The organism is Pseudomonas sp. Marseille-Q1929 (assembly GCF_017316265.1).
Classification (GTDB): Bacteria; Pseudomonadota; Gammaproteobacteria; order Pseudomonadales; family Pseudomonadaceae; genus Aquipseudomonas.
The window spans coordinates 57,386-115,056 of the sequence record NZ_JAFLWU010000017.1; the positions used below are offsets into that span (position 1 = coordinate 57,386).

At 61.5% G+C, this 57,671-nt stretch carries 44 protein-coding genes (2 of these 44 running past the window's edge); 21 read left to right on the top strand and 23 right to left on the bottom strand.

Annotated elements, in window-relative coordinates:
• Positions 1-858, bottom strand: partial view of an NAD(P)/FAD-dependent oxidoreductase gene (locus tag J1G37_RS18465; RefSeq protein ID WP_207044203.1) — the 5' portion only. 678 nt of this gene lie to the left of the window's left edge; only the first 858 of its 1,536 coding nucleotides appear in the window; it begins with the start codon at positions 856-858; the stop codon falls past the left edge of the window.
• 275 nt (positions 859-1,133) lie between these two features.
• On the opposite strand from J1G37_RS18465, the gene J1G37_RS18470 reads away from it, so the two are divergent.
• From J1G37_RS18470 to J1G37_RS18520, 11 genes are all read left to right on the top strand, one after another.
• Entirely contained in the window at positions 1,134-2,132 is a 999-nt protein-coding gene (locus J1G37_RS18470) for an alpha/beta hydrolase (protein WP_242551643.1), read from the top strand.
• Between the two features lie 294 nt (positions 2,133-2,426).
• Entirely contained in the window at positions 2,427-3,707 is a 1,281-nt protein-coding gene (locus J1G37_RS18475; RefSeq protein ID WP_207044207.1) for an alkane 1-monooxygenase, read from the top strand.
• A 135-nt stretch (positions 3,708-3,842) separates the two neighbouring features.
• On the top strand, positions 3,843-4,337 hold the full coding sequence (gene praA / locus J1G37_RS18480; protein ID WP_124528507.1) for an alkane oxidation protein activator PraA: 495 nt from the start codon (positions 3,843-3,845) through the stop codon (positions 4,335-4,337).
• Positions 4,338-4,471: 134 nt separating this feature from the next.
• Positions 4,472-4,990, top strand: a complete 519-nt coding sequence (gene praB / locus J1G37_RS18485; protein ID WP_207044210.1) for an alkane oxidation protein activator PraB — start codon at positions 4,472-4,474, stop codon at positions 4,988-4,990.
• Positions 4,991-5,092: 102 nt separating this feature from the next.
• On the top strand, positions 5,093-5,614 hold the full coding sequence (gene praB, locus J1G37_RS18490) for an alkane oxidation protein activator PraB (protein ID WP_207044213.1): 522 nt from the start codon (positions 5,093-5,095) through the stop codon (positions 5,612-5,614).
• Between the two features lie 137 nt (positions 5,615-5,751).
• Positions 5,752-7,206, top strand: a complete 1,455-nt coding sequence (locus J1G37_RS18495) for an outer membrane protein transport protein (protein ID WP_207044216.1) — start codon at positions 5,752-5,754, stop codon at positions 7,204-7,206.
• A 257-nt stretch (positions 7,207-7,463) separates the two neighbouring features.
• Complete coding sequence (locus J1G37_RS18500) at positions 7,464-9,989, top strand: acyl-CoA dehydrogenase (RefSeq protein ID WP_207044218.1); 2,526 nt, start codon at positions 7,464-7,466, stop codon at positions 9,987-9,989.
• Positions 9,990-10,120: 131 nt separating this feature from the next.
• A complete protein-coding gene (locus J1G37_RS18505; RefSeq protein ID WP_207044220.1) occupies positions 10,121-11,464 on the top strand; it encodes a 3-oxoacyl-ACP reductase in 1,344 nt (447 codons plus the stop codon).
• 3 nt (positions 11,465-11,467) lie between these two features.
• The gene (locus tag J1G37_RS18510; RefSeq protein WP_207044222.1) at positions 11,468-12,358 is read left to right on the top strand and encodes a MaoC/PaaZ C-terminal domain-containing protein; all 891 of its coding nucleotides are present in this window, start codon (positions 11,468-11,470) and stop codon (positions 12,356-12,358) included.
• Entirely contained in the window at positions 12,355-13,653 is a 1,299-nt protein-coding gene (locus J1G37_RS18515; protein WP_207044224.1) for an acetyl-CoA C-acetyltransferase, read from the top strand. The genes J1G37_RS18510 and J1G37_RS18515 overlap by 4 nt, the downstream gene beginning before the upstream one ends.
• A gap of 31 nt (positions 13,654-13,684) precedes the next feature.
• Positions 13,685-15,388, top strand: coding sequence for an AMP-binding protein (locus tag J1G37_RS18520; protein ID WP_207044226.1), 1,704 nt, complete (start codon positions 13,685-13,687; stop codon positions 15,386-15,388).
• A 134-nt stretch (positions 15,389-15,522) separates the two neighbouring features.
• Here J1G37_RS18520 and J1G37_RS18525 read toward each other — a convergent pair whose 3' ends face one another.
• Positions 15,523-16,638, bottom strand: a complete 1,116-nt coding sequence (locus J1G37_RS18525) for a Gfo/Idh/MocA family oxidoreductase (RefSeq protein WP_207044228.1) — start codon at positions 16,636-16,638, stop codon at positions 15,523-15,525.
• Positions 16,639-16,947: 309 nt separating this feature from the next.
• On the opposite strand from J1G37_RS18525, the gene J1G37_RS18530 reads away from it, so the two are divergent.
• The 5 genes from J1G37_RS18530 to J1G37_RS18550 all read left to right on the top strand — a co-directional run bounded on the left by J1G37_RS18530 (position 16,948) and on the right by J1G37_RS18550 (position 22,248).
• Positions 16,948-17,985, top strand: a complete 1,038-nt coding sequence (locus J1G37_RS18530; protein ID WP_207044362.1) for a YCF48-related protein — start codon at positions 16,948-16,950, stop codon at positions 17,983-17,985.
• A gap of 18 nt (positions 17,986-18,003) precedes the next feature.
• On the top strand, positions 18,004-20,379 hold the full coding sequence (locus tag J1G37_RS18535; RefSeq protein ID WP_207044230.1) for an RND family transporter: 2,376 nt from the start codon (positions 18,004-18,006) through the stop codon (positions 20,377-20,379).
• Positions 20,380-20,457: 78 nt separating this feature from the next.
• Positions 20,458-20,751 carry a DUF5629 family protein gene (locus J1G37_RS18540; RefSeq protein ID WP_207044233.1) on the top strand — a complete coding sequence of 98 codons (294 nt, stop codon included), beginning with the start codon at positions 20,458-20,460 and terminating at the stop codon, positions 20,749-20,751.
• Positions 20,738-21,913, top strand: coding sequence for a lactonase family protein (locus J1G37_RS18545; RefSeq protein ID WP_207044236.1), 1,176 nt, complete (start codon positions 20,738-20,740; stop codon positions 21,911-21,913). The genes J1G37_RS18540 and J1G37_RS18545 overlap by 14 nt, the downstream gene beginning before the upstream one ends.
• A 155-nt stretch (positions 21,914-22,068) precedes the next feature.
• Complete coding sequence (locus tag J1G37_RS18550; protein ID WP_017739136.1) at positions 22,069-22,248, top strand: hypothetical protein; 180 nt, start codon at positions 22,069-22,071, stop codon at positions 22,246-22,248.
• A 144-nt stretch (positions 22,249-22,392) separates the two neighbouring features.
• On the opposite strand, the gene J1G37_RS18555 is transcribed toward J1G37_RS18550, so the two are convergent.
• From J1G37_RS18555 to J1G37_RS18605, 11 genes are all read right to left on the bottom strand, one after another.
• A complete protein-coding gene (locus J1G37_RS18555; protein WP_207044240.1) occupies positions 22,393-22,986 on the bottom strand; it encodes a glutathione S-transferase in 594 nt (197 codons plus the stop codon).
• Entirely contained in the window at positions 22,983-26,621 is a 3,639-nt protein-coding gene (locus J1G37_RS18560; RefSeq protein ID WP_207044243.1) for an SbcC/MukB-like Walker B domain-containing protein, read from the bottom strand. The genes J1G37_RS18555 and J1G37_RS18560 overlap by 4 nt, the downstream gene beginning before the upstream one ends.
• Positions 26,618-27,859 (bottom strand): exonuclease SbcCD subunit D C-terminal domain-containing protein, encoded by a 1,242-nt coding sequence (locus J1G37_RS18565; RefSeq protein WP_207044246.1) that lies wholly within the window; start codon positions 27,857-27,859, stop codon positions 26,618-26,620. The genes J1G37_RS18560 and J1G37_RS18565 overlap by 4 nt, the downstream gene beginning before the upstream one ends.
• A 197-nt stretch (positions 27,860-28,056) precedes the next feature.
• Entirely contained in the window at positions 28,057-29,697 is a 1,641-nt protein-coding gene (locus J1G37_RS18570) for a BatD family protein (RefSeq protein ID WP_207044249.1), read from the bottom strand.
• Positions 29,694-31,433, bottom strand: coding sequence for a tetratricopeptide repeat protein (locus J1G37_RS18575; protein ID WP_207044252.1), 1,740 nt, complete (start codon positions 31,431-31,433; stop codon positions 29,694-29,696). The genes J1G37_RS18570 and J1G37_RS18575 overlap by 4 nt, the downstream gene beginning before the upstream one ends.
• Positions 31,430-32,518 carry a VWA domain-containing protein gene (locus J1G37_RS18580; RefSeq protein WP_207044254.1) on the bottom strand — a complete coding sequence of 363 codons (1,089 nt, stop codon included), beginning with the start codon at positions 32,516-32,518 and terminating at the stop codon, positions 31,430-31,432. Before J1G37_RS18580 ends, J1G37_RS18575 begins: the two co-directional genes overlap by 4 nt.
• On the bottom strand, positions 32,511-33,005 hold the full coding sequence (locus J1G37_RS18585) for a DUF4381 domain-containing protein (RefSeq protein ID WP_124528467.1): 495 nt from the start codon (positions 33,003-33,005) through the stop codon (positions 32,511-32,513). Before J1G37_RS18585 ends, J1G37_RS18580 begins: the two co-directional genes overlap by 8 nt.
• Entirely contained in the window at positions 33,002-33,934 is a 933-nt protein-coding gene (locus tag J1G37_RS18590) for a DUF58 domain-containing protein (protein ID WP_017739128.1), read from the bottom strand. Before J1G37_RS18590 ends, J1G37_RS18585 begins: the two co-directional genes overlap by 4 nt.
• Before the next feature lie 5 nt (positions 33,935-33,939).
• The gene (locus J1G37_RS18595) at positions 33,940-34,899 is read right to left on the bottom strand and encodes a MoxR family ATPase (protein ID WP_017739127.1); all 960 of its coding nucleotides are present in this window, start codon (positions 34,897-34,899) and stop codon (positions 33,940-33,942) included.
• A 278-nt stretch (positions 34,900-35,177) separates the two neighbouring features.
• A complete protein-coding gene (locus J1G37_RS18600; protein ID WP_207044257.1) occupies positions 35,178-35,528 on the bottom strand; it encodes a hypothetical protein in 351 nt (116 codons plus the stop codon).
• 104 nt (positions 35,529-35,632) lie between these two features.
• Complete coding sequence (locus tag J1G37_RS18605; RefSeq protein ID WP_207044260.1) at positions 35,633-37,336, bottom strand: DUF6543 domain-containing protein; 1,704 nt, start codon at positions 37,334-37,336, stop codon at positions 35,633-35,635.
• Between the two features lie 467 nt (positions 37,337-37,803).
• Between J1G37_RS18605 and J1G37_RS18610 the strand changes: the two genes are divergently transcribed.
• Positions 37,804-42,672, top strand: coding sequence for an NAD-glutamate dehydrogenase (locus J1G37_RS18610; protein ID WP_207044263.1), 4,869 nt, complete (start codon positions 37,804-37,806; stop codon positions 42,670-42,672).
• Positions 42,673-42,857: 185 nt separating this feature from the next.
• On the opposite strand, the gene J1G37_RS18615 is transcribed toward J1G37_RS18610, so the two are convergent.
• From J1G37_RS18615 to J1G37_RS18625, 3 genes are all read right to left on the bottom strand, one after another.
• Positions 42,858-43,544, bottom strand: coding sequence for a GntR family transcriptional regulator (locus J1G37_RS18615; RefSeq protein ID WP_192300524.1), 687 nt, complete (start codon positions 43,542-43,544; stop codon positions 42,858-42,860).
• Between the two features lie 17 nt (positions 43,545-43,561).
• Positions 43,562-44,263 carry an FCD domain-containing protein gene (locus tag J1G37_RS18620; protein WP_105521795.1) on the bottom strand — a complete coding sequence of 234 codons (702 nt, stop codon included), beginning with the start codon at positions 44,261-44,263 and terminating at the stop codon, positions 43,562-43,564.
• A 108-nt stretch (positions 44,264-44,371) separates the two neighbouring features.
• The gene (locus tag J1G37_RS18625) at positions 44,372-45,697 is read right to left on the bottom strand and encodes a C4-dicarboxylate transporter DctA (RefSeq protein ID WP_207044364.1); all 1,326 of its coding nucleotides are present in this window, start codon (positions 45,695-45,697) and stop codon (positions 44,372-44,374) included.
• A gap of 217 nt (positions 45,698-45,914) precedes the next feature.
• On the opposite strand from J1G37_RS18625, the gene J1G37_RS18630 reads away from it, so the two are divergent.
• The gene (locus J1G37_RS18630; RefSeq protein ID WP_207044265.1) at positions 45,915-46,544 is read left to right on the top strand and encodes a DNA-3-methyladenine glycosylase I; all 630 of its coding nucleotides are present in this window, start codon (positions 45,915-45,917) and stop codon (positions 46,542-46,544) included.
• Between the two features lie 135 nt (positions 46,545-46,679).
• Here the strand turns inward: J1G37_RS18630 and J1G37_RS18635 are convergent, their stop codons facing one another.
• Positions 46,680-47,081 (bottom strand): cupin domain-containing protein, encoded by a 402-nt coding sequence (locus J1G37_RS18635; protein ID WP_207044268.1) that lies wholly within the window; start codon positions 47,079-47,081, stop codon positions 46,680-46,682.
• A gap of 84 nt (positions 47,082-47,165) precedes the next feature.
• Entirely contained in the window at positions 47,166-48,599 is a 1,434-nt protein-coding gene (locus J1G37_RS18640; protein ID WP_207044271.1) for a PLP-dependent aminotransferase family protein, read from the bottom strand.
• Positions 48,600-48,743: 144 nt separating this feature from the next.
• Between J1G37_RS18640 and J1G37_RS18645 the strand changes: the two genes are divergently transcribed.
• Positions 48,744-49,187, top strand: a complete 444-nt coding sequence (locus J1G37_RS18645; protein ID WP_207044273.1) for a carboxymuconolactone decarboxylase family protein — start codon at positions 48,744-48,746, stop codon at positions 49,185-49,187.
• On the opposite strand, the gene J1G37_RS18650 is transcribed toward J1G37_RS18645, so the two are convergent.
• The 3 genes from J1G37_RS18650 to J1G37_RS18660 form a co-directional block, all read right to left on the bottom strand.
• Positions 49,188-49,955 carry an SDR family oxidoreductase gene (locus tag J1G37_RS18650; protein WP_207044276.1) on the bottom strand — a complete coding sequence of 256 codons (768 nt, stop codon included), beginning with the start codon at positions 49,953-49,955 and terminating at the stop codon, positions 49,188-49,190. It abuts the gene before it with no gap.
• Between the two features lie 9 nt (positions 49,956-49,964).
• On the bottom strand, positions 49,965-51,032 hold the full coding sequence (locus J1G37_RS18655; RefSeq protein WP_207044278.1) for a phosphotransferase family protein: 1,068 nt from the start codon (positions 51,030-51,032) through the stop codon (positions 49,965-49,967).
• Between the two features lie 129 nt (positions 51,033-51,161).
• The gene (locus tag J1G37_RS18660; protein WP_207044281.1) at positions 51,162-52,115 is read right to left on the bottom strand and encodes a 2-hydroxyacid dehydrogenase; all 954 of its coding nucleotides are present in this window, start codon (positions 52,113-52,115) and stop codon (positions 51,162-51,164) included.
• Between the two features lie 515 nt (positions 52,116-52,630).
• Here J1G37_RS18660 and J1G37_RS18665 point away from each other — a divergent pair.
• Positions 52,631-52,963 (top strand): hypothetical protein, encoded by a 333-nt coding sequence (locus J1G37_RS18665; RefSeq protein ID WP_207044284.1) that lies wholly within the window; start codon positions 52,631-52,633, stop codon positions 52,961-52,963.
• Positions 52,964-52,967: 4 nt separating this feature from the next.
• Here J1G37_RS18665 and J1G37_RS18670 read toward each other — a convergent pair whose 3' ends face one another.
• Entirely contained in the window at positions 52,968-53,492 is a 525-nt protein-coding gene (locus J1G37_RS18670; protein ID WP_207044285.1) for a cysteine hydrolase family protein, read from the bottom strand.
• 385 nt (positions 53,493-53,877) lie between these two features.
• Between J1G37_RS18670 and J1G37_RS18675 the strand changes: the two genes are divergently transcribed.
• A complete protein-coding gene (locus J1G37_RS18675; protein WP_207044288.1) occupies positions 53,878-55,155 on the top strand; it encodes a serine/threonine transporter in 1,278 nt (425 codons plus the stop codon).
• Between the two features lie 218 nt (positions 55,156-55,373).
• Here J1G37_RS18675 and acnB read toward each other — a convergent pair whose 3' ends face one another.
• On the bottom strand, positions 55,374-57,671 hold the 3' portion of the coding sequence (gene acnB / locus J1G37_RS18680) for a bifunctional aconitate hydratase 2/2-methylisocitrate dehydratase (protein ID WP_207044366.1). It continues 312 nt past the right edge of the window; 2,298 of the gene's 2,610 nt are visible here — the last part of the coding sequence; its start codon lies beyond the right edge, outside the window — the gene reads right to left on this strand; it ends in the stop codon at positions 55,374-55,376.

The following is a 57,671-nucleotide window of genomic DNA, read 5'->3' on the forward strand; positions in this document are numbered from 1 at the left end:
GGTGTAGTCCGGCGTCAGGGTTTTGCGCAGGGAAGGGCGCGCGACCTGTTTGTGCAGGTGACGCTGGGCGATCTTCTGCACCATTTTCATCAGCCGTGGGTGCAAGGCAAAGCCCACGACCCGGCCTTCCAGGGCCCAGTAGAACGCGCCACGCACCAGGCGTTGGGTGAACGGCAGGTGTTTGAACAGCCAGCGTTCAGCGGATGAAATCGCCCGGTCCGGCTTGGGCATGATCCACGGCGGCGTGCGCTGGAATAGGTCCAGGTGCGCCACCTGCGGCGCAATCTGCGGCACGAACTGAATGGCGCTGGCACCGGTGCCGATCACGGCCACGCGTTTGCCTTTTAATGAGTAGTTGTGGTCCCACTGCTGGGAGTGGAAGCGCTTGCCCTTGAAGCTGTCGAGCCCCGGAATCAGCGGCAACGCCGGGCGCGACAGGCCGCCCATGCCCGACACCAACACCCGCGCACTGACCTGGCGGCCACCGCTGAAGCGCAGTTGCCAGCGTTGTTGCTGCTCATCGAACACCGCACGCTCAAGGCCCATGCCAAAACGCAAATAGGGCGCCAGCTCAAACTGCCGTGCGCATTGTTCCAGGTAGGCGCGGATCTCCGCTTGCGGGGCGAACTGCCGTGTCCAGTCCGGGTTGGGCGCAAAGGAAAACGAATACACGTGGGATTGCACGTCGCAGGCGCAACCGGGGTAGTGGTTGTCGCGCCAGGTGCCGCCGAGGGTGTCGGCCTGTTCGGCAATGAAGAAGTCGGTGAGCCCGTCTTCCTTGAGCTTGATGGCCATGCACAGGCCGGCAAAGCCGGAACCGATGATGGCGATGTCGATGGCATCGTCGTGGGCATTCATAGGCTGTCCTTCATGGGCATCTCATGTGCTCCTGTTTTTGTTGTGTGTTTTAGATAGAACACCATTGCAAAGAAAAAATGAATTAATTATTTTAAAAAAGATTTTAAATAATCTACCTGAAAATATCGCCTACGCTAGTCACTGGCTCCTCATATGAGATGTGTCCGACGGACAGCACCTCTCACACGCAGTCAGGGAACAGAGCGTTAACGGTAGCTGAGGCCGGTACCAATACCGGTCAGGCCGTCAGCAGCAGGGAAGCAGAGGACCGAGCTATGGCTGTCGAATGGATTGCCGCTGGCGCTGTGTTTGTGGGCGCGAGTGCTTTGTTATGGGCTTTCAGTGCGCGGATGACCCGGCGCATCGAAGCGGCGGTACCGAGCAACGGGCGCTTCGTCGAGGTCGAGGGCGAGCGCTTTCATTATGTAGAAGAGGGCAAGGGCCCGCCGCTGGTGATGATTCACGGGCTGATGGGCAGCAGTCGCAACCTGACGTATGCCTTGTCCGGCCAGTTGGCCGAGCAGTTTCGGGTGGTTACCCTGGACCGCCCTGGGTCGGGTTACTCCACGCGCCACACGGGCACCGCGGCTGATCTGCCAAGCCAGGCCCGGCAAATTGCCGCCTTTATCAAGACCCTTGATCTGGATAAGCCGCTGTTGCTGGGGCATTCCCTCGGCGGGGCGATTTCCCTGGCGCTGGCACTCGATCATCCCGAGGCGGTAGGCGGGTTGGTCCTGGTGGCGCCGCTGACCCACCCGCAGCGCAGGTTGCCGTGGGTGTTCCTGTCGCTGGCGGTGCGTCCTGGGTGGTTGCGACGCTGGATGGCCCACACGTTGACCATGCCCATCGGGCTGCTGACCAAAGGTGCAGTGGTCAAGGGCGTGTTTGCCCCCGACCCCGCCCCGGCAGACTTCGCCACCCGTGGCGGCGGCTTGCTCGGCATGCGGCCAGGTAACTTCTATGCCGCTTCCACCGAGGTCAATACGCTCAATGATGACCTGCCGGGGATGGTCAAGCGCTACCCGCAACTGACCCTGCCCATCGGCCTGATCTATGGCTCGCGCGACCAGCTGCTGGACTTTCGCCAACACGGCCAGGCCTTGGCCGACAAGGTCCCGGGCGTGAAGCTGCAACTGGTGGAAGGGCGTGGTCATATGCTGCCGATCACTGCCACCGCGCGTGTGGTCGAGGTGGTGCAGCAGGTCGCCAAGCGAATGCGCACGCCACAAAACGCCACGGTTTTGCACCCGCCGTTTGCCCTGGCGAACAAATAAGCGTGGCCTCGGTTGCGGGTTGGACTGTCGCAAACGCCTGCTCTAGAGACCTGACCAAACGGCTGAAAAAGAGACTGCTCGGTCACGTAAAAAAGGCCTCGAAAAAGTAGTTGACGACCTACCGATTCCGCGTTATTTATTTAAAAAAATATTTCAATTTATATTTTGAAATGATTTTTGAAATGCCTAAGAGCGAATAAAAATGAAAAAAACGTCTTTTATCGCATGGTTGGTTTTCGGGAGCATCCAGCGCTCCACGAACCTGTTTTCTGCCCGCCTGCCAAGGAGCCTGTCATGAACCAGACCCTGGCAGCTCCAAGCGTATGGACCGACGGCAAGCGCCACCTGTGGTGGTTGGGCATCATGCCGCTGGCCACCCCTCTGTTGTCCGGCGCGCTGGCCATTACTACGGGTATCCAGCAACTGTGGTGGGTCGGGGTACTGGTGATTTTCGGCCTGATCCCGCTGATCGACGGCCTGCTTGGCGAAGACGTCAGCAACCCGCCTGAATCCGCCGTCAGCCACCTGGAAACGCAAAGCTACTACCGCTGGATCGTCTACACCGGCGTGTTGTTTGTGATCTCGTCAGTGGTGATCACCGGTTGGCTCGCCGCCGGCGGCATTGAATGGATCATCCAGGGCGGCCTGCTGCAAGCCGCTGCCGGACTTGATCCCTCCAGCTGGCTGTCCCACGCCGCCAGCTACATCACCGCGCGCACTCAACTGCATGGCGAACCGAGCTGGTTCACTTACCTGGGCATGGCCATGTCCACCGGTGCGGCAACGGGCATCGCGATCAACACCGCCCATGAACTGGGGCACAAGCCCAACGCGCTTGAAGTGTTCCTTGCCAAGGTTACCCTGGCGCCCACGTTCTACGGGCACTTCTACACCGAACACAACCGTGGCCATCACGTACGGGTTGCCACCCCGGAAGACCCGGCCAGCTCACGCCTGGGGGAGAGCTTCTGGGCCTTCCTGCCGCGCTCGGTGTGGTTCAGCGCCCGCTCGGCGTGGAACCTTGAGCGTGAACGCCTGCGCAAACTCGGCTTGCCCGCCTGGCACTGGCAGAACGGCGTGCTCAGCGCCTGGATGTACAGCGTGGTGTTGTGGGGCGCGATGATTGCCTGGCTGGGGGCGGCGGTAATTCCGTTCCTGATCATCCAGGGCATCTACGGCTTCTCATTGCTGGAAGTGGTGAACTACGTCGAGCACTACGGCCTGAAGCGCCAGAAGTTGCCCAATGGTCGTTATGAACGTTGCTCGCCTCGGCACTCCTGGAACAGCAATCGGATTGTCACCAATATCTTCCTGTTTCAACTGCAACGGCACTCCGATCACCATGCCAACCCAACGCGTAGTTATCAGTCGCTGCGTCACTTCGATGAGTCGCCGCAACTGCCGTATGGTTACGCGAGCATGATTGTCTGGGCCTATGTGCCTTACTTGTGGCGTCGACGCATGGACCATCGGGTGCTCAATCATTACGCCGGGGATATCACCCTGACCAATCTTCAACCGTCACAACGCTTGAAGTACCTAGAGAAGTACAGCGGCAGTGCCAAGCCGTTCTGATGTGAACTAACGCGTGAGTGGGCGTACTCGGGATCTGTGTATCGCGCAGGTTTTTATCGCCCACGGTTTCCCGGTTTAGTTGCAAGAAAGTTGTTTGACCCTAACAACAATAATTTCAAGGGAAGGACGTACACCATGCAAGCACCTGCCAAGTTCACCACCCACATCGTATTGGCCGCATTGGGGCTGATCGTCTATCACCAGGCCCAGGCCGCGCGCATCGAGCCAGCCGGCAGTGCCTTTACGGCCCAGGGCCCCATCAGCTTTTCCAAGGGCGCGCTGATCAGCGCCGACTGCACCATCAAGGTGGCCGGCAAGGTCGCGGCGGATGGTTCATCGGTGAATGTCGACAAAGTCGAATTCGACGGCGGCCTCAAGTGCAGCCGGGTCGAAGCCATCAACTTGCCGTGGGTATTGATCGCCAAAGACACCAAGAGCGGTTCCATGTCGAAGATCAGCGTGGACGTGCACGCCTTTGGCCTGGGCGGCAAGTGCGGGCCTTCCACCGCCGAGGGTACTTGGGATAACGCCACCGGCAAGTTGGAAGCCAGCAATGTACCGATTGGCGAAGACTGCAAGATCAAGACGGTGTCGATCAAGATGCCGCCGAACTTCAAAGTTGTGGAATAAGCGTCTGCTGTTAGTGCGGTAATCGAATTGAGATTTGGCTGGAAAGGGAAGTTCTGCTGTGTTTCACCGTGACCTCTCGTTCATGGCCATTACCCCTGGCGAAATGACTTCGCCTTAACATGTGAGGAACAATAATGAAAAGTTTGAAAACCCTCGTATCGTTGACTGCTTTGACTGTTTGCATGGGTGCGGCCTCAATGGCCAATGCGGCGTCGTTCAGCCCAGCGGGCAAAACGTTTACCACGGATGCCACTGGCACCATCGTGGTGAAGTCGCCGTCGTCATTTGGTGGTGCCGTGACCTGTAAAGCAGTGTTCCAAGGCACTGTTCGCGCCGATGGTAAAGCGGATATCACCAACGTAACGATTTCCCCTGGCTCCAGCACCCTGTGCAACCTGCCCAACATTACCGGCCTGCCTTGGCTGTTGACGCCTGTCACCACCACCACCGGCACTGCAACCAATGTCGGCTACACCATCACCGGTGCTCCACCGCTGATCCCGGCCACCAACTGCGGCCCATCGCAGATCGCCGTAACCCTGGCGTCTACGGCGTCGTCCATCAGCCTGGCGGCTGCCAACCAGCCACTGTCGGGCAGTTGCACCGTGCAGTCGCTGAATGTCACCGCTACCGGCGTGACCATCGTTCCTTGATAGCGGCACTCCGTAACGAGGGCTGATCACCCGCAACAACGCAGGTGCCTCTCGCGGGGCACCTGTTTATAGGTGATTGGGTTGACCGGACAGGTAGGGAAGATGATGAAAAGACTACATGCCTTTGCAGGAGCAGGATTGTTTGCGCTGTGGGTGAGTGTGCCTTTGGACGCCAGTGCCGCGACATTCAGCAGCCCTGGTATGCAGTTCACCACCAGTCCAACCGGCACGATTACGCTGAAGTCTCCGTCCTCCTTTGGTGCGGCGGTCAACTGCAATATCCAGTTGACCGGTGGTGTACGGGCCGACGCGTCGGCGATCGACATTCAACACATCAGAGTCTCCGGCACTGCGGCGCTGTGCCAAAGAATTCAGATGAACAATTTAGTCTGGAAGATTACGCCGACCTCTCTGACGGGGGGCACGGTGAGCAATGTCGGACTCTTCGTTGCAGGAATTCCTCCACTTATTCCCGTCTCTGACTGCGGCCCCGCAACGGTTTCGTTGGGGCTGGGCAATGGGCCTGGGGTTGTGAATGTATGGGCAATCAACATGTACCTGCCGGGTAATTGCAACGTGGCGTCATTGAATGTCGCCATTCCCAACACGTCCATCATTCCCTGATCAATGCACCGCGTTAACGAATAGACGCTGGCGGAGCCGGCTGAAACCTATCGAAGTACCGCCTTTGACCAGGCGAACCAAGCAGCATGACGAACCGGCTGGGGTCGGTTCAGTGAGATAACAATAAGGAGTGCCGCATGAATAATAAAAAACAACAGGTACAGGTATTGCTGGGGTTGGCGCTGATGGGAGGGGTGATGGTTGCCGCGCCGGTGCAAGCCGGCGGCTTCTCCACACCGACCTATGGTGCGCAGGGCTGGGGACGTGCGTTTGGTGGTGGTTCGCTGTTCAAGAACGACCCCAGTTCCGCCTACAACAACCCGGCCGCCATGGCATTTGTTGAGCACAATGTTGCGCAATTCACCGTCGATTACGCGCGAATCAAGATCAAGTACAAAGGGGAGGCCAACAATTATCTTGGCAACCCCGTGACCAACACGCCGGTCACTGACGAAGGGTTCCCGGGCTCAGAGGCCACGGTGAACAACAACGATGGCGGCGAAGGCGGGTTCACCGCGTGGTTGCCCACCGGTTTCATGGTGATGCCCCTGGGTGACCGCTTTGCGTTCGGCTTGAGCCAGGTGGTTCCGCAAGGCATGCGTTCAACGTGGGATTCGGACTCCAAACTGCGGGATTTTGCGGTAGACACCAAGATTGAAACCGTCGGCCTGACCGGTTCTCTTTCGTTCAAAGTGAACGACGAGTTCTCGATTGGTGGCGGTGTCATCGTCCAGCACAGCAAAGGCTTTGTCAGCCAGAATATCGACTTGCTGGCGGCGGCCTCCAACTCCCAGTCCGAGTTGTTGGGCGGCATTGATTTCCCGGCAGGGGTAGGTGGCGCGCTGATGCGGGTCAAGGTCGATAATATATCGGCGGGCTGGTTCACCGGCATCGTCTGGAAACCGACGCCGCAAGACACCCTGGGCCTGAACTATCACGCCAAGATCAAGAACAAAATGACCGGCAAATACAATATCTACGCCGATCAGTTTTCCTACAACCTGATGACCCAACCCAGCCCTTTTGGTGGCAGCGGCACGTTGGTCGAAGAGGCTTACCCTGGGCTGAAGCTGTTCCCGGATGGCGCGCATGCCAGCACCCAACTGGACATTCCAGCCACGGCGGCCTTTGACTGGGTCCACCAGTTCAATGACCGCTTCACGTTGGGCGCCAGTGTTGCCTGGACTCAATGGTCGTCGTTCAAGGACCTGACCCTCAAGTCCGGCGATATCACCATCGTCTCCATTCCCTACAACTACAAAGACACCTGGATGTACTCCGTCGGTGGCGACTTCCGCGCCACGGATGAGCTGACCCTGCGCGCGGGTGTGGCCCTTGACCAGACGCCAACGCGCAACTCGACCCGTGACCCACGGATTCCAGACGGCGACCGCACCTTCCTGTCATTGGGCGCGGGCTACGAGGTCAAAGCGATCAAGGGCTTGAGCCTTGACGTGGCGTACTCTCACCAGTTCGTCCAGGAGGTCAAGCTGAAGACCAAGAACGTCGATCGCCTGGGGGGCGCGAGCCTCGACGGTAAAGCCGAGTCGTCGGGCGATGTGGTCAGTGTGTCGGCCACCTACGCGTTCTGATGATTGATCGAGGATGATGGAGGAGGGCATCAAGCGCATCTTGCTGCCGTTATTCCGTGGTTCATCCTCATTCCTTTTTTTGCGTGTTGATTGATCCGGCTGACCCGTTCAGCCGCTGTTTTTTTCGGCAAAGCATTAAATAAAAATTTCAAAACAAAATTTGAAAAATGCTTTGCGAGTTTGTAGTGTGGCTTTACGCGCAGCTTTTCTGGGCTGTTGCGCCGAGGCCGTACCCTGAATCGAGTAGAGGTATCCCCATGGTTATCTGGTTATTGGCGGGTGTCGCAGCAGCGATTGCCCTGGCGTATCGACAAGCAGCGGCCACCTTGTGGCTGGGCGCTGGCCTGGTCTGGCTGGCGGTGGGTTACCTGTTCAATGTGGTCGAAGGTTTGGGGGCCACTGTTGCAGCCGTGTTGGTGCTGGCTCCGGCGTTGCTGATGGCGATCAAGCCCCTGCGTCGCACGCTCCTGTCCAGCAAGGCCCTGGCCCTGTTTCGCAACATCATGCCGGCCATGTCCGACACCGAGCGCGCCGCTATCGAGTCCGGCACCGTGTGGTGGGACGCCGAGCTCTTCAGCGGCAAACCCGACTGGCAGCGCCTGTTGCAAGCCGCTCCCGCCAGCCTCAGCGCTGAAGAACAAGCCTTCCTCGATAACGAAGTGGAAACCCTGTGCGACATCGCCAACGACTGGGAAACCACCCAGGTGTGGCAGGACATGTCCCCCGAAGGCTGGCAGTACACCAAGGACGCCGGTTTCCTCGGCATGATCATTCCCAAGCAGTACGGCGGCAAAGGCTTCTCCCATTACGCCCATTCGCAGGTGGTGATGAAGCTGTCGACGCGTTGCTCGGCGGCGGCGATTTCGGTGATGGTCCCCAACTCACTGGGCCCGGCCGAGTTGCTGTTGCATTACGGCACCGATGCCCAGCGCAACTACTACCTGCCACGCCTGGCGCGGGGTGAGGACATTCCGTGTTTTGCCCTGACCAGCCCTTATGCCGGCTCCGACGCCGGGGCGATCCCCGACCTGGGCATCGTCTGCAAAGGCACCCATGAAGGCGCGGAAGTGCTCGGTTTTCGCGTGACCTGGGACAAGCGCTACATCACCCTTGGCCCGATTGCTACCGTGCTCGGCCTGGCGTTCCGTGCCGAAGACCCCGACGGCTTGCTCGGCCCGGCCGGTTCGCTGGGGATCACCTGTGCGTTGATTCCCACGGCCCATCCCGGGGTGAACAGCGGGCGGCGGCACTGGCCGTTGAATGCGGTGTTCCAGAACGGGCCGACCACCGGCAAGGATGTGTTTATCCCCCTGGAGTGGGTGATCGGCGGCCGCGAACAAGTCGGCAATGGCTGGCGCATGCTGATGGAATGCCTGGCAGCAGGGCGGGCGATTTCCCTGCCGTCGGCCAACGTCGGCCTGGGCAAGGTCGCCGTGCGCGGCACCACCGCCTATGCGGCGATGCGCAAGCAGTTCGGCCTGCCCATCGGCAAGTTCGAAGGCGTGCAGGCGCCACTGGCGCGCATGGCCGGGCATTTGTACGCGTGCGATGCGGTGCGCAAAGTCTCGGTGGCGTCCCTGGATGCCGGTGAAAAACCTTCGGTGATCTCGGCCATCGCCAAGTACCACGTCACCGAACGCGCGCGGATCATCGTCAACGACGGCATGGACATCGTCGCCGGCAAGGGCATCTGCATGGGCCCGAACAACTTCCTGGCCCGTGCCTACCAGCAAAGCCCTATCGCGATCACGGTAGAGGGCGCCAACATCATGACCCGCTGCCTGATTATCTTCGGCCAGGGCCTGATCCGTTGCCATCCCTACGTGTTCCGCGAGATGGAAGCGGCGCGCAACCCGGACCGGCGCCAGTCGCTGGAAGACTTTGACAGCGCGATGTTCGGCCATGTGAGTTTTGTGCTGGCCAATACCGTACGCGCGGCGGTGCATGCGCTGACGGGTGGGCGGCTGATTGCCGTGCCGGCCAAGACCGATCCGGCGCTCGCGTCCTACTACCGCCAGGCCAATCGTCTGTCGGTGGTGCTGGCGTTGATCTCGGACGTGTCCATGGGCGTGCTGGGCGGTGCCCTCAAGCGCAAGGAAAGTATCACCGGGCGCCTGGGGGATATTCTGTCGCAACTGTACATCCTGTCCTGCGTGCTCAAGCGTTTTGAGGATGACGGCCGGCCCCAGGCGGACCTGCCGCTGGTGCATTGGGCGGCGCAGGATGCGTTGCTGCGCGCCCATGAAGCCCTCGCTGAAGTGCTGGAGAACTATCCGTCGAAAGCCGCTGCGGCGGTGGTGCGCGGCTTGAGTTTCCCGTTGGGCATTCCCCTGCGCAAACCGTCGGATCGCCTGTTGGCCCAGGTAGCGGACGTGGTGCAAACCCCCGGTGAAACCCGCGACCGTTTGCTGGCCAATTCCTACATCCCACGCCCGGAAATCGACAAGTTGGCCTACGGCGAACTGGGCTTCCGCTTGTTGCCACAGGTGGAATTGATCGACGCACGGCTCAAGCCGGCGATCAAGCAAGGCCTGCTCGAACCGCTGCCGATCTCGGCCACGGCCTTCACTGCGTGGCGGGTCAAGGCGCGGGCGCTGGACCTGATCAGCGACGACGAAGACGCCTTGCTGGCGCGTTATGTGGAATACGCCGATCACGCCATCCAGGTGGACGACTTCCCGCAGGATTTTGGTTTGCTGGAGGCGTTGCAGCAGCGCAAGCAAGTGTTGGAACCGGTGGCCAAGCGCCGTAGCAGCCAGGGCGAAAACGCCTCGGTCAACTAGCCGTAGCGCGGTCAATGTGGGAGCTGGCTTGCCTGCGATAGCGATGTGCCTGATGCACCGCTATCGCAGGCAAGCCAGCTCCCACAGGGGCCGGGTTTACAGGTCAAGACAGTGTGTGAGTGGATCTATCTATGAGTGACAGCTATTTATCGTTCGTCAATTCCCCCTGGGGTCGCCGCCTGGCCCAGACCCTCGGCTTGCCGCAACCCCTGCCATTGCAGCGCCATCGCAGCGGCCAGCAGGGCTTGGCCAACCCGGTGATCGTCGCCGGGGCAGGGCGCTTGGCTGCGCAGCTGCAACAACTGTTCAGCGCCACCGATACGGTCACCGCCGCTGCGGCCACGCCCAAGGCGCCGTCCACCGGCAAGGTGCAGGGCGCGGTGTTCGACGCCAGTGGCGTGAGCAGCCTGCAACAACTGGATGAGCTGTACGAATTCTTCCATGCCAACGGCAAACGTCTGGGCCAACACGGCCGTGTGGTGGTGCTCGGCACCGCGCCGGAACACTGCGCGGACTTGCCCCAAGCCATTGCCCAGCGGGCCCTCGAAGGCTTGGTGCGCTCCCTGGCCAAGGAGCTGCGCCGCGCGATCACCGTGCAATTGCTCTACGTTGCGCCGGGGGCCGAAGACGCTCTGGGCAGCAGCCTGCGCTTCTTTCTGTCGCGTCGTTCAGCCTACGTCTCGGGGCAAGTGGTGCGCGTGGAAAAACCCGTGGACGGCCAGGTGACCGTCAACTGGGACAAGCCTTTTGCCGGTCGCCGCGCGCTGGTCACGGGCGCCTCCCGTGGCATCGGCCTGGCGATTGCCCAGGTGTTGGCCCGTGACGGTGCCCATGTGGTGTGCGTGGATGTGCCCCAGGCCCAGGCGGCGCTGCAACAAGCGGCCGACAGCGTGGGCGGATCGGCGCTGCCGTTGGACATCACCGCTACCGATGCGGCCGCGCTGTTGCACGCCCATGTCAGTCAATACGGCGCATTCGACGTGGTGGTGCATAACGCCGGGATCACCCGCGACAAGACCATCGCCAAAATGACCGAAGCCGCGTGGCGCAGCGTGCTGGCGGTCAACCTGGAGGCGCCCCTGCGCCTGACTGAGGCGTTGCTGGACAGCCAGGGTCTCAACCCCGGTGGGCGCATTGTGGGCGTGTCGTCGATCTCCGGTATTGCCGGCAACCTCGGGCAAAGCAACTACGCCACTTCCAAGGCCGGGGTGATTGGCCTGGTGCAAGGCCTCGCGCCACGCGCGGCGACGCAGCAGGTCACGGTCAATGCCGTGGCGCCGGGGTTTATCGAAACCCAGATGACCGCGAAGATTCCGCTGATGATCCGCGAAGCGGGGCGGCGCATGAACTCGCTGCATCAGGGCGGGCAGCCGATTGACGTGGCCGAGACGATCGCCTGGCTGGCGCACCCGGCGTCCGGCGGGGTCAACGGACAAGTCGTACGGGTATGCGGGCAAAGCCTGCTGGGAGCTTGAGCCATGGACTACGTGACGCAGATTATCGATCCACCGCCGTCGCGCACCCAGCTGTTGCTCGACGGCGTGCGTGCCTTGCGCAAGCCCAAACTGGACGGTGCGCCGGTATTGCCGACTGAACGCCTGGTGCGTTCGGCCGTGGCGTTGCAGGCCGCCGATATTGCCGCCTATGGCCGTGCCTGCGGATTTCGCCCGGAGCAGGGCGTGCCACTGTCCTACCCCCATGTGCTGGCGTTCCCGCTGCACCTGATGTTGCTGACGCGGCCGAGCTTTCCGTACCCGGCCAGCGGCATGGTGCACCTGGCCAATCGCATTCGCCAGCATCAGCGCTTGCAGGAGGGCCAGGCGCTGCGCCTGGAGGTGTATTGCGAACGCTGGGTCGCCCACGCCAAGGGCCAGGCGCTGAGCATCGCCACCCGTGCCTACAGCGCCGGCACTCTGGTGTGGGAAAGCGACAGCCTGTACCTGCGCCGGGACGTCAAGGACCCCGTCGGCGAATCCTGGAAGGAGGCGTTGGCGTTGCAGGAAGAAGGCCTGCTGCGCACCCAGCGTTGGGTGTTGCCTGCCGACCTGGGTCGGCGCTTTGCCCGGGTATCGGGGGACTTCAACCCGATCCACACCTCGCTGATCGGCGCCAAGCTCTTTGGCTTTCGCCGCGCCATCGCCCACGGCATGTGGACCCTGGGCCGCGCGCTTGCCGCCCAGCAACCGCCCGGCGGACTGGAGCAGGCCGAGGCGCATTGCGACTTCAAACTGCCGATCTTCCTGCCCGGCCAGGTCGCGCTGTGGAACCATCCCGCCAGCGGCCCGCGCCGTGAATTTGAAGTGCGCAATTTCGCCGGTGATAAACCGCATATGCGCGGGCTATTTGTCTGGAATGAGAGCCATCGATGACTGACTACAGCTTCAACCCGGCCCCGACTCGCCGCGTGGCGATTATCGGTGGCAACCGCATCCCGTTTGCCCGCTCCAACACGGTGTATGCCCACGACAGCAACCAGGACTTGCTGGTGGCGGCGCTGCAAGGTCTGGTAGACCGCTACAACCTGCACGGCCAGCGTCTCGGGGAGTTTGCCGCGGGTGCGGTGATCAAGCACTCGCGGGATTTCAACCTGGCGCGTGAGTCGCTGCTGTCCACCACCTTGTCGCCGGACACGCCGGCCTATGACGTACAGCAAGCCTGCGGCACCGGCCTGGAGGCGGCATTGTTGGTCGCCAATAAAATCGCCCTCGGCCAGATCGAAGTGGGCATCGCTGGAGGGGCCGATACCACTTCCGACGCGCCCATTGGTATCAACGAATCCCTGCGTCACACCTTGCTCGCGGCCAACCGCGCCAAAGGCCTGGGCGGCAAGCTACAGACCTTGCTCAAGGTGCGTCCGTCGATGTTTTTCAAGCCGCTGCTGCCGCGCAATGGCGAGCCGCGCACCGGCTTGTCCATGGGCGAGCACTGCGAAGCCATGGCCCAGCGCTGGCAGATCAAGCGCCTGGCCCAGGATGAGCTGACGCTGACCAGTCACCAGCGCCTGGACGCGGCCTACAAGCGCGGCTTCTTCGACGACCTGATCAGCCCCCATCGCGGCCTGGCCCGGGACAATAACCTGCGCGCCGACACCAGCTTGGCCAAGCTCGCCAGCCTGGCGCCGGCTTATGACCATGACAATGGCAGCCTCACCGCTGGCAACTCGACACCGCTGGCCGACGGCGCCTCGGTGGTGTTGCTGGCCAGTGAAGAATGGGCCGCCGCCCATGGCTGGCCAGTACTGGCGTACCTGCGCACCGGCGAGACGGCGGCGGTGAACTTTGTCGATGGCAGCGAAGGCCTGCTGATGGCCCCGGCCTACGCGGTGCCGCGCATGCTCAAGCGCGAAGGCCTGAGCTTTGCCGACTTTGATTTCTTCGAGATCCACGAAGCGTTTGCCGCCCAGGTGCTGTGCACTCTCAAGGCCTGGGAAGACGCCGATTACTGCCGTGAACGCCTGGGCCTGGACGCGCCGCTGGGCGCCATCGACCGCGCCAAAATGAACGTGAATGGCGGCTCCCTGGGCTGCGGTCATCCCTTCGCCGCCACCGGTGGCCGGCAACTGGCGACGCTGGCCAAGACCATTCATGAAAACGGCGGTGGCCGTGGCCTGATTTCAATCTGTGCGGCGGGCGGGCTGGGCATTACCGCCATCGTCGAAAAGTAGCGCTATCCAAAACAACAATAAGGAAACTGCCATGAGCACTGTAAGCCTGGAACAAACCGAACGGATCTGGCTGGACGCTTACCTGCCCGGCGTGCCGGCGGATATCGACGCGGGCATCGAGGCTTACCCGTCGCTGCGGGAAGTGTTCCTGGAGCACCTGGAAAAATTCCGCGAGCGTGTGGCCTATGTCAGCATCGGCACGGAAATGACCTACGCCGACTGGGAAGTCCAGGGTTTCGCGTTTGCCGCGTGGCTACAGGGCCAGGGGGTGAAGAAGGGCGACCGCGTGGCGCTGATGATGCCCAACTGCTTGCAGTACCCGATCTGCCTGTTGGGCACGATCCTGGCCGGGGCGGTGGTGGTTAACGTCAACCCGCTGTACACCTCCCACGAACTCAAGCACTTGCTCAAGGACAGCGAAGCCGAAACCGTGGTGATCTTCGAGAACTTCGCCCACACCCTGGAAAAAGTCATTGCCGGCAGCAGCGTCAAGCGCGTGGTGATCGCGGCCATCGGCGATCTGCTCGGCACCTTCAAGGGCGCGGCGATGAACTTCATCCTGCGCAGCGTGCAAAAGCAGGTGCCTGCGTTCAAGTTGCCGGGGGCGCTGCGGTTCAACCAGGCGCTCAAGCAAGGGCGTGGCCTGAACCACTTTCCGGTTGCCATGCAGCTCGATGACCTGGCTTTCCTGCAATACACCGGCGGCACTACGGGGGACGCGAAGGGCGTGATGCTCAGCCACCGCAATATCATCGCCAACCTGCTGCAAGCCAAGGCCTGGGTCGGCGACCAACTGGACCAGGATAAGCAGGAAACCAACGTCACCTTGCTGCCGCTGTACCACATCTTTTCCCTGACGGTGAACTGCCTGATGTTCATGTGCCTGGGCGGGCGCAACATCCTGATCGCCAACCCTCGGGATGTGAAGCGGGTGCAGATGATCCTGCGCAAGGAGCGCTTCAACGGCATCGCCGGGGTCAACACCTTGTTTAATGGCTTGCTGGAAAACAAGGAGTTCTGTGCGCGGGACTTTTCCGACCTGCGCATGGTGATCGCCGGGGGCATGGCGACGCACACGGCGGTGGCGAAGCGCTGGCAGGAAGTCACCGGGCTGCCGATCATCGAGGGGTACGGCCTGACGGAGTGCTCGCCGGTGGTGAGCATCAGCCCGATCAATATTGCGCGCATGCGTGAGATGGAATTTACCGGCAGCATCGGTGTGCCATTGCCGTCCACTTGGGTGCGGTTTATTCGTGAAGACGGCGAGTTGGCCGAGATTGGCGAGCAGGGCGAACTGCAAGTGCGCGGCCCGCAGGTGATGCAGGGCTACTGGAAACGTCCGGACGCTACCGCCGAGGTGCTGGATGCCGAGGGGTGGTTGTCGACCGGTGATATCGGGGTGATGGACGCACGCGGGTATATCCGCCTGGTGGACCGCAAGAAGGACATGATCCTCGTCTCGGGTTTCAACGTGTACCCGAACGAGATCGAAGACGTGGTGGCGATGCACTCAGGGGTCGGGGAGGTGGCGGCCATTGGCGTGGAAGACCCGGTGACTGGCGAGAAGGTGAAGATCATCGTGGTGCGCAAGGACCCGAACCTGACCCAAGAGCAGATTCTTGCGCATTGCCGGGAATACCTGACGGGGTACAAGGTGCCCAAGTATGTGGAGTTCCGGACGACGGAATTGCCCAAGACTACCGTGGGCAAAGTGCTGCGTCGGGCGTTGCGCTGATCATTGAGGATGTTCACACATCCAAAGGTGGGAGCTGGCTTGCCTGCGATGGCGGTGTATCAGTTGAGGCATATGCTGACTGATACACCGCCATCGCGGGCAAGCCCGCTCCCACAGGGGAATAGCGTTGGGTTTTAGAGCGTGCTCACGTTGACCCAGCGTTCTTCCTTGGCCGCGACGCGAATCGCGGTCGCCAATTGCTCGACCGCCCACGCCGCCTCAAAGTCGGTGCCATCCGTACCCTGGCCGGCCACGGCCAAGATCAACTCCTGCACCTCCAGCGTCTTCAGTTCGTTGTAGCCCAATTGATGCCCCGCCGCCGGGCTGAACGCCGCATAGCCGGGCAGGGCTGGGCCCGCCAACAAACGCTGGAATCCGTCCTGGCCGGCCCGACACAGTTGCAGTTCATTCAACCGCTCCTGATCGAAGGCCAACGTGCCTTTAGTCCCGCTGATTTCAAAGCTCAGGTGGTTCTTGTAGCCATGCTTGAGCCAACTGCTGCTGACCGTGCCGCGCGCGCCGCTAGCGAAGCGCAGCAGGGCGTGGACCTGGTCATCCACGGCGATGGCTTTGTGTTCGCTGCTGCCTTTGACGGCCGGGCGCCGGGCGTGCACGGTTTGGGTGTCGGCGCATACGCTGACCACATCACCCACCAGAAAGCGCGCCATCGACAGCAAGTGGCTGCCCAGGTCCGCCAGGGCGCCACCGGCATGTTCCACTTCGCAGCGCCACGACCAGGGTGAGGTCGGATCGGCCATGAAGTCTTCGCTGAACTCGCCCTGGAAGCTGATGATCTCGCCCAGGTCGCCCCGGGCAATCATCTGCTTGGCCAGCGTGATCATCGGGTTGTGCTGGTAGTTGTAGCCCACGCGCGTCACCACACCGGCGGCGCTGGCCGCGCGGCGCATGGCGTCAGCCTGTTCGAGGCTGACCGCCAGGGGTTTCTCGCAGTACACCGCCTTGCCAGCCGCGATGGCGGCCATGGCCATGGGGTAGTGCAAGTGGTTGGGGGTGGTGATGGCCACGACATCGACGTTGGGGTCGTTGATCAGCGCTTGCCAGTCGCCATGGGCCTGGGCAAAGCCCCAATCCTTGGCGCAGCGTTGTGCGCGTTCGGTATCGGCGTCGGCCAGGGCGGCCAGCTTGAGGTGTACCGGCAGTTCGAATACCGCGCGGGCGTTATTGAACGCCAAGGCATGGGCGCGGCCCATGAAGCCTGTGCCGATCAAGCCGATTCCGAGTTCACGCATAGCCGTGGTCCTTTGCATTATTGTTGTCAGAGGCGCTATTAATGGAATAAATATTCTCTAATTTCAATAGATGGAATAAAAATTCATCTGTGCGCAGGCAATCACTCTGGCGAATGCAGCTATATTCAGCCCGTGGCCAAATGCCGCCAGTTAACAAAAGATAACGTAGCGCCGATTGTCAGACGATTCGAAAGCCCGATAGGATGGCCCCTGCTTCCTCCAGGCGCTCTAGATTGCAGGTTTCAGAGCCCGGGAAGGCGAGATGACCTAACAATAATAAATGGGAGAAGGTCTATGAGTGAGCCTGTCATGGGTTGGGTTGTTTGCCGCCCACGCGCCGCACGCAGGGTTGCGTTGCTGGCCACAGCGCTCTCGCTGTTTGGGGCCGTCGCGTTGCCGACCGTCGCCCAGGCCGCTGGCGATACCCCCGCCGCGGCGGTGTTTGCAATTGAATCGCCCAAGGCCGCCAAGGGCCTGATGATCGACGTGGTGCATGCCGGCAAACGCCTGGTGGCGGTCGGTGATCGCGGGCATATCCTCTATTCCGATGACCAGGGCGCGACCTGGACGCAAGCCAAAGTCCCCACCCGGCAGTTGCTCACGGCGGTGTTTTTCGTCGATGACAAGCAAGGCTGGGCCGTGGGGCACGATGCGCAAATCCTCGCCAGCACCGACGGTGGCGCCACCTGGACCCAGCAGTATCAAGACCTCAAGCGCGAATCGCCGCTGCTGGATATCTGGTTCAACAACGCCAACCACGGCCTGGCCGTGGGCGCGTACGGTGCGCTGATCGAAACCACCGACGGCGGCAAAACCTGGGCCGATGTCAGCGTCCGCCTCGACAACGAAGACCAGTTCCACCTCAATGCCATCGCCTTTATCAAGGACGCGGGCCTGTTTATTGTCGGCGAGCAGGGCAGCATGTTCCGCTCCAGCGATGACGGCCAGACCTGGGAAAAACTCGAAGGCCCCTACGAGGGCTCGCTGTTTGGTGTGATCAGTACTGCGCAGCCGCAAACCCTGTTGGCCTATGGCTTGCGCGGCAACTTGTACCGCTCCACGGATTTTGGTAGCACCTGGGAGCAGGTCGAGCTTAAGGCAGCGCGGGGTGCGCTGGAGTTCGGCTTGTCTGGCGCGACATTGCTGGATGACGGCTCCCTTGTGGTCGTCGGCAATGGCGGCAGTGTGGTGGTCAGCCATGACGACGGGGTGACCTTCAGCGTCTTCAACCGCCCGGACCGGATTTCACTCTCGGCGGTGACGGCGGCAGGCAATGGCAATTTGATCCTCGCGGGGCAGGGTGGTGTGCGTGTTGCCACTGTTGCCGGCGCAGAGCTCTCAAAATAATAAGAAGGCGGGGATTCAATGAGCAGTCATCACAACGATAAAGCGACCTTTCTTGAGCGCCTGATCTTCAACAATCGCCCGGCAGTCATCGTGATCTGCCTGTTGGTGAGTATTTTCCTGTTCTGGCAGGCGACGTTGATTCGCCCGTCCACCAGCTTTGAAAAAATGATCCCCCTCAAGCACCCCTTCATCGAGAAGATGATGGAGCACCGCAACGACCTGGCTAACCTGGGCAACACGGTGCGGATCTCGGTGGAAGCCAAGGACGGTGACATCTTCACGAAGGAGTACATGGAGACCCTGCGGCAGATCAACGACGAGGTGTTCTACATCTCCGGCGTCGATCGCTCGGGCCTCAAGTCGCTGTGGAGCCCCAGCGTACGCTGGACCGAAGTGACCGAAGAAGGTTTTGCCGGCGGAGAGGTGATCCCGCAGAGCTACAACGGCTCACCGGAAAGCCTCGATCAACTGCGCAATAACGTACTCAAGTCGGGCCAGGTCGGGCGCCTGGTGTCCAACGACTTCAAGTCGAGCATCGTTGATATCCCGTTGCTGGAGGCTTACCCGGACCCGCAGGACCAAGGCAAATTGCTGGCCCTGGACTATCGCAAGTTCTCCCATGAACTCGAAGACAAGATCCGCGACAAGTTCGAGGCGCAGAACCCCAACGTCAAGATCCACATCGTCGGCTTCGCCAAGAAGGTCGGTGACCTGATCGATGGCCTGGTGATGGTGGTGATGTTCTTCGGCATCGCGTTTGTCATTACCCTGATCCTGCTGCTGTGGTTCACCAACTGTCTGCGCAGCACCATCGCCGTATTGAGTACGACGCTGGTGGCGGTGATCTGGCAACTGGGCCTGATGCACTTTTTCGGCTTCGGCCTCGATCCGTATTCGATGCTGGTACCGTTCCTGATCTTTGCCATCGGTATTTCCCACGGTGTGCAGAAGATCAACGGTATCGCCCTGCAATCCAGCGAGGCCGACAACGCGCTGACGGCGGCGCGACGGACGTTCCGGCAACTGTTCCTGCCGGGGATGATCGCGATTCTGGCGGACGCGGTGGGTTTTATTACGCTGCTGATCATCGATATCGGCGTGATCCGCGAACTGGCCATCGGTGCGTCCATCGGTGTGGCCGTGATCGTGTTCACCAACCTGATCCTGCTGCCGGTGGCGATTTCCTACGTCGGCATCAGCAAGCGCGCCATCGCCAAGAGCAAGAAAGACGCGAATCGCGAACACGGGTTCTGGCGCCTGCTGTCGAGCTTTGCCAGCCCGAAAGTCGCGCCGATCTCCATCGCCCTGGCCCTGGTCGCGTTTGGCGGTGGCCTCTGGTACAGCCAGAATCTGAAGATCGGCGACCTCGATCAGGGCGCGCCGGAACTGCGCCCCGATTCGCGCTACAACAAAGACAACAACTTCATCATCAGCAACTACTCCACCAGCTCCGATGTATTGGTGGTGATGGTCAAGACCGCCGCCGAGGGCTGTTCGCGCTATGAGGCGATGGCGCCCATCGACCAGTTGATGTGGAAGATGCAGAACACCGAGGGCGTGCAGTCGGCGATCTCGTTGGTGACTGTGTCCAAGCAGATGATCAAGGGCATGAACGAGGGCAACCTGAAATGGGAAACCCTGTCGCGCAACCCTGATGTCTTGAACAGCTCGATCTCCCGTGCCGATGGCCTGTACAACAACAATTGCTCCCTGGCGCCGGTGCTGGTGTTCCTCAACGACCACAAGGCCGAAACCCTCGACCGTGCGGTGCATGCGGTGCAGGAATTTGCCAAGGAGAACAACAAGGACGGCCTGGAATTCATCCTCGCCGCCGGTAACGCCGGGATTGAAGCGGCGACCAACGAGGTGATCAAGGAGTCGGAACTGACCATCCTGATCCTGGTGTACCTGTGCGTGGCGACCATGTGCATGATCACCTTCCGTTCGTGGGCGGCGACCCTGTGCATCGTGCTGCCGCTGGTGCTGACGTCGGTGCTGGGCAACGCGTTGATGGCGTTCATGGGCATCGGCGTCAAGGTCGCGACCTTGCCGGTGGTGGCCCTGGGCGTGGGGATCGGCGTGGACTACGGCATCTATATCTACAGCCGCCTGGAAAGCTTCCTGCGTGCCGGCTTGCCCCTGCAAGAGGCGTATTACCAGACGCTCAAGTCCACCGGTAAAGCGGTGCTGTTCACCGGCTTGTGCCTGGCGATCGGCGTGTGTACCTGGATTTTCTCGGCGATCAAGTTCCAGGCCGACATGGGCCTGATGCTGACCTTCATGTTGCTGTGGAACATGTTCGGTGCGCTGTGGCTGTTGCCAGCCCTGGCGCGGTTCCTGATCAAACCCGAGAAGTTGGCGGGGCAGAAGGGCAACTCACTGTTCGCCCATTGATCGATTAGACCATTACCGCAAGGCACGGCGGGGGAATTGACCTATCATGTGTCTTTTCCCCCGCAGTGACTTCACATCATGACCGACGCAACACCAAACCTGAGCAGCGCCCTGAACGACAGCGACATGCTGATCATCAACGGGCTGCACGCCTTCGAGTTCATCTTTGACCAGCATTTGTTGATCGAAAGCATGGACGGTCGGGACCTCAAGCGTTGGAAGTTCAGTCCCGAACAACTGGCCGCCGCCACCTTCGATGAAAGCTTGCAAAGCTGGTTGCTGATCAATGAAGACGGCGAGCACCGCCTGGTTTGTTTGAGCGCGTTCACCGGCAACAATAACGACGAGGACGACGCCGATGCTGATGCGTAAATTCTGGCCCCTGCTGATGGCGGGCAGCGTTGGAGCAATGTCGGTGCAGGCCGCGCCGGCCGAGACCTATGAACTGTTGGTCGGCAGCTACACCGCCGGCACCAGCGAAGGCATCTACCGCCTGCAATTCGACAGCCGTACCGGCAAGTTCCAAGGCCAGCCGGTACTGGCGGCCAAGGCCGCGAATCCGTCCTGGCTGACCGTTTCCAAGGACCAGCAGCATTTGTTTGTGGTCAATGAGAATGGCCCTGGCCAGAAAGATCCGGTCGGTCGTGTGAGCAGTTACCGCATCGACCCGCAGAGTCATCAACTGACCCTGATCAACCAGGTGCAGAGCCTGGGTAACGAACCGACTCACTCCAGCGTGGCCACCGATGGCCGCTTTCTGTTTGTCGCCAACTATTCGGTCCTGGAAGATCCGGGCGGTAGCCTGGCGATCCTGCCGGTGGATGCCAGTGGCAAGCTGTCGCCTCCCGTGCAGTTGAGCGGGCACCCGGCCAGCCGCGTGAACCCGGAGCGCCAGGCGTCCAACCATGTGCATTCGGTGGTGTCGTCACCGGACGGCAAGTACGTGTTTGTGCAGGACCTGGGCGCCGACAAGGTGTTTGCCTACCGCTACGCCCCCGAGGCCAATCATGAGCTGCCGCTGACTCCGGCCAACCCGGCTGCAGTGCAATTGCCTCCGGGCAGCGGCCCGCGTCACCTGTTGTTCAGCGCGGATGGCAAGCATGCCTGGCTGACCACCGAGATGAGCGCCCAGGTCGCGGTGTATGACTACCACGATGGCACACTTACCCAGACCCAATTGGTGGACTTCGCGGCTGGCCAGCCGGTGTCCGACAAGGCCGGTGCTGCGCTGCACGCGTCCAGCGACGGCAAGTTCCTGTATGTGAGCAACCGTGGCACGGCCAATCAACTGCTGGTATTCAGCATCGATCCGGCCACCGCGCACCTCAAGGAACTGCAACGCCGCTCCGTAGAGGGCGACCATCCGCGCGAGTTCAGCCTGGATCCGAGCGGCAAGTTCTTGCTGATCGCCAACCAGAAAAGCAATGAAATCGTAGTGGTCGAGCGTGACCCCAAGACCGGCCTGCTGGGTAAAACCGTGCAGAAATTGCCGATCGATGCGCCTAGCGACCTCAAGTTTTTGCTGCGTCAATAAGCCACAGGCCCCGCACTGCGGGGCCTGCGCCTTTCTATTAATTCGAGTGATAACGGCTACTGTTTCAAAGCATTTCTAAGGCGTAACCCTCGGGCGTAAGTTTGGTTCCAAGGCCTTCCCGGCCACTCAATCAAACGAACACAAGGGTTACCGCCATGAACTTCAATCTCTTCTCGATCATCGCTGCTTCCGCCGTTTCCGCCACCGTGGCCCTGCCGGCAGCCGCCAGCGTGGAACTCACCGGCAAAAAATCCAGCACCAGCGCCTACACCCAGAAATACCTGCAACAGAGCGCCAATTTCTATGCCGCGCTGGATCACAAGGCCCAGCACTGATCCAGAAGCTGGTGAGGTCAAATGTGGGAGCGGGCTTGCTCGCGAATGCGGTGGATCAGTAACAAATTTGGTGACTGACACTCCGCTTTCGCGAGCAAGCCCGCTCCCACACAAGCCCGCTCCCACATTCGGATTGTGTTGCTTTCAAGCCTTCGCCATGACGGCAACAAAGAGCGGTGAATCCAGAAAACGCTGCAACCACACCTGCAACCGTTTATACGATGTACCGGCAAACCACACTCGATCCACATGGGCAAACTGGCGCACAAACGGCGCCAGTGCAGCATCCGCCAGGGTCAGGTGGTTGGCCAGCAGGTAATCCCGCCCGGCCAACAACCCCTCCAACTTCTGCAAGAACACCTCGCCCTCGGCCCGATAATGTTCCATCGGCTGTTCCGGGTAGCGCTCGGCGTACTTGTATCGATTCAAGTGATGCTTGAAGCCTTGATCGTTCTCTGCGATCAACCCCAGGACTGCCGGATCACCTTGCAGCAACCAGTCGTCAGGATCGTGCTGAGCCAGGGCCCATTGCATTATCTCCAGGCTCTCTTCAATCACCCGCCCATCAACGCTGAGCACCGGCACTGTGCCCTTGGGCGATAGCGCGAGCATTTCGGCCGGCTTGGCCTTGAGGCTGACCTCGACGATACGCACCGGTACGCCGGCGTAGCGCAATGCCAACCGCGCGCGCATCGCGTAGGGGCAGCGGCGGAACGAATACAGCAGCGCTTCGCTCATTTGACCTCCAGGGTGCTCAAGCCGTTGCCTTGGCGTTTGACCTGGATCTGCACCGGGATGCGTTCGTGCATTTCCTGGACGTGGGAGATCACCGCCACCTTGCGGCCCTGGGCCTGCAAGCCGTCCAGTGCGTCCATGGCCAGTTGCAGGGATTCGGGGTCGAGGCTGCCGAAACCTTCGTCGATAAACAGCGACTCGATCTTTAAGGTACTCGACGCCATGGACGCCAGGCCCAAGGCCAGCGCCAGCGACACCAGGAAGGTCTCGCCGCCAGACAGCGAATGCACCGAGCGCAGTTCGTCGCCCATCTCCGTGTCCTGCACCAGCAGGCCGAGCATGCTGCCGCCGCGCTTGAGGCGGTAGCGGCGCACCAGTTGGCGCAGTTGCACGTTGGCATGGTGCACCAGCAGGTCAAGGTTGTAGGCCTGGGCGATCTTGCGGAAGGTGTCGCCCGTGGCCGAGCCGATCAAAGCGTTCAGGCGTGCCCAGCGTTGCCATTCCTCATACGCCTTGGCGATCTGCGCGGCAAAGGCATGGTTGGCGTCCTGGCGACGCTGGTCTTCGGATTGGCGCGCGCGCAATTCGGCGAGGTGTTTTTCCGCATCGGCCACTTGCTGATTGAGGTCAGCGAGAGCGCTGTCCAGCTGTTCGGCGTCGAGGTTGCCGTTGTGCAGGGCCCGGTGGTCGGCGAGGCGTTGTTCGCGCTCTTGCAGCAGGACCTTGGCTTGCTCGACGGCTTTTTCGCTGTGTTGCAACTGCTGGCGCAGTGCGCTGACTTGCGCGTCATCGAAGGCCAGCAAGCGTGCAAGGCCGGCGTCATCCAGCTCTGGGTGCAGGGCGCGCCAATCGCTGATACGGCTGACGAGCGTGTGCTGCTCGGCTTGCAACGCCTGCTGGCGCGCCTGTTGCGCTTTGAGGTCGGCGGCCAGTTGGATCAGCGCGTTGTGCAGCTCATGCAGCTGCTTGTTGGCGTCGGCTTCGCTTTGGCGTGACTGCGTGACGGCCTGGTCCAGTTGCTGCTGCCAGTGTTCGGCGCTGGTGTGGTCGCCCAGCAGTGTGTTGAGTTTTTCCTGTGCGGCCTGTTGTTGGGCGGCCAGTTCGGCAACCTGTTGCAGCAAGGCATCGCGTTGTTGCTGGCGATGCTGTTGATGGGTGTGTTCTTTCTCGATCGCCAGGTGGCGCTCTTGCTGTTCGGCCAGCTCATCGCGCTGCAGGCCCAGTTGCTCAAGACGCTGGCTGACCTGCTGATCCAGTTGCATGAAGGTAGCCGCCGGTTCGTTGCGCAAGCCTTGCAGGGTGTCGGCGGGCAGCAGGCTGGAAAAGGCCTGGAGCTCTTCGTCCAGGCGTTCACGGTCGTTGGCCAGTTCGCGTTGCTGGTCCACCAGCAATTGCCGGGCCTGCTGGCTGGCGTCCTGGGCGGCTTGCAGTTGCTGCTGCAGGCGTCCGGCGTTTTGTTGCAGATTGAGCAGGGCACCCTGGCGTTGTTCGTCCTGGCTGATGCTTTGGGTCAACTGGCCGAGTTGCTGGGCCAGCCAGTCGCTGCGCTTGGCCTCATCCTGATTGAACAGCGAGGCCGCCAACGGATGCGCGTCCAGGCTTGGCGCCAGAGCTTGCTGCTGCGCTGCCAGTTGTTCCTGCTGTAGCAGGAACTCCTTCTGCTGGGCGATCAAACCACCGACTTCGCCACGCAGCTCGGTGAGTTTTTCCTTGAGGTTATCGACGGCTTGTTGCGCCGTGGCTTCTTCATTTTCGTCATGGCGGCCGAGGCTTTGCAGCAGCGCTTCGGGCTGGTGATACGGGTGTTCATGGCTGCCACACACCGGGCACGGCTGATCGTCCTGCAACTGCTCGCGCAATTCTTCGACGCTGGCACTGCGGGCCAGGCGCTGGCGTTCCAGCAGTTGCTTGGTCACCGTCAGGGTTTGTTCGGCGACGGTCAGTTCGGCTTTGGTTTGCAGGCCGGCCTGGTTCAGTCGTTCGCGCTGCTGCTGGGCCTCGGCGAGCTTGTGGGTCAATGCGTTGGCGTGCTGGTCGAGCTGCCGCTGGCTGTCCCACAGGCGTGTGAGGTCTTCGAAAGCGCGCTGTTGTTTGCGATTGTCTTGCAGCAGGCTGGCGAGCAGTTGGATTTGCTCCGCCACGGCGTGGGGCTCGGCGCCCGCTTCCTGATACAACACATCCAGGGCTTCGCGCTGCTGGGCGAACTGCTCGGTGGCGGCGGTGGCGCGCTGCTCCAACTGGGGCAGTTCGGCCTGACCCTTGTTGAGGCGATTGCCGATCAGCATCAACTGCTGCAAGCGCTCACGGTAGACGGTCCATGCGTCGCTCAGCGGCGCAAGGTCGGCGCTGTGCTCAAGCCCCGCGGCGAGGCGTTGCAGGCGTTCGGCGACCTCGGCCTGCTTGGCCTGCAAGCCATTGATGAGGGCCTGGCCCTCGGCGCAGGCGCCTTCCTGTTGCTGGGTGCTTTCGCTGTGCCGGGTCAGGTCCTTGGTCAAATGCGCGAGGGTGTTTTGCTCGGCAAAGGCCTGTTGCAGCAGCGGCGCTGCGTCGCCCTGGCTTTTTACCGCGCTGGCCAAGGCGCCCTGGGCGGCGGTTTGCTGCTGCTGTGCCTGGTCTTGACGCGTATGCAGCTCGGCCTGCTGTTCGATGTGCGCCTGGATCTGTACGGCCAATGGCGTCAGCAGGGTGTCGAGCTCAGCCTGGCGGCTGAACTGATGACGTTGCGGCGCCAGTTGGTCCAGGCGGCTCAAGTCTTGGCGCTGCTGGCCCTGGCTGTCCCACTCGGCCTGCGCGCGCTGAAGCTGTTCGGTCGCGCTGAGCTGGCGTTCCTGCCATTCGCGCAACTCCTTGAGCCAGGTGTGTTGCGACTCCAGCTGCTTGAGTTGGGCCTGCTGGGTCTTGAGTTGTTGTTGCGCGGCGTCGAATTGCTGATCCAATTCGGCGCGCACTTCGGCTGCCAGGGGCACGACGCCGGTGGCCTGGTCTTGCAGCTGTTTGTGGGCGTCCTTGGCGTCCTTGGCCTTGTCGAACGCACGGCGCCCGAGCTGGGAGTACAGCGCGGTGTCGGTGAGTTTTTCCAGCAGCTCGCTGCGTTCGTTGTCGTTGGCCTTGAGGAATGCACTGAATTCGCTCTGGGCCAGCAGTACGGCGCGGGTGAACTGTTCAAAGTTCAAGCCCAGGGCCAGTTCCAACTGGGTCTTGTATTCGGTTTTCTGGCTGGCCAGCAGTTGGTCGCTGTCCAGGTCGATCAGGCTTTGGCGACTGTTCTGCAACTTGCCGCTGGCCTTGTCGCGGGCACGGTTGGCTTCCCAGCGTGCGCGGTAGCGCCGGCCGTTGACGCCGACGAAATCCACTTCGGCATAACCGCCACCGGTGCCGCGCCGCAGCAGGGTGCGCGGGTCACCGATGGAAATATCGCTGTCGGCGTCGGGCATCTTCGCCTGGCCGGTGTCGCCCAGGCGCGGTACGGCGCCAAACAACGCCAGGCACAGCGCATCGAGCAGGGTGCTTTTGCCGGCGCCGGTCGGGCCGGTGATGGCGAACAGGCCGGCACTGGCCAGCGGTTCGGCGGTAAAGTCGATTTCAAACGGGCCGGCCAGGGAGGCCAGGTTTTTCAGGCGGATGGCGAGAATTTTCATGCGGGTTCATCCTCGTGTTGCACTTCGTGGAGCAGCACGGCGAAGTCCTTCAAGGTCTGTTCATCCACTTCACTGCCGTAACTGTCCTGCCAGGCGCGGCTGAACAGCTCCTGGGGGGTGAGTTGGTCGAGTTCGATCAGGCGCGCTTCGCCTTCTTCCTCACGCGCGCCGTTGCCAGCGTATTCGGCGGCGATGCGCACCAGGCGCACGGCCTTGCCTTGCAGGGCGGTTTCGATTTGCTGGCGCAGGTCCGGTTGGGGCTCGTCGAGGCGTACGCGCACTTCCAGCCAGGGGTGGCGCTGTGTTTCGGCGAGCAGGTCGATGTCCGGCAGTTCGGCCAGTGTCTTGAGGATATCGGCCAGGGGTGCGGCTTCCAGGCGTTGCAGGTCGACCGAGCGGGGGATCAGCAGCGGTTCGACGCTCACCAGGGCTTGGCCCTGGAAGGTCACGTCGAGGATCTGGTGCTTGTAGCCGATTTCGGAAAACGACAGCGGAATCGGCGAGCCGCTGTAGCGGATGCGTTCCTCACCATTGACCTTTTGCGGCTTGTGCAAATGGCCGAGGGCCACGTAGCCGACACTTCTATCGAACAGGTTGGCCGGCAGCGCCTCCGCATTGCCGATGATCAGGCTGCGCTCGGAGTCTTCCGACACCGAGCCACCGGCCATGTGCGCATGGCTGATGGCGATCAGTGCCTGGCCCTTCTTGCGCTTGGCGTTCGCAGCGGCGATCAGCCACTCATGCACCTGGCCGATACCGCGCAGGTAATCGTCACCCAAGTGTGCACCGGTGACTTCCGCCGGGCGCAGAAACGGCAGCGCCAGGCACCAGGCCGCGATCTTGCCCTTGGCATCGGGCAGCGGAATGAGCAGGCGCTCGGCATCCAATTGGCCGTCATCCAGCCACAACACACGACCGAGGGCGTGGGTGCGTAGCCGACGCATCAACGGCGCCGGCAGCTCGATACGCGAGCCCGAGTCGTGGTTGCCGGCGATCATCACGATGGTGAGGTTGGGGTTTTGTTCGTGGGCGCTGATGATGAAGTCATACAGGCGCTCCTGAGCCTTGAGCGGCGGATTGACGGTGTCGAAGATATCACCGGCGATCAGCAGCGCATCCGGGCGCTCGGCCTTCAGTTGGCCGAGCAGCCAGTCGAGGAAACAGGCGTGTTCGTAATCGCGTTCCTGGCCATGCAGGTTTTGCCCAAGGTGCCAGTCGGAGGTGTGGAACAGACGCAAGGCGAACTCCCTGGAGAAGATGAAAAGGAGGGGAGTTTACCCGGAATGTGAACTTGTCGCCCCTGTGGGAACTGGCTTGTGTGGGAGCTGGCTTGCCTGCGATGCAGGCGCCTCGGTTTGTCAGAGGTACCGAGGTGATGCTATCGCAGGCAAGCCAGCTCCCACAGGGGATTGTGGTGTTTTTGGGGGGGGCGTGATTACTTGGGGTAGAGCGGCGGCAGGCTGGTGGTGTCGGTGGTTGGGTCTGCTTCGCGTTCGGCCATTGGGATGGCTTTTACGGCGCGCCACAGTTCTTCGCCCAGCCAATACTGGCCGCTTTCGCTGTAGAGCGCACCGTTCAACCCATCCAACGCATCGGACAGCGGGATAAACCGCGCAGCCATTTCGGCCAGGGTTTCCGGTTGCTGCCGCGCCCAGGCGTCGAGGGCCTGGCGGGTGGCCTGGGGGTCGTTGGCCTGGGTGGCGCGCTTGAGGTCGTCGAGCAAGGTGCGCGGGCTTGGGCCGGTTTGTGCGGCGCGCAGTACGGCCGGTTGCCGGCGCGCACGCCACCACAGGCCGAAACCCAGGAGCGTGGTGCAGGCGAGGATCAGCGTACTGAGCTGCCACAACCACAGGCGGCCGTCGTCCGGCGCAGTAATGACGGTGGGCGTAGCCGGCGTATCCACCACCAGGCTTGGGTTATTGGCCACCTGCAAGGTGCGCGCCGGCAGGCTGGTGCGTTCCAGGTGATCTTCGTGGGTGTTCCACCACACCACTTCCACCGCCGGCAGTTCCAGAGGGCCGACGCGGTTGGGCACCAGGGCTTCGCGGTCTTCGCGGCTGCCGATCAGGCCACGGTCGTTGGTCTGGTTGGCGAGCACCGGTTGATCCGGGTAACGGCGCAGGCCGGTGATCTCGCTGCTGGGCAGGGCCGGCAGTTGCGCGCTCGACAGGCCTTCGGCCTTGATGGTGATGCTGCGGGTCAGCGAGTCGCCGATCTGCACATGTTCAGGTTCGGGGTTCCAGCTTTCGCTGAGGGTCAGGCTGCGTGCCGGCAGCCACGGTGTATCGGCGGGGTACAGCTCTGGCTTGGGCTTGACCGTCAGTGGCAGCGGCGCGGAGCTGACGTGGATCAACTTGCCGGGCTTGGTGCCTTGCAGGGTGTTTTCCTGGGGGGGGCGTGATTCCACCAATGTGGCGCTGAAGGTCTGCGCGGGAATATCCAGTACGCCGCTGTGTTGCGGGTAGATCGCGTAGCGGGTTTCGATCACGCCGTGGCGGATGCTGTTGATGACTTTCTCGTAAGTACGCGACTCGCCCAGTTGCTCGACGCGTGCGTCGGGAATCTGCAAGGGCGTGAGGCTGCTGTCGTCATACAGCGACACCGAGTGGTACACGCGCACCGTCAGCAGGGCCTGGGCCTGTACGTACACGCTGGTCTGGTCGAGGTTGGCCTCGACAAACACCGGCGCCAGTTCGGCGTTGGTGTTCTGGCTGGCGGTCTCGACCACTTGCAGGCTGATGGGTTGGGTCGAGTATTCACCCACTTGCAGCGGCGGGATCACCACGGTGCCGTTTTCCTTGGGCAGCAGGGTGATGATCCAGCGCGTGGTCGCGTGGTTGTCGCCGCCCAGGGTGGTGAGTTGGTTGAGCTGGCGGGTGCCGCTGACTTCGAACTGCGCCTCCAGGGGCGACAGGTCGGGTTTGCCGAACTGGGTGACGTCGCTGGATTCCACCGTCAGTTCCACCGTTTCCCCGGAGTTGAGGCGGCTGCGGTCAACGCTGGCGACCAGGTTCGCCGCCTGGGCGTGGCCTGCCGATAACGCGAGCAGAAGCAGTAGGGTGGGGCGGCGGCTCATTGAGTCTTGTCCTGATGTTGTTGCTGTTCGTACCAGAATTTGCGGCGCAGCAGTTCGCCGGGGTTGTCGGGGATCTCCCGCAACCATTGCTCCAGGGCCTGGCGGTGTTCACCGTCGAGGCTGGCGTCGCTGGGGCGTAGCGGCGGGGTGGTGGTTTGCTCGTCCCCCAGTTCGCTGCCGGGCACTTCGTTGCCACCGGGGTGGGGCGTGGCGCCGGTCTGGGTATCGCCGGTGCCGGCTTCGCCCTGGCCTTGGGACGACTGCTCGCCACCCGTAGCGTTTTGCCCGCTGGCGCCCGGTTGCGCAGTTTGGCCGGGTTGGGTGGTTTCGTCATCTTCGTTTTTTGCCGGCTTTTCGGGTTCCGGCTGCGCTTGCTCCTGCATCAGGATTTCGAGCAGTGCTTTGTTTTTCAGCGCTGGTTGCAGGTCGGGCTGGGCTTCCAGGGCCTGTTCGTAGGCGTCGATGGCGGCTTCCAGTTCACCGGATTTGGCCAGCGCATTGCCTCGATTGTAGTGGGAATAGGCGTCATTGCCTTCGGCAAAGCGTTTGATCGCTTCGGCGTAGTTGCCGGCTTCGTACAGTGCCACGCCTTGCCATTGCGGGTCTTGAAAGTGTTCGGCGGCTTCGGCGGGGCGTTTTTGCTTGAGCAGGTACTGGCCTTGCTGGTCAGGGCGCAGCCACAGGTCCTGCCACTCAAAGGCATAGCTGGGTTGTGGCGCGACCAGGAGCAACAGCGGCAGGCAGAACAACCAGCCGCGCCGCCCGGCACAGGCGGCCAGCAGCAGCAAGGGCAGCAGCAGCCAATAACCCTGGTCGGCCCAGGTGTCGAGGTGCAGGCGCTGGCCGTCGTCGCGCAGGGCTTGTGGCGGGTCGAGCACGCCGAGTTGACGCAGGTCTTTGTCATCCAGGCGCGCGGCACGGTAGCGGCCGCCCATTTCGTTGGCGAAGGCCTTGAGCGTCGGGCTGTCGAGGCGCGGCACGAGGATCGCGCCTTGTTCGTCCTTGAGGAACTCGCCGCTTTCCTGGGTCACGGGTGTGCCTTCGCGGCTGCCGATGCCGAGGATCGACAGGCTCGGCGCCTGCGCGCTTTGCAGCAGCAGGCGAATGCCCTGGCGCTCCTGTTTGGACAGCGACGAGCCGATCAGCAGCAAGCGTCCCTGGCCGAGACCGCCGCGCTTGAGCAGGTCCAGGGCTTTTTCCACCGCCAGGTCGGCACGATGGCCCGCCTCGGGCATGATCGACGGACGCAGGGCTTCCAGCAGGTTGCGGCTGGTGGCGAGGTCGTCGGACAGCGGCACCAGTGTGTGGGCACTGCCGGCATACACGACGATGGCGGTTTGCGCGTCACTGCGCGCCTGCAACAAGTCGTAGAGCTTGCGCCGCGCCTGTTCCAGGCGGTTGGGCGGGCTGTCGGTGGCGAGCATTTCCGGGGTCAGTTCCAGCAACACCACCAACGGGTCGGAGGGTTTCTGGCTGGACTGTTCAACCCGCTGCCAGCTCGGCCCCAGCAATGCCAATACGGCCAACAGCCAGGCGATGCCCAGCACCACCCACGGCGATTTGCTTTCGCGGCCGTTGCCACCACTGAGCAACACGGCATGGAAGGCCGGCGGCAGGATCATCTGCCAGCGCCCGGCGCGTTTCTGCCGGTGCCACAACTGCCACAGCAGCCAGCCGAGCAACGGCAGCAGCAACAGCCACCAGGGGCGGAACCAATGCGGCCACAGGTCGATCATCGCCGCCTCCGCAAACGCAGGCGTTGCAGGCGCTTGCGCCATTCGGGGTGTTGTTGCAGGAAAATCCCCTTGCTTGAGAGTTTGTTGAACAGCCGTTGCAGGGCGTTGTTCGGCCAGCGTTCCTGGATCACCAGCAACAGGCTCAGGATCAACGCCAGGGCGAGTGGGCCGCTATATAGCGCCTGCGCCGGGCGGGCCTGGGTCGGTTGTTGTTCGACTGGTTCGAGCTTGTCGAGGGTGGCCTTGATGGTTTGCAATTCTTCACCGTCGCGGGCACGGAAGTATTGCCCGCCGGTGGCCTGGGCGATGGCCTTGAGCGCCGGCTCGTCGAGGTCCAGGCTCGGGTTGACGCCAAGGATGCCCAGGGAACCGGTTTGCTCGGGGTCGGCGCCAATGCCGATGGGGTAGATCTTCACGCCTTCTTCGGCGGCCAGGCGCGCGGCGGTGAGCGGGTCGATCTGCCCGGCGTTGTTGGCGCCGTCCGTCACCAGGATCAGCACGCGGCTTTGTGCCGGGCGCTGGCGCAAGCGTTTGAGGGCCAGGCCGATGGCATCGCCGATGGCGGTGTTTTTGCCGGCGATGCCGATGCGCGCTTCATCCAGCCAGGTGCGCACGGTGCGGCGGTCGAAGGTCAGGGGCGCTTGCAGGTAGGCCTGGCTGCCGAACAGGATCAGGCCGACGCGGTCGCCTTCGCGCTCTTCAAGGAAGTCGCCGAGCAAGTGTTTGACCAGGCTTAAGCGGCTGATGTCATCGTCCTGCCAGTGCATGTCGGGGAAGTCCATGGAGCCGGACACGTCCACCGCCACCAGCAGGTCGCGGCCACTGGCGGCGATCGGCAGCGGTTCGCCGAGCCATTCCGGGCGCGCGGCGGCGGTCAGCAGCAACAGCCACAGGACCACGAACGGCGCTTGCTGGCGCCAGCCCGGCAGGTTTACGCGGGCGCGGCGACGGGCGAGGCTTTCGAGGTCGCCCAGGTAGCTGACTTTCAACGCGGGCTCGCCGCTGTCGGCCACCGGCAGCACCAGGCGCATCAGCCAGGGCAATGGCAGCAGGGCGAAGATCCACGGCCAGGCGAACTCAAACATGTTTGCGGATCCAGGTGTCGACGGCTTGGGTCAGGCCGGCGATGGCTTTGTCGTCGAGTTTGCATTCGGGTTTATAGGCGCCTTCCACCAGCACCATCCAACGGGTGAGGCCCGCAGCGGGGCAGCGGTTGTCGAGAAACGCCAGCCATTTGCGGCCGTTGAGGGTGTGGCTCTGGCTGTAGGGGTAGTCGTTGCGGCACAGGCGCTTGAGCAGCCCGTTGAGTTGTTGCAGCCAGGCGCCGGCCGGGGCGCCGTCGTAGGGCTTGGGCATCAGTGCCAGTTCCGCCAGGGCGGCGATGCGCAGCGGGTCCAGCGGTTGTTCGGCGCGGGCCACCGGGCGCCGCGCGGGCAGGAAACGACGCAGCGTCCACAGCCCCCAGCCAAGCAGCGGGATCAGCAGCAACAACAGCCACCAGCCCGGCGCAGGCGGCCAGAAACCGATGGCCGGCGGGGCGATCAGCGGTTGCAGTTGGTCCAGGCTGCTCATTGTTTTTTAACCGGGCGTTGCGGGTTGAGGTATTCGCGCAGTTGCTCGACCATTTCGCTTTGGGTGCTCAAGGGCATCAGCAGCACCCGCAGTTTCTGCGCGAGCAATTCCCAGCGGGCGATGCGTGCTTCGGCCTGGGCTTTGTAGGCCTGGCGCAGATCGTAGTTCAGCGTATCCAGCTCCAGCAGCGCACCGCGTTGCGCAAAACGCAGCAGCCCGGCGGCGGGCAGTGCGTGGTCCAGTGGGTCGGAGATCGGTAGCAGCAGCAGGTCGCAATGCCGTGACAACAGGCTCAACTGCTGCTCGGCGCCTTCGGTCAGGGCGCGCTCGTCGCAGATCACAATCACCAGGCTGCCGGGGCGCAAGACTTCACGGCCACGACGCAGGGCCATGCCCAAGGCGTCGGCTTCGGGATGGCTTTCGGTGTTCAGGCTCTGGTTGACGCGCACCAGGCGGTTGAGCAGTTGCAGCAGGCTTTGCTTGCTGCGCCGGGGTTTGATTTCGTAGTGCTCGTTGTCGCCGAATACCAGCCCGCCGACGCGGTCGTTGTGCCCCAGCGCCGCCCAGCCGATCAGGCTAGCCGCCTGGGCGGCCAGTACCGACTTGAACATCTGCCCGGAGCCGAAAAACAGCCGGCAGCTTTGCTCGACCATGATGAAGATCGGCCGCTCGCGCTCTTCATGGAACAGTTTGGTGTGTGGCTCCTGGGTGCGCGCCGTGACGCGCCAGTCGATGGTGCGCACATCGTCGCCCGCCTGGTACACGCGCACCTGGTCGAAGTCGACGCCGCGCCCGCGCAGTTTGGAGTGGTGCAGGCCGATCAGCGGGCTGCGCTGGCTGGGCGTGGAAAACAGCTGCACTTCGCGCACGCGATGGCGCATCTCGATCAATTCGCTGAGGGTGACGCGGATGCCATCGCTTGCGTTCATGGGGTTCAAGCGACGGCAACGACGTCAAGAATGCGTTGCACCACGCGGTCCTGGTCAATGCCCGCGGCTTCGGCTTCGAACGACAGGATGATGCGATGGCGCAGCACGTCGAACAGCACCGCCTGGATATCTTCCGGGCTCACGAAGTCACGCCCGGCCAGCCAGGCATGGGCGCGTGCGCAGCGGTCAAGGGCGATGGAACCGCGCGGGCTGGCGCCATAGGCGATCCATTCGGCCATCTCCGGGTCGAACTTGGCCGGGGTGCGCGTGGCCATGACCAGTTGCACCAGGTATTCCTCCACCGCGTCGGCCATGTACAGGCCGAGGATTTCCTTGCGGGCGGCGAAGATGGCTTGCTGGCTGACCCGGCGCTCGGGCTTGGTTTCGCCGTTGAGCGCTTCGCCGCGGGCCTGTTGCAGGATGCGCCGTTCGACGGCGGCGTCCGGGAAGCCGATTTTCACGTGCATCAGGAAGCGATCGAGCTGGGCTTCGGGCAGCGGGTAGGTGCCTTCCTGCTCGATCGGGTTTTGCGTGGCCATCACCAAAAACAGCGGCGACAGCTCGTAGGTGCTGCGCCCGACGCTGACCTGGCGCTCGGCCATGGCTTCGAGCAGGGCCGATTGCACCTTGGCCGGCGCGCGGTTGATTTCGTCCGCCAGCACCAGGTTGTGGAAGATCGGCCCTTGCTGGAACACGAAACTGCCGGTTTCCGGGCGATAGATCTCGGTGCCGGTGATGTCGGCCGGCAGCAGGTCGGGAGTGAACTGGATGCGATGGAACTGCGCCTCGATGCCTTCGGCCAACTCCTTGATGGCCTTGGTCTTGGCCAGGCCCGGTGCGCCTTCTACCAGCATATGGCCGTCGGCGAGCAGGGCGATCAGCAGGCGATCGATGAGTTTTTCCTGGCCGAGAATCTGCGTAGAAAGAAAGGTTCGCAGCGCGAGCAGCGCTTCACGATGTTCCATCGATGACGGTTCCTGGAGAGGTGCGCCCTGGGGTCGAGTCAAAACGCCGGGCTAGGGAGGCTTACTTTAATGCATCGCGGGGTGTGGCGACTAACGGCGCGCGGGGTATTTTTAGGAAAACTTGTAGGATTTTTGTGTGTGGAGCACAAATTCTACTGATGCGGCTCGGTCCCTGTGGGAGCTGGCTTGCCTGCGATAGCATCACCTCGGTATCGCTGACAAACCGAGGCGCCTGCATCGCAGGCAAGCCAGCTCCCACATTTGATCTCTTGTGCAGCTTAGATTCGGGTGAAGGTGCCGGTGCCGTTGAGGATGTTTTGCAGGGTTTCTTCCACTTCGGCCAGGTCTGCCGCAGCAGTGGCGTGGGTGACCTGCAATTGGTCCTTGCCGCCCAGCGCGTCGGCGTCGCCGGCAGCCAGTTCCACCAACAGGGTCGTGTCGCCCAGGGTGACCTTCAGCCCGTCCAGGGTCGAGGGTTCGTAGTCCCAGGTCAGTTCCACTTCGTCTTCATCCGGGTAACGGGTGAGCATGAACATCTCGCCGTTCTTGCCGTGGCAGCAGAGCATGGCCATGTTGTCTTCTTCGTCATCGCACGGGTTGACGATGAGATAGGCGGTAGTGATTTGCATGGGCAGTCCTGTTTACGGGCGGTAGGGGGCAATTCTGCCATTGCCCATGTTTTTGTGCCGCTTTAAGTGAGGTTCGCGTGAGTAGCCATCCCGGGCCTATGGCCTCAGCTCTTGAATACAGCCGTCTTGATGGCGCCCGAAACAGGTTTGAAGGCTATGCCGAAACCTTCACTCAGTATGGGCTTGCCGGTATTGATGGCACCGCTGAAAATGCGTTCGGTGCCGCCTGGCCGATTGTTGATCTTGTCATCGATGCCGATCCCAAGCTCCGCCGCGCCGAGACCAGTAGCCGCTACCGTAAGTGCTACACCGACGGGAGGGAAAGCCAATCCTAGGGGGGCGAGAACCAATAAACCGTAAGCGGCGATTTTCAACCAATCCACCACCTTGTTTTTTGTATGGTCGCTATTGAGTACGAATCGCTGATCGGTCGCGGCTTTGGCTGCCTTCTCTGTGCGGTGTTGAAGCTCTTCAAAGGGGTTATTCTCGATCACTTGCCCATCAAACAGGCGGCCCTCATTCCAATAGCCTTCTTCTTCCAGCTCATCTTCGTCTAAATATTCATTCAGGCGCCTGGTCGTAAGATCAATTCGCGCATCCACGCCCTGAGACACCCCCCCAAACGGCCCAGCAACGGGGCCGACAGAGGGACGATCCTCTGGCCGAAAGTGAATTTTAAATGCCTCGGCCTTTTGTGGGTCCTTCAACTGTTCCCCCAGCCATCGATTCATGGCGATAACCGAGTCAAAACCCTGCATGGGAGGCATTTGGCCAGGAATGTATAAAAGTGTTCGTTCGGTCGTTTTGTCGCGTGTGTAGAGTATTCTCGATTGGAAGCCGCTGAACGTCAGGAATTTGGTTTCCAGGTTCGGGTCGGCCTTATAAGGTTGTTTCAAATCGTCGGGCGTCGCGCTCAGGTATGTTTTGTCAGGAGGCAGGCCGGCTACGGCCATGGCAATTTTTCTGTCGTTTTCGGTCAATGATTTGTCGTGATGCTGAATATGCGCAGCTGTCAGGTAAGCGACGGTGGATGTGGAAGTAAACTCGGCACGTGTATTAGCGTTCCAGTGCCCCTTCAGGTAATCGTCGTAAGGTTTTTTATAGGCGTTGTCCCATACCATCTGTTTGAACTCTTTAGGGTCTATCGAGTAGATATGGTTCCTAGAGTCATAGGTGTCGGGTGACCCTGGATAAGGCTCTGTGTAAATACCATGGGTCCATTTGTCATACCTGAAGTTATCCGGCGTTGTGTAGCTACCGTCAGCGTTTGGCGGCCCGTTATGTCGAGACTTCGCGTCTATTGTAATCGGGGGTGCGGGATGAGGGTATTCACTGTGGGAGTCCGGGCCACTGAAGAAGGGCAGTTTGATGCCTTGTATATTGAGCCGGGCGGCGTCGGTTAACGATATCTTTTGAGTGATGACGCCTTTATTAGGTTCTCTATCACTTGTGTACTTGAACACCATGGTGACCAAAAAGGTCTTGTCGGGGTCAATGTCGCTGAGCCCGAATTTTTCTTCGATATGGGCTTTTACCTGTTCTGCGGTGATCTCGTTATCCGTTTTCATGGGCGTGTAGTTTCTGGCGAAATTATCCAGCGCTTCATTGCGTTTTACCGGCTCTTGAAAGTAGGCCTTTGAGGCACCTTCGGGTGTGAGGACTGCCTTTGTTTGTGCTTGTTTGTTCAGCTCGTTCAGCCAGGCGTAGAAGAGATTCGGTTGTTGTGTATTGTCGCCCTCGTGTATTTGGTCGGTGGTCGGCGGGGCAGGGTTTGGCGATGGGTTGGCAGTTGTCGATGTGATAGACATACAGACCTCTCAATAATGAATAGAGATCTTCCTTGAAGTCATTGACGCCCCCTCTGGGTGGCACCACCATGGCTGACAGTTCCACTGTGTCAGGGGATATGGGGTTTGGAGTGCATAGGGAACTGCGCATCGACTCAAGTCTCTTGAGCTTGGGTTGCTCCTGGTGCAACCAGCACCAGCGTGCGGGTGAACGAATATGTCGCAGTGCAGCAAGCATCAGGCTTCCTACACTCGTTAAGCTGCGCAACGGATGTGCCCTGTGCTGAGCGTCTGACCTGCCCGTCGTACCGTCACCCGGCAAGTGTGCATCCCGTGGTAGTTGCATGTGACCTGACGGTCTCTTGCAGCTTCACCCTCCTGTCACTCCGATTCGCTATGGTTAACCTGCGAACAGAGCTGACGGTCTCCCCGCAAGGGGATAACACGCGACGCTTTCATCAATAACAAGCCCAAGCGGAGTACCACAGATGGCGTTCTTCACCGCAGCCAGCAAGGCCGACTTCCAGCATCAACTGCAAGCGGCACTGGCGCAGCACATCAGTGAACAGGCACTGCCACAAGTGGCGCTGTTCGCTGAACAATTCTTCGGCATCATTTCTCTGGACGAACTGACCCAGCGTCGCCTTTCCGACCTGGCCGGTTGCACCCTCTCTGCGTGGCGCCTGCTTGAGCGCTTTGACCACACCCAACCGCAAGTGCGGGTGTACAACCCCGATTACGAACGTCATGGCTGGCAATCGACCCACACTGCGGTCGAAGTGCTGCACCATGACCTGCCATTCCTGGTGGACTCGGTCCGTACCGAGCTGAACCGCCGTGGCTACAGCATCCACACCCTGCAAACCACCGTGCTCAGCGTGCGTCGTGGCAGCAAGGGCGAGCTGCTGGAAATCCTGCCAAAAGGCACCCAGGGCGAAGGCATCCAGCAAGAATCGCTGATGTACCTGGAAATCGACCGTTGCGCCAACGCCGCCGAACTCAACGTGCTGAGCAAAGAGCTTGAGCAGGTGTTGGGCGAAGTGCGCGTGGCCGTGGCTGATTTCGAACCGATGAAAGCCAAGGTCCAGGACCTGCTGGCCGGTATCGACGCCAGCCAGTTCAGCATCGACGGCGAAGAAAAGGCCGAGATCAAGAGCTTCCTGGAATGGCTGGTGGGCAACCACTTCACCTTCCTCGGCTATGAAGAGTTTGTGGTACGTGACGAGGCGGACGGCGGGCATATCGAATATGACGCCAGCTCCTTCCTCGGTCTGACCAAGCTGCTGCGTGCCGGCCTGACCGCCGAAGACCTGCGTATCGAAGACTATGCGGTGAACTACCTGCGTGAACCGACCGTGCTGTCGTTCGCCAAGGCGGCGCACCCAAGCCGCGTACACCGCCCGGCCTACCCGGACTACGTGTCGATCCGTGAGATCAGTGCCGACGGCAAGGTCATCAAGGAACACCGCTTCATGGGCCTCTACACCTCCTCGGTGTACGGCGAAAGCGTGCGAGTGATCCCGTATATCCGTCGCAAGGTGGCCGAGATCGAACGCCGTTCGGGCTTCCAGGCCAAGGCGCACCTGGGCAAGGAACTGGCGCAAGTCGTTGAAGTGCTGCCCCGCGACGACCTGTTCCAGACCCCGGTGGACGAGCTGTTCAGCACCGTGATGTCCATCGTGCAGATCCAGGAGCGCAACAAGATCCGCGTGTTCCTGCGCAAAGACCCGTACGGTCGTTTCTGCTACTGCCTGGCCTATGTGCCGCGTGACATCTACTCCACCGAAGTGCGCCAGAAGATCCAGCAAGTGCTGATGGATCGCCTGAAAGCCTCGGACTGCGAATTCTGGACCTTCTTCTCCGAATCCGTGCTGGCGCGTGTACAGCTGATCCTGCGGGTTGACCCGAAGAACCGCCTCGACATCGACCCGCTGCAGCTGGAAAAAGAAGTGGTGCAGGCCTGCCGCAGCTGGCAGGACGACTACGCCAGCCTGGTGGTAGAAAGCTTCGGCGAAGCCCAGGGCACCAACGTGCTGGCGGATTTCCCGAAAGGCTTCCCGGCCGGCTACCGCGAGCGTTTCGCCGCGCATTCGGCCGTGGTCGACATGCAGCACCTCAACAGCCTGACCGAAGCCAACCCGCTGGTGATGAGCTTTTATCAGCCGCTGGGGCAGGTCTCGGGCCAGCGTGAGCTGCATTGCAAGCTCTACCATGCGGACACCCCGTTGGCGTTGTCTGACGTGCTGCCGATCCTGGAAAACCTCGGCCTGCGTGTGCTGGGCGAGTTCCCGTACCGCCTGCGCCACGCCAATGGCCGCGAGTTCTGGATCCATGACTTTGCGTTTATCGCCGCCGAAGGCGTGAACCTGGATATCCAGCAGCTCAACGACACCCTGCAGGATGCGTTCGTGCACATCGTGCATGGCGACGCCGAGAACGATGCGTTCAACCGCCTGGTACTGACTGCCGGCCTGCCATGGCGCGACGTCGCTCTGCTGCGTGCCTACGCCCGTTACCTCAAGCAGATCCGCCTGGGCTTCGACCTCGGTTACATCGCCAGCACCCTGAACAACCACACCGACATCGCCCGCGAGTTGACCCGGTTGTTCAAGACCCGCTTCTACCTGGCGCGCAAGCTCACGGCCGAAGACCTGGAAGACAAGCAGCAACGCCTGGAACAAGCGATCCTCAGCGCCCTGGACGATGTTCAGGTGCTCAACGAAGACCGCATCCTGCGTCGCTACCTGGACCTGATCAAGGCCACCCTGCGCACCAACTTCTACCAGACCGACGCCAACGGCCAGAACAAGTCGTACTTCAGCTTCAAGTTCGACCCGCGTGCCATTCCCGAGCTGCCTAAGCCAGTGCCGAAGTTTGAAATCTTCGTCTACTCGCCACGGGTTGAAGGCGTGCACCTGCGCTTCGGCAACGTGGCCCGTGGTGGCCTGCGCTGGTCCGACCGTGAAGAAGACTTCCGTACCGAAGTGCTTGGCCTGGTTAAAGCCCAGCAAGTGAAGAACTCGGTCATCGTGCCAGTGGGCGCGAAGGGCGGCTTCCTGCCGCGTCGCCTGCCATTGGGCGGCAGCCGTGACGAGATCGCGGCCGAGGGCATCGCCTGCTACCGCATCTTCATCTCCGGCCTGTTGGACATCACCGACAACCTGAAGGACGGCGCCCTGGTGCCACCGGCCAACGTCGTGCGTCATGACGACGACGACCCGTACCTGGTAGTGGCAGCGGACAAAGGCACGGCGACCTTCTCCGACATCGCCAACGGCATTGCCATCGACTACGGCTTCTGGCTGGGCGATGCGTTTGCTTCCGGTGGTTCGGCGGGTTACGACCACAAGAAAATGGGCATCACCGCCAAGGGCGCGTGGGTCGGTGTGCAGCGTCACTTCCGTGAGCGCGGCATCAACGTGCAGGAAGACAGCATCACTGTGGTGGGCGTCGGCGATATGGCCGGTGACGTGTTCGGTAACGGCCTGTTGATGTCCGACAAGCTGCAACTGGTCGCGGCCTTCAACCACCTGCACATCTTCATCGACCCGAACCCGAACCCGGCCACCAGCTTTGTCGAGCGCCAGCGCATGTTCGAGCTGCCGCGTTCGGCCTGGACCGACTACGACACCAGCATCATGTCCGAAGGCGGCGGTATCTTCTCGCGCAGCGCGAAGAGCATTGCCATCTCGCCACAGATGAAAGAACGCTTCGACATCGCGGCCGACAAGCTGACCCCGACCGAACTGCTGAACGCCTTGCTCAAGGCGCCGGTGGACCTGTTGTGGAACGGCGGTATCGGTACCTACGTCAAGGCCAGCAGCGAAAGCCATGCCGACGTGGGCGACAAGGCCAACGACGCGCTGCGCGTCAACGGCAACGAGCTGCGCTGCAAGGTGGTGGGCGAGGGCGGTAACCTCGGCATGACCCAGTTGGGTCGTGTGGAATTCGGCCTCAATGGCGGCGGTTCCAACACCGACTTCATCGACAACGCCGGTGGTGTGGACTGCTCCGACCACGAAGTGAACATCAAGATCCTGCTCAACGAAGTGGTGCAGGCCGGTGACATGACCGACAAGCAACGCAACCAGTTGCTGGCGAGCATGACCGACGAAGTCGGCAGCCTGGTGTTGGGCAACAACTACAAGCAGACCCAGGCCCTGTCCCTGGCCGCGCGCCGTGCCTACGAGCGTGCGGCCGAGTACAAGCGCCTGATGAGCGACCTGGAAGGCCGTGGCAAGCTGGACCGCGCCATCGAGTACCTGCCGACCGAGGAGCAGCTCGTCGAGCGCGCCGCGACCGGCAAGGGCTTGACCCGTCCAGAGCTGTCGGTGCTGATTTCCTACAGCAAGATCGACCTCAAGGAAGCGCTGCTCAAGTCCCTGGTACCGGATGACGACTACCTGACCCGCGACATGGAGACCGCGTTCCCACCGAGCCTGGTGGCCAAGTTCGGCGAAGCCATGCGTCGCCACCGCTTGAAGCGCGAGATCGTCAGCACCCAGATCGCTAACGACCTGGTCAACCACATGGGCATCACCTTCGTTCAACGCCTCAAAGAGTCGACCGGCATGAGCCCGGCGAACGTGGCGGGCGCGTATGTGATCGTGCGTGACATCTTCCACCTCCCGCACTGGTTCCGTCAGATTGAAGCCCTGGACCACCAGGTTTCTGCCGACGTGCAACTGGAGCTGATGGACGAACTGATGCGCCTGGGCCGCCGTGCTACGCGCTGGTTCCTGCGCAGCCGTCGCAACGAGCAGGACGCTGGCCGTGACACCGCGCACTTCGGTCCGCACCTGGCAGCGTTGGGCCTCAAGCTCGACGAACTGCTGGAAGGCCCGACCCGCGAAGGTTGGCAGAACCGCTACGGCAAATACACCGAAGCCGGTGTGCCGGAGTTGTTGGCGCGCATGGTTGCAGGCACTACCCACCTGTACACCTTGCTGCCGATCATCGAAGCCGCCGACGTCACCGGGCATGATGCCGCCGAAGTGGCCAAGGCGTACTTCGCCGTGGGCAGCGCCCTGGACCTGCCGTGGTACCTGCAGCAGATCAGCGATCTGCCCGTGGCCAACAACTGGCAGGCCCAGGCCCGCGAAGCGTTCCGCGACGATGTGGACTGGCAGCAACGGGCGATCACCATTTCGGTCCTGCAAATGGCCGACGCGCCACAAGACATGGAAGCCCGTGTGGCCCTGTGGCTTGAGCAGCACAAGGACATGGCTGATCGTTGGGTGTCGATGATGGTAGAAATTCGTGCTGCTGTGGGCACGGACTACGCCATGTACGCGGTGGCCAACCGTGAGTTGTTGGACCTGGCGTTGAGTGGTCAGTCGGTGTTGCAGCCGGTTTGATCCAACGCTGAAAACAAAAGCCCCCGTATCGCGAGATACGGGGGCTTTTTTTTTGAATTGGAATGCGATCACTGTGGGAGCTGGCTTGCCTGCGATAGCGGTGTATCAGTGACATATGTGTTGGGTGACCCACCGCTATCGCAGGCAAGCCAGCTCCCACATTTGGATGTGTTTATCCCTTGGGATCAGTGGTGTTTGAGTAATTTGGATTCCAGGTGGTCCAGGTGCTGGGTCATCAGGCTCACGGCGGCGGTGGCGTCGCGTTGCTCCAATGCATCCACAATCGCCACATGCTCCTGCCACGCACAGTAAGTGCAGGCTTTCGCCTCGTACTGGGCAATGACCAACGACGTCAACGGCACCAGGCTGTTGAGGAACTGTGCCAGCGGTGCGTTGCGCGCCATCGCGGCCAATTGCAGGTGGAACTCCCCGGACAAACGAATCGCCGGCCCACGCTGGTCGCGCTCGATGCACTCGCGCTCGCGGGCGATCAGCTCGCGTAACTGGCGCACTTGTGTTGGCGTGGCGTGCACGCAGGCCAATTGCACCACGGTGATTTCGGTCAGGCGCCGCGCTTCGAGGATCTGCCGGGTTTGCTGGGCGTCCGGTGCAGCTACTTGGGCGCGCTGATTCGGGCGCAGGATGATCACTTGCTGGTGCGACAGTTTTGCCAGCACTCGGCGGATCACGCTGCGGCTGACGCCAAAGGTCTCGCCCAGGCTCTCTTCGGTAAAACGGCTGGCTGGCGCAATGCGTTGTTCGAGGATGGCATCGAACAGGCGCGGGTAGATGTCATCCACGGAAGGCTTTTTACCGGCGATCAAGCGCAGGGCAGGGAAGATAGGGTCGCGTTGCAACGCGTAAGCGGTCATGGCCGGTCTCCAATAAATCAGCTGCCCAGATGGTCATCCGGGATATTCAAGCGAATGCCCATGCGCAGGCCTTCCTGCAGGATGTGCCGACGCATCTCGGCACTGGCCAGGGCGCTGTTCTTGTTGCGGATGGCGCGCACCACTGCCTCGTTTTCGCGCAGGCGTTCGGCCAGGTGCTCCGGCGAGTTGCGCAGCACCTGGGCGCTCTGCTTGAGGGCGTTGCTGGTTTGCTGCACCACGTTCTGGAAAATCGGGTTGGAGGTCAGGGCGAACAGTTCTTCGTGGAAGCCGATGTAGGCGTTCATGCCGGCCTCGGCGTCTTCGGCGTCGAGGGCTTCGCGCATGTCCATCAGGGTCAGGCGCAGTTGGCCGACTTCCTTGCTGCTGATGGATTGGGCGACGAGACCGACGATGAAGGGTTCGAGGGTGTAGCGCAGTTGCAGGATATCTTCCAGGCTCGCGTCGGCCACGGCATCGCTGGACTGGGGTTCGCTGACGCTGGTTTCCAGCACCACCACGCCTTTGCCGGGCATGGAGCGCACCAGGCCAAGGGTTTCCAGCACAATCACCGCTTCACGCAGGCTGGGGCGGCTGATGCCCATCTGTTCGGCCAGCTCGCGTTGCCCGGGGAGCATTTCACCGCGGCGCCACTGGCCGCGCGCCAAGGCGGCGCGGAGTTTTTCTACCACTGAATTGACGACGGTTGAGGTGCTGATCACGTCTACCTCTCCTTTATGTTGCAAACACAATAGTTAATCCAGCGACAATCCCCTGTGGGAGCTGGCAAGCCAGCTCCCACATTGATGTGTGTTGTCCTCAGGAATGCATCAGAACTCCTGATGCGCCGGCAACACCGGTTTCTTGGCCTGGAAGGCATACCCTTGCTGCCCTTCAAGCACCTTGTTGGCACGCTGCAGGTCGATGTCTTTCTCCCAGCGGGCAATCGCCACAGTAGCAACGCAGTTGCCGATCAGATTGGTCAGTGCGCGGCCAATGCCCATGAACCAATCCACCGCCAGCACCAGCACCAGGCCCACCACAGGAATGGCCGGGATGGCCGTGAGGGTCGCCGCCAGGATCACCAGCGCCGAGCCCGGAATGCCGTGGGCACCTTTGGAGGTGATCAGCGACACCAGCAGGATGGTCATCAGGTCGGTCATCGACAGCGGTGTGCCGGTGGCGTTGGCGATAAACACGATGGCCAGGGTCAGGTAGATCGAGAAACCGTCGAGGTTGAACGAGTACCCCGTTGGAATCACCAGGCCGACGGTGGAGCTGCCGATGCCCAGGTGCTCCAGTTTACGCATGATCTGTGGCAGCACGGCGTCGGAGGATGCGGTGCCCATCACGATCAGCAGCTCTTCGCGCAGGTACTTGAGCAGCGGCAACATGCGCAGGCCCGATAGGCGCATCACCAGGCCGAGGATCAGCCCGACAAAGGCAAAACAGGTCAGGTAGAACAGGCCCACCAGGCTGCCCAGGTGTTGCAGCGAGTCCAGGCCGTAGGTGCTGGTGGTGAAGGCAATCGCACCAAACACGCCAATCGGCGCCAGGCGCACGATCATGCCCATGATGCGGAAGATCACATGGCTCAGCTCGTTGATCAGGCGCGAGATGCCCGATGCCGCTTCGCCCACCAGGTTCAGCGCGCTGCCGAACAGCACGGAGAACAGCAGCACTTGCAGCACGTTGTTCTCGGCGAAGGCGCCGATCACCGAGTTGGGGATCAGGTCCATCAGGAACTGGCTGGTGCCGCGAATGTGCTGGCCCTTGTCGGCCAGTTCATTGAGGCCGGCGGACGACAATTGCTCCAGGTGGATATTGGCGCCTTGGCCAATACCGGTGCTGAAGGCCATGACCAGGCCGATCACCAGGGCGACGGTGGTGAGAATTTCAAAGTAGATCACTGACTTGAGGCCGATGCGCCCGACTTTCTTCAAGTCCCCGGCGCCGGAGATGCCGCTGACCACCACGCAGAACACGATCAGGCCGATCAGCATTTTGATCAGCTTGATAAAGCCGTCACCGAGGGGTTTGAGTTGTGTGGAGAATTCGGGAAGGGCCAGGCCGCAAACAACGCCTAGCATCAGGCCGATCACGACTTGCAGGAAAATCGAACGCGAGCACCATCTGAGCATGGGAGGGATCTCTATTCGGTGCCCTGGTGGTTCCAGGGCTTAATTGTTGTGGTCTTACCGGTAAGTCCAGTGCGCGGCCAGTCTACGCTCGGCTTTTTTGAAATCACAAGTAAAAATTCGGTGGTTGACCAGGCCCGGTCTGACCAGTTGGTCGGGGAGGGCGATGCTTGAGCGGTTGGTGGCCTGGAAAATTTTTCGCTTATCATCCGCCGCACGACACGCGAGGTGATGGATGGATAGACCAGGACTGACCACCGACGCCACCGGGCAGACCTACTGCACCTGCCGCACGTCGGCGCCGCAATACCCGCATTACCACGACCACGAGTGGGGCGTGCCGGTGGCGGATGACGTTCAGCTGTACGAGAAGATCTGCCTGGAAGGCTTCCAGGCGGGCATGGCGTGGATCACCATCCTGCGCAAGCGCGAGCAGTTCCGGGCGGCGTTCGACGGCTTTGATTTTCGCCGGGTGGCGCAGTATGGAGAGGCCGATATCGCGCGGCTGATGCAGGACGTGGGCATTGTGCGTAATCGGGCGAAGATTGTGTCCACCATCAACAATGCGCGCAGGGCGTGTGAGCTGGTGGAGGAGACGGGGTCGTTGGCGCGCTGGTTGTGGGCGTTTGAACCGGGTGAGGCGGAGCGACCGGCGCGGGTGGATATGGCGTACTGGACGGGCAACCCGACCTCGCCAGCGTCGGTGCGCTTATCGAAAGCGCTGAAGAAACGCGGCTGGACCTATGTGGGGCCGACCACGATGTATGCGCTGATGCAGGCGATGGGGATGGTCAATGATCATCTGGAAGGCTGTCTGTGCCGGCCTCGCATCGAAGAGCTACGGCGCCAGTTCAAGCGCCCCTGAACCTGCTGAGAAAACACCATTCAACCTGTGGGAGCTGGCTTGCCTGCGATATCGGTGTGTCAGTACCAGATGGGTTGGCTGACCCACCGCTATCGCAGGCAAGCCAGCTCCCACAGGGTTTTGTAGTGTTGCGGGTTACTTCGGCAGGGGCGTGAGCACCTCGGCCTTGTCATCCAACACCATCACCACCAGCAACTTGGCCGGTTTGGTCTGGCTGGCATTGCTCGATTCAAAATGCCGCGACCCCGCTGGCTCATAGAACGATTCACCGACCTTGTAGGTGATCGCCTTCTCATCATTCACCCGCGAGGTGATTTCGCCTTCCAGCACGTAGGCCACGGCGGTGCCGGTGTGGCTATGGGGTACGGTGGCTTGCCCAGGTGCATAGTCCACGGTGAGCATGATGGTTTTCTTGCCGGGCACATTGGTCAGCGCGTGTTCTTGCAGGACCTTGATCGATTCCTGGTTGTACACCGGTTGGTGGGCAAAGGCGCTGAGGGAGGCGAGCATCAGGGAGGCAGCGAGCAGTCGTTTCATGGCGAAGTTTCCGAGTAGTTCGAGACCTGTCCACCCTACGCCGCGTGGCCGGGGGCACCAATAACCAATCCGGCGGTAAATCCCCTAGCCAATCTGCTGCAGGATGTCGCGCACCCGGTCCAGGGCCGGGTCGATGTCCAGGGTTTCGATAGCGCCAAAGCCGATGATCAGCCCCGGGCGTACCGGCGCGTCATGGAAAAACACGTCCAACGGGTACAGGCCTACTTCCACCTGGCGCGCCAGCTGAATCAGCAGCGGGATATCCACCGCCACCTTGCACAACGCCGCCATGTGGAACCCGGCCACGGTGGGCACTGCTTCGAACCAGGGCGACAAGTCCCCGGCCAGCCGTTGCAGGATGCGCTCGCGGCGCCCGGCATACACGGTGTGGCAGCGGCGGATGTGCTTGAGCAGGTAGCCTTCGCTGATGAACTTGGCCAGCGCCCACTGCGGCAAGGTGGAGCTGTGCTGGTCGGTCAATTGCTTGGCTTTGAGCACGGCGCCGTGGATCGCCGGTGGCAGCACCGCGTAGCCCAGGCGCAACTCGGGCAGGAGGGTTTTGGAGAAGGTGCCGACGTAGGTCACCACGCCACGGTTGTCCATGCTTTGCAGGGAATCGGTGGGGCGGCCTTCGTAGCGGAATTCGCTGTCGTAGTCGTCTTCGATAATGATCGCCCCCAGCTCGAAGGCCCGCGCCAGCAACGCTTCGCGGCGTGGCAGGCTCATGGGCATGCCGAGGGGGAATTGGTGCGACGGCGTCACGTAGATCAGGCGCGTGCCGTCGGGGATCTTATCGACCTGGAGACCCTGTTCGTCCACCGGCACACTGGCGACGCTGGCCCCCATTGCCATGAACAGCTGGCGTGCGGGGCTGTAGCCGGGGTCTTCCATGGCGACGATGCTGCCCGGTTCCAGCACCACGCGGGCGATCAGGTCGAGGGCCTGCTGCGCGCCGTTGGTGACCACGATATCGCTGTCACGGCATTTGACGCCCCGCGAGAACGCGATATGCCCGGCGATGGCACTGCGCAGGGCGGGCAAGCCTTCGGGCTGGCTGTAGAAACCACTGTTTTGCGCGATGCGCCGCAACGCATCCTGGGTGCAGCGCCGCCATTCGTCCTGGGGGAACTGATTGCGGCTGGTGGCGCCGCCGATAAATTCGTACCGCAACGTGGCATCGCGCGTGGGGTGGCGCATGGGCGAGGGCAGTGATTGCCACCGGGCCAGGCTGGCGGCGCACGCCAGGTCGGTGGCCGATTGCGGGCGTTCCGCCTGCAGCGCATGGGCGTTGACGAAGGTGCCGCGACCGGTCTTGCCCACCAGCAGGCCTTCGTAGGTCAGGGTGGCGTAGGTGTCGGACACGGTCTTGCGCGACACTCCCAACTGTTCGGCCAGCAAGCGGCTGGGCGGCAATTGCGCACCGGCGGCCAGGCGCCCGGCGCTGATGGCTTCGCGCAGTTGCTGGTAGAGCTGTTCGGCCAGATCCTTGCGGCCGTTGATCACGACGTGCAGTTCCATGTTGTATCCCAAGGCTTCAGTCTGCGCCAAGACTACGCGCTGGCGCGGTGGGTGCAAAATGGTCTGCGCATAAACCGGCCGATTGGCTATAGGGCTTATGCCGTGGGGGTTCTAGGCTGGGGTGTCATTTCAGAGAAACACGCCATGGAACCCCGCCTGGATTACTACACGGCTTCACCGCAAGCGCTCAAGGCCATGTTGATGCTGGAGGCGAACACCTTCGGCCTGTCGATCGAACAGCCTTTGCTGGAGTTGATCAAGATCCGCGTCTCGCAGCTCAACCACTGCGGCTTCTGCACCGACATGCACTCGATGGCGGCGCGCCATCGTGGTGAGACTGAGCGGCGTTTGTTTGCGCTGTGTGTGTGGCGCGATTCACCGTTTTTCACCGCACGGGAAAAGGCCGCATTGGCCTGGAGCGAGTCGGTGGCGACGTTGCCCACCTCCCTGGTGTCGGATGAGCTGTTTGCTTCCGTGCGTGTGGAATTCAGCGAAGAGGAACTGGTGGACCTGACCATGGCGGTGTCCAGCATCAGTGGCTGGAACCGCCTGGCGGTGAGCTTTCGCCAGCAACCGCCGAATGTTTGATCAGGAAAGGAACCCACCATCCACATTCAGCGCAACGCCAGTGGTGTAGCTCGACGCATCGCTCGCCAGGTACAGCACCGCACCGGCCATCTCGCTCGGGTCGGCCACGCGCTTGAGTGGGATCTGCGCCAGCGCGGTTTTCAGGATGGCGTCGTTCTTCACCAGTGCCGAGGCGAACTTGGTGTCGGTCAGGCCCGGCAGCAGGGCGTTGCAACGAATGCCGAACGCGGCGCATTCCTTGGCGAACACCTTGGTCATGTTGATCACGGCTGCCTTGGTCACCGAGTAGATGCCCTGGAACACGCCTGGGGAGATGCCGTTGATCGACGCCACGTTGATGATGCTGCCACCGCCGTTCTCGCGCATCAGCTTGCCGGCTTCCACCGACATGAAGAAGTAGCCGCGAATGTTCACGTCGACGGTCTTCTGGAACGCGCCGAGGTCGGTGTCCAGCACGTTGCAGAACTGCGGGTTGGTGGCAGCGTTGTTGACCAGGATGTCCAGGCGGCCGAACTGTTCGCGGATACCGGCGAACACCTGGGTAATCTGCTCCATTTCACCGATGTGGCAGGCAATGGCCGTGGCCTTGCCGCCGTCGGCGATGATCGCGTCGGCCACGTGCTGGCAACCGTCCAGTTTGCGGCTGGAGACAATCACGTGGGCGCCTTGCTGGGCCAGCAACTTGGCGATGGCTTCGCCGATGCCACGGCTCGCGCCGGAAACAAAGGCAATCTTGCCGTCGAGGTCGAACAGGTTGGTCTTGGACATGGGGGTTCCTTAGAGGGCTGATTTAGCGATCACATTCAGGCTCATCTGCTCCAGCAGCTTGTTCATGTGGATGAACTGCGCAAAGCGTTTGTCCTGGGTCTGGCCATGGAAGAAGCGGTAGTAGATCTGCTGCACGATGCCGGCTAGGCGGAACAGGCCGTAGGTGTAGTAGAAATCGAAATTGTCGATCTGGATGCCCGCGCGTTCGGCGTAGTAGTCCACGAACTGACGGCGGGTCAGCATGCCGGGAGCGTTGCTCGGCTGACGGCGCATCAGTTGCACCGGCGCAGGGTCAGCGGCTTCGATCCAGTAGGCGAGGGTGTTGCCCAGGTCCATCAGCGGGTCGCCGAGTGTGGTCAGTTCCCAGTCCAGCACGCCGATGATCTGCATCGGGTTGTGCGGGTCGAGGATCACGTTATCGAAGCGGTAGTCGTTGTGCACGATGCTCGATGTCGGGTGGTCGGCCGGCATCTTGTCGTTGAGCCAGGCGCGCACGGCTTCCCAGCGCGGGGCGTCGGGGGTCAGGGCTTTTTCGTAGCGATCGCTCCAGCCGCTGATCTGCCGCGCCACATAACCTTCGGGCTTGCCCAGGTCGGCCAGGCCGCACGCGGTGTAGTCCACCTGATGCAGTTCGACGAACTTGTCGATGAAACTCTTGCACAGTGCCTCGGTCTTGGTCGCGTCCAGGCCCAGCTCGGGCGGCAGGTCGGAGCGCAGGATGATGCCGTTGACCCGCTCCATCACATAGAACTCGGCGCCGATCACCGACTCGTCGGTGCAATGCACGTAGGCCTTGGGGCAGTACGGAAAGCCGTCCTTGAGTTGGTTGAGAATGCGGTATTCGCGGCCCATGTCGTGGGCCGACTTGGCCTTGTGACCGAAGGGCGGGCGGCGCAGGACGAATTCCTGGCCAGGGTATTCCAGCAGGTACGTCAGGTTGGACGCGCCGCCCGGGAACTGGCTGATGGTCGGCGTGCCGCTCAGGCCGGGGATATGGGCCTTGAGGTAGGGATCGATCAGGCTGGCATCAAGTTCTTCGCCTGCTCGGATCTGGGTCGATTGGTCGTTCAGCGCCATGCTTATCCCTTCTGCTTATTCTAAAGGCCTCGGACTATTTCCTAATCTAATGCGCACCACCGCCCAGCGACAAGGTCGGGGCGGCTTAATAGGTTAGCGTGTTGGATGATGATCAGCGTGCCTGATCGGTCATTTTGCGGGCGGGGGTAATGCGACGGGGGTGAGCACCGGGCGCCCGGCGAAGTATTCCAGCAGGTTGTCGGCCACGCGCTGCACGGTGTCGTGGGCGGCTTCCGGCGACAGGCCGGCGACATGGGAGGTCAGCACGGTGTTGCTCAAGCGCTTGAGGGCGTCGGGCACCTGGGGTTCGTCGTCGAATACGTCCAGGGCCGCGCCACCGATGCGGCGTTGCTCAAGGGCGGCCACCAGGTCGGCGGTGACCACCACGCTGCCGCGTCCGATGTTCACCAGGAAGCCATTCGGCCCGAGTGCGTCGAGGGCGTGGCGATCGATCAAGTGGCGGGTGCTTGCGCCGCCGGGCGTGGCGAGGATCAGGAAGTCCGAGGTGCGCGCCAATTCTACGGCTGTTGCGCAGTAGGTGTAGTCCACATCATCGCGCGGCTGGCGGTTGTGGTAGCTGATTTCCATGCCGAAACCCAGGGCTGCACGCTTGGCGATCTCCAGGCCCACGGCGCCCAGCCCGAGAATGCCCAACTGCTTGCCGCCCAGGGACGGGCGCATGACCTTGGGCCATTCGTTGCGCCGTACGGCGGCGTCGGTCTGCGGGATGCCGCGCACCAGCGACAGCAGCAGCGCCATGGCGTGGTCGGCGACCGAAGGTGCGTTCACACCGGCGCCGTTGGTGACGACGATCCCGCGATTGCTCGCGGCTTGCAGGTCCACATGTTCGTAGCCGGCGCCGATCACGCAGATGATTTCCAGCAGGGGCAGGGCGGCGATTTCTTCGGCGTACAAGCCCAGCGGGCCACGGGTCAGCACGGCCTTGATCTGCCCGCCGTGGGCCTTGATGGCCTGGGCGCGCTCGGCGGGCGTTGGCGCCAGAATCACATGAAAGTCATTGCTCTCGATGATTTGCAGGTATTCATTGATGGTTTCAACCAGAACCAGAACAGTGGTGGACATCGGGAGGCTCTTCCTGAAGGGTTTGAGGGGGGAGTATGCGGGATTTGTAAGACAGAGCGTTTTACTGAGATAGAAAATTTTCTTCTTTCGTAAGGCCATTCTGAATTTCCTGGCCGTTCGTCCCGGGTGTATTTGCTGGGCCAGACTTTGCGGACTTTCCCTCTAGCAGAGACGACATGGATGCCTGTTCCTGCAACGCTCGAAGAAGAGATTCAATGGACCCCGTATGGATACAAACACTTCCCTCCGACCGCTGTATCCTGGAGAACAGTCATTGCCGGAACCTTGGACGGTCCGGCCAAGTACAGGCCAGGTATTGCTATTGAAATACTTGAAAGAGAGGCCTATAAAAATGGGACGCCAGCCACCCATGGGAGGCCTTGGAAAGTGATGGAGCATCAACACTGTATAGGTGCCTGCCAAGGCAGACTCAGTCGCTGGGTTCGAATAGAACTGAGCGGTGGCGCTATCCACGGTCATCCTATTTCTGAACAGGAATTCAGGAGGTTAACAAATTGATTTCACTCAAGTTCGCCGGTGGCACGATCACTCACGACGATTTGTCGCTCCTGCAGGAGGGCGCCGTGTCGGAGCAGGTCGATCTGCTGAAAGAAGACATGCTTCAGGTTGAATTTGCTGGCGGCTTCCTACTGGATGTAGGTTGGTATCCGGAGTTCGATGCAGCGGGTGGTTTTCGGATAAATGTCATCAGGAATTACGACTGGGGCCGGCCTGTCGTTGCACTGACGGCGCACGAAACTGCTGAGCTCCTGGAGAAACTGGATATTGCGCAGAACGCCATAAACGGCGAACTGCACAATTCTTCTTTGGGACACTCAGCTTTTTAGCCGCTCACCCCCAAATATCCGTAGCCTTGACCCGTTTCACAAACGCCCCCGCCAACGTCGCATTGTGATGCTCGATGATCGCGTGCGCGTTGAGCGCTGGAGTGTCCATGCAGGTGTGGCCATCCTCGGGCAGTACCACCGAAAACCCCAGCTCAACGGCCACTCGGCAAGTCGTGTCGATACAGAACTGGGTTTTCATGCCCACAATCACCAGCTCGTTGACCTGTGCCGCATTCAACTGCTGCGCCAGGTCAGTCCCCAGAAAGCAGCTCGGGCGGGTTTTATTGAACAGGTGGTCGCGGGATTCATCTACGTCCAGGCCTTGCCACAGCTGCCACAGCGGGCTGCCTGCGGCGATGGGCGAGCCTTCTGGGCCGGTGTGGCGGGCGACGAATATCGGCGCGTTGGCGTTGCGGGCGCGTTGAATCAGTTGGTTGATGGTGGCGAGTACACGTTCGCGCTCAAACGGCTTCTGCGGGCCGTCGTAGAGGCCGGTTTGCATGTCGATGACCAGCAGGGCGTCAGCCATGGTGTTGCTCCTTGTGATTGCCAGGTGGGCGGAGCAATAAAAAGGCCCCGTCCATTGCTGGCGGGGCCTTGGGTTGAATCTGTGAAGTGTTTAGCTTGACCACCCACAGCCACCGCGCGACCCGCCGATAGCGGTCGTGGTGGTGGTGCGGGTGAGGTGCAGCTGAATAAGGTTCATGGCCCGATCATGCTGATATCGACGCCAGGTTGTCAACAAATGTGTCCGCCAAAGGTGCGGCGTGTCGATATACCACGCCACCGTTCCTCAGCTAAGTCTTTGCTTATTCACAAGAATCCCGGACAATCCGGCCCCTTCTATGGTCGGGGCGCTGCCTGTCAGGTTTTTCTGACTCGTCCCGGCCGTGTAAATGCGGAGATCCGACCGGATGAATGATCAGGCCAATAGCGTTGACGAACGCTATGCATCGACACCTGCAACCCTCACAAGCTGGAGCCGCCAGGACACCACCTGGATGCTGGGCCTGTTCGGCACGGCCATTGGCGCCGGCACCTTGTTCCTGCCCATCAACGCGGGCCTGGGCGGTTTCTGGCCGCTGTTGATCCTGGCGCTGCTGGCATTCCCGATGACGTTCTTCGCGCACCGTGGCCTGACCCGCTTCGTCCTGTCCGGTCATGACGGCTCCGATATCACCGACGTGGTCGAAGAGCACTTCGGCATCACCGCTGGCGCGATGATCACCTTGCTGTACTTCCTTGCGATCTTCCCGATCCTGCTGATCTACAGCGTCGCACTGACCAACACCGTCGGCAGCTTCATGGAACACCAACTGCACATCATGCCGCCGCCACGGGCGATCCTGGCGTTTGTGCTGATCCTCGGCCTGCTGGCCGTGGTGCGTTGCGGTGAGCAAGTGATCGTCAAGGCCATGAGCCTGATGGTGTATCCGTTTATCGTCGCCTTGCTGTTCCTCGCGGTGTACCTGATCCCACATTGGACCGGTGGCATCCTCAGCACCGCCAGTGTGGTGCCGGAGCCCTCGGCGCTGCTCAGCACTCTGTGGCTGGCGATTCCGGTGATGGTGTTCTCGTTCAACCACTCGCCGATCATCTCGGCCTTCGCGGTGGACCAGAAGCGCCAGTACGGCGCACATGCCGATGAGCGCAGCTCGCAGATCCTGTCCCGCGCGCACCTGTTGATGGTGGTGATGGTGCTGTTCTTCGTGTTCAGCTGCGTGCTGACCCTGTCGCCGGCGCAACTGGCCGAGGCGAAAGCGCAGAACCTGTCGATCCTGTCGTACCTGGCCAACCACTTCGACAACCCGACCATTGCCTTTGCCGCGCCGTTGATCGCGTTCGTGGCGATTGCCAAGTCGTTCCTGGGCCACTACATCGGCGCCAGCGAAGGCCTCAAGGGCCTGGTGCTCAAGACCGGTCGCCGTCCTGCACCGAAGACCCTGGACCGCATGACCGCTGCGTTCATGCTGGTGGTGTGCTGGATTGTCGCCACGCTGAACCCAAGCATCCTCGGCATGATCGAGTCCTTGGGCGGCCCCGTGATTGCGTCGATTCTGTTCCTGATGCCGATGTACGCGATTCGCAAGGTGCCGGCCATGGCCAAGTACCGTGGGCAGGCGTCCAATGTGTTCGTTACGGCGGTAGGCCTGGTGGCGATTACGGCGGTGGTGTATTCGTTGATTGCTTGAGCCTGAGTACGGCCTCTAAGACTGTACAGTTCTAAAGTGTGGGAGCTGGCTTGCCTGCGATAGCGGTCTATCAATCACTGCATTGGGTGACTGACACACCGCTATCGCAGGCAAGCCAGCTCCCACAGTTGTTTTGTGGTGTTGCAAATACTGAATTGCAGGCATAAAAAAACGCCGCGTATCGTGAGATACGCGGCGTTTTTTATTGCATCAACACCTTAGGCTTGAATCACCGGGATGTTGGCGCTTGCTGCGATTTTACGGAACTCGGCGATCTGGTCGAAGTTCAGGTAGCGGTAGACGTCACTGGCCATGGTGTCCAGTTTCGCTGCGTAGCCCATGTACTCTTCGACGGTCGGCAGGCGACCCAGGGTGGAAGCAACTGCCGCCAGCTCGGCCGAAGCCAGGTAGACGTTCGCGCCGTCACCCAGACGGTTCGGGAAGTTACGGGTCGACGTCGACACCACGGTCGAATTCGGCTCGACACGTGCCTGGTTACCCATGCACAGCGAGCAGCCCGGCATTTCCATGCGCGCGCCAGCCTTGCCGTAGATGCCGTAGTAGCCTTCTTCGGTCAGTTGGTGAGCGTCCATCTTGGTCGGCGGCGACAGCCACAGACGGGTTGGCAGCTGACCCTTGACCTGTTCCAGCAGCTTACCGGCAGCGCGGAAGTGACCGATGTTGGTCATGCACGAACCGATGAACACTTCGTCGATCTTCTCGCCGGCAACGCTCGACAGCAGACGGGCATCGTCCGGGTCGTTTGGCGCGCAGAGGATAGGCTCGTTGATTTCCGACAGGTCGATCTCGATGATTTCGGCGTATTCCGCGTCGGCATCGGCTTCCATCAGCTCTGGGTTGGCAACCCAGGCTTCCATCGCTTGGGCGCGACGTTCCAGGGTGCGCGGGTCACCGTAGCCTTCACCGATCATCCAGCGCAGCAGGGTGATGTTGGAGTTCAGGTACTCGGTAACGGACTCTTTCGACAGCTTGATGGTGCAACCGGCAGCCGAACGTTCAGCCGAGGCGTCGGACAGCTCGAAAGCCTGTTCCAGCGTCAGGTCGTTCAGGCCTTCGATTTCCAGGATGCGGCCAGAGAAGGCGTTCTTCTTGCCTTTCTTCTCTACGGTCAGCAGACCCGATTGGATCGCGTAGTAAGGAATGGCATGAACCAGGTCACGCAGGGTGATGCCAGGTTTCATCTTGCCTTTGAAGCGCACCAGGATCGATTCCGGCATGTCCAGTGGCATTACGCCAGTGGCTGCGGCGAACGCGACCAGGCCCGAACCGGCCGGGAACGAGATGCCCATCGGGAAGCGGGTGTGGGAGTCACCACCGGTACCGACGGTGTCCGGCAGCAGCATGCGGTTCAGCCAGCTGTGGATGATGCCGTCGCCTGGACGCAGCGAAACACCGCCACGGGTCATGATGAAGTCAGGCAGGGTGTGGTGGGTGGTCACGTCGATCGGCTTTGGATAGGCCGCGGTGTGGCAGAAGGACTGCATTACCAGATCGGTCGAGAAGCCCAGGCACGCCAGGTCTTTCAGTTCATCACGGGTCATTGGACCGGTGGTGTCCTGGGAACCCACGGTGGTCATCTTCGGCTCGCAGTAGGTGCCAGGACGAACGCCTTTGCCTTCTGGCAGGCCGCACGCCTTGCCGACCATTTTCTGTGCCAGGGTGAAGCCTTTGCCGGTATCGACAGGGGCTTCAGGCAGTTTGAACAGGTCGGTAGGGCCCAGGCCCAGCTCGGTACGTGCCTTGTCGGTCAGGCCGCGACCGATGATCAGCGGGATACGGCCGCCAGCGCGGACTTCGTCCAACAGCACCGGGGTCTTCATTTCGAAGGTGGTGATGACTTCGTCGGTGCCGTGCTTGCAGACTTTGCCAGCATGCGGGTACAGGTCGATCACGTCGCCCATGTGCATGTCGGAAACATCGAATTCGATTGGCAGTGCGCCGGCATCTTCCATGGTGTTGTAGAAGATTGGAGCGATCTTGGTGCCGAAGCAGAAACCGCCAGCGCGCTTGTTCGGTACGTAAGGGACGTCGTCGCCGAAGAACCACAGCACGGAGTTGGTCGCCGATTTACGCGACGAACCGGTACCGACTACGTCACCGACGTAGGCGATCGGGATGCCTTGGCCGCGCATCTCTTCGATCTGCTTCATCGGGCCGGTCTTGCCTTGCTCGTCCGGCACGATGCCTTCGCGAGCCATTTTCAGCATGGCCAGGGCGTGCAGCGGGATGTCTGGGCGGGACCAGGCATCGGGAGCAGGGGACAGGTCGTCGGTGTTGGTTTCGCCGGTCACCTTGAATACGCGCAGGCTGATCTTGTCGGCCAGGGTCGGGCGGTTGCTGAACCACTCGCCGTCAGCCCAGGACTGAATCACGGCTTTGGCGTGTTCGTTGCCGTTCTTGGCTTTTTCGGCCACGTCGTGGAACGCGTCGAACATCAGCAGGGTGTGCTTGAGTTGGGCGGCGGCGACAGGTGCCAGCTCGGCATCGTCCAGCAG

Bases quoted from the DNA above. Each gene is read 5' to 3' on its own strand.
- J1G37_RS18590 (WP_017739128.1), bottom strand. From the start codon at position 33,934: ATGAACGCAAGCGATGGCATCCGCGTCACCCTCAGCGAATTGATCGAG.
- J1G37_RS18595 (WP_017739127.1), bottom strand. From the start codon at position 34,899: ATGGAACATCGTGAAGCGCTGCTCGCGCTGCGAACCTTTCTTTCTACG.
- praA (WP_124528507.1), top strand. From the start codon at position 3,843: ATGCAAGCACCTGCCAAGTTCACCACCCACATCGTATTGGCCGCATTG.
- J1G37_RS18670 (WP_207044285.1), bottom strand. From the start codon at position 53,492: ATGGCTGACGCCCTGCTGGTCATCGACATGCAAACCGGCCTCTACGAC.
- J1G37_RS18575 (WP_207044252.1), bottom strand. From the start codon at position 31,433: ATGATCGACCTGTGGCCGCATTGGTTCCGCCCCTGGTGGCTGTTGCTG.
- praB (WP_207044213.1), top strand. From the start codon at position 5,093: ATGATGAAAAGACTACATGCCTTTGCAGGAGCAGGATTGTTTGCGCTG.
- J1G37_RS18530 (WP_207044362.1), top strand. From the start codon at position 16,948: ATGGGTTGGGTTGTTTGCCGCCCACGCGCCGCACGCAGGGTTGCGTTG.
- J1G37_RS18505 (WP_207044220.1), top strand. From the start codon at position 10,121: ATGAGTGACAGCTATTTATCGTTCGTCAATTCCCCCTGGGGTCGCCGC.
- J1G37_RS18540 (WP_207044233.1), top strand. From the start codon at position 20,458: ATGACCGACGCAACACCAAACCTGAGCAGCGCCCTGAACGACAGCGAC.
- J1G37_RS18630 (WP_207044265.1), top strand. From the start codon at position 45,915: ATGGATAGACCAGGACTGACCACCGACGCCACCGGGCAGACCTACTGC.
- J1G37_RS18635 (WP_207044268.1), bottom strand. From the start codon at position 47,081: ATGAAACGACTGCTCGCTGCCTCCCTGATGCTCGCCTCCCTCAGCGCC.
- J1G37_RS18525 (WP_207044228.1), bottom strand. From the start codon at position 16,638: ATGCGTGAACTCGGAATCGGCTTGATCGGCACAGGCTTCATGGGCCGC.
- J1G37_RS18580 (WP_207044254.1), bottom strand. From the start codon at position 32,518: ATGTTTGAGTTCGCCTGGCCGTGGATCTTCGCCCTGCTGCCATTGCCC.
- J1G37_RS18615 (WP_192300524.1), bottom strand. From the start codon at position 43,544: ATGACCGCTTACGCGTTGCAACGCGACCCTATCTTCCCTGCCCTGCGC.
- J1G37_RS18555 (WP_207044240.1), bottom strand. From the start codon at position 22,986: ATGAGCGAAGCGCTGCTGTATTCGTTCCGCCGCTGCCCCTACGCGATG.
- J1G37_RS18610 (WP_207044263.1), top strand. From the start codon at position 37,804: ATGGCGTTCTTCACCGCAGCCAGCAAGGCCGACTTCCAGCATCAACTG.
- praB (WP_207044210.1), top strand. From the start codon at position 4,472: ATGAAAAGTTTGAAAACCCTCGTATCGTTGACTGCTTTGACTGTTTGC.
- J1G37_RS18475 (WP_207044207.1), top strand. From the start codon at position 2,427: ATGAACCAGACCCTGGCAGCTCCAAGCGTATGGACCGACGGCAAGCGC.
- J1G37_RS18640 (WP_207044271.1), bottom strand. From the start codon at position 48,599: ATGGAACTGCACGTCGTGATCAACGGCCGCAAGGATCTGGCCGAACAG.
- J1G37_RS18560 (WP_207044243.1), bottom strand. From the start codon at position 26,621: ATGAAAATTCTCGCCATCCGCCTGAAAAACCTGGCCTCCCTGGCCGGC.
- J1G37_RS18570 (WP_207044249.1), bottom strand. From the start codon at position 29,697: ATGAGCCGCCGCCCCACCCTACTGCTTCTGCTCGCGTTATCGGCAGGC.
- J1G37_RS18515 (WP_207044224.1), top strand. From the start codon at position 12,355: ATGACTGACTACAGCTTCAACCCGGCCCCGACTCGCCGCGTGGCGATT.
- J1G37_RS18520 (WP_207044226.1), top strand. From the start codon at position 13,685: ATGAGCACTGTAAGCCTGGAACAAACCGAACGGATCTGGCTGGACGCT.
- J1G37_RS18605 (WP_207044260.1), bottom strand. From the start codon at position 37,336: ATGTCTATCACATCGACAACTGCCAACCCATCGCCAAACCCTGCCCCG.
- J1G37_RS18585 (WP_124528467.1), bottom strand. From the start codon at position 33,005: ATGAGCAGCCTGGACCAACTGCAACCGCTGATCGCCCCGCCGGCCATC.
- J1G37_RS18655 (WP_207044278.1), bottom strand. From the start codon at position 51,032: ATGGCGCTGAACGACCAATCGACCCAGATCCGAGCAGGCGAAGAACTT.
- J1G37_RS18550 (WP_017739136.1), top strand. From the start codon at position 22,069: ATGAACTTCAATCTCTTCTCGATCATCGCTGCTTCCGCCGTTTCCGCC.
- J1G37_RS18675 (WP_207044288.1), top strand. From the start codon at position 53,878: ATGAATGATCAGGCCAATAGCGTTGACGAACGCTATGCATCGACACCT.
- J1G37_RS18535 (WP_207044230.1), top strand. From the start codon at position 18,004: ATGAGCAGTCATCACAACGATAAAGCGACCTTTCTTGAGCGCCTGATC.
- J1G37_RS18660 (WP_207044281.1), bottom strand. From the start codon at position 52,115: ATGTCCACCACTGTTCTGGTTCTGGTTGAAACCATCAATGAATACCTG.
- J1G37_RS18645 (WP_207044273.1), top strand. From the start codon at position 48,744: ATGGAACCCCGCCTGGATTACTACACGGCTTCACCGCAAGCGCTCAAG.
- J1G37_RS18500 (WP_207044218.1), top strand. From the start codon at position 7,464: ATGGTTATCTGGTTATTGGCGGGTGTCGCAGCAGCGATTGCCCTGGCG.
- J1G37_RS18470 (WP_242551643.1), top strand. From the start codon at position 1,134: ATGGCTGTCGAATGGATTGCCGCTGGCGCTGTGTTTGTGGGCGCGAGT.
- J1G37_RS18495 (WP_207044216.1), top strand. From the start codon at position 5,752: ATGAATAATAAAAAACAACAGGTACAGGTATTGCTGGGGTTGGCGCTG.
- J1G37_RS18600 (WP_207044257.1), bottom strand. From the start codon at position 35,528: ATGCAAATCACTACCGCCTATCTCATCGTCAACCCGTGCGATGACGAA.
- J1G37_RS18650 (WP_207044276.1), bottom strand. From the start codon at position 49,955: ATGTCCAAGACCAACCTGTTCGACCTCGACGGCAAGATTGCCTTTGTT.
- J1G37_RS18510 (WP_207044222.1), top strand. From the start codon at position 11,468: ATGGACTACGTGACGCAGATTATCGATCCACCGCCGTCGCGCACCCAG.
- J1G37_RS18545 (WP_207044236.1), top strand. From the start codon at position 20,738: ATGCTGATGCGTAAATTCTGGCCCCTGCTGATGGCGGGCAGCGTTGGA.